General features: G+C 73.2%; 31 protein-coding genes. 9 read left to right on the top strand and 22 right to left on the bottom strand.

Features of this window, described 5'->3' with window-relative positions:
* Both ABD329_RS41080 and ABD329_RS41075 read left to right on the top strand, forming a co-directional pair.
* On the top strand, nt 1-480 hold a 480-nt coding region (locus ABD329_RS41080; protein WP_344317755.1), incomplete at its 5' end, for an acyl-CoA dehydrogenase family protein.
* 58 nt (nt 481-538) lie between these two features.
* The gene (locus tag ABD329_RS41075; protein ID WP_198278963.1) at nt 539-1,543 is read left to right on the top strand and encodes a LacI family DNA-binding transcriptional regulator; all 1,005 of its coding nucleotides are present in this window, start codon (nt 539-541) and stop codon (nt 1,541-1,543) included.
* Nucleotides 1,544-1,586: 43 nt separating this feature from the next.
* Here the strand turns inward: ABD329_RS41075 and ABD329_RS41070 are convergent, their stop codons facing one another.
* Nucleotides 1,587-2,327, bottom strand: coding sequence for a PaaX family transcriptional regulator C-terminal domain-containing protein (locus tag ABD329_RS41070; protein WP_344317754.1), 741 nt, complete (start codon nt 2,325-2,327; stop codon nt 1,587-1,589).
* Nucleotides 2,328-2,429: 102 nt separating this feature from the next.
* Between ABD329_RS41070 and ABD329_RS41065 the strand changes: the two genes are divergently transcribed.
* The 4 genes from ABD329_RS41065 (at nt 2,430) to ABD329_RS41050 (ending at nt 6,674) form a co-directional block, all read left to right on the top strand.
* Entirely contained in the window at nt 2,430-4,076 is a 1,647-nt protein-coding gene (locus ABD329_RS41065) for an acyl-CoA dehydrogenase family protein (protein WP_198281805.1), read from the top strand.
* Nucleotides 4,073-4,915, top strand: a complete 843-nt coding sequence (locus ABD329_RS41060) for a crotonase/enoyl-CoA hydratase family protein (protein WP_198281804.1) — start codon at nt 4,073-4,075, stop codon at nt 4,913-4,915. Before ABD329_RS41065 ends, ABD329_RS41060 begins: the two co-directional genes overlap by 4 nt.
* 801 nt (nt 4,916-5,716) lie before the next feature.
* Nucleotides 5,717-5,869, top strand: a complete 153-nt coding sequence (locus tag ABD329_RS41055; RefSeq protein WP_198281190.1) for a hypothetical protein — start codon at nt 5,717-5,719, stop codon at nt 5,867-5,869.
* A 34-nt stretch (nt 5,870-5,903) separates the two neighbouring features.
* Complete coding sequence (locus tag ABD329_RS41050; RefSeq protein ID WP_198281189.1) at nt 5,904-6,674, top strand: bestrophin-like domain; 771 nt, start codon at nt 5,904-5,906, stop codon at nt 6,672-6,674.
* On the opposite strand, the gene ABD329_RS41045 is transcribed toward ABD329_RS41050, so the two are convergent.
* Together ABD329_RS41045 and ABD329_RS41040 are read right to left on the bottom strand one after the other, a co-directional pair.
* Nucleotides 6,637-7,929 (bottom strand): cytochrome P450, encoded by a 1,293-nt coding sequence (locus ABD329_RS41045; RefSeq protein ID WP_198281188.1) that lies wholly within the window; start codon nt 7,927-7,929, stop codon nt 6,637-6,639. The two genes, ABD329_RS41050 and ABD329_RS41045, sit on opposite strands and share 38 nt — an antisense overlap.
* A gap of 185 nt (nt 7,930-8,114) precedes the next feature.
* The gene (locus tag ABD329_RS41040) at nt 8,115-8,966 is read right to left on the bottom strand and encodes a metallophosphoesterase family protein (protein ID WP_198281187.1); all 852 of its coding nucleotides are present in this window, start codon (nt 8,964-8,966) and stop codon (nt 8,115-8,117) included.
* Between the two features lie 106 nt (nt 8,967-9,072).
* Here ABD329_RS41040 and ABD329_RS41035 point away from each other — a divergent pair, with 106 nt between their 5' ends.
* The gene (locus ABD329_RS41035) at nt 9,073-9,534 is read left to right on the top strand and encodes a universal stress protein (protein WP_121825759.1); all 462 of its coding nucleotides are present in this window, start codon (nt 9,073-9,075) and stop codon (nt 9,532-9,534) included.
* Nucleotides 9,535-9,621: 87 nt separating this feature from the next.
* A complete protein-coding gene (locus ABD329_RS41030; RefSeq protein WP_086886616.1) occupies nt 9,622-9,858 on the top strand; it encodes a dodecin in 237 nt (78 codons plus the stop codon).
* A gap of 7 nt (nt 9,859-9,865) precedes the next feature.
* Here the strand turns inward: ABD329_RS41030 and ABD329_RS41025 are convergent, their stop codons facing one another.
* The 6 genes from ABD329_RS41025 to ABD329_RS41000 form a co-directional block, all read right to left on the bottom strand.
* On the bottom strand, nt 9,866-10,933 hold the full coding sequence (locus tag ABD329_RS41025) for a phosphatidylinositol-specific phospholipase C domain-containing protein (protein ID WP_344317753.1): 1,068 nt from the start codon (nt 10,931-10,933) through the stop codon (nt 9,866-9,868).
* A gap of 167 nt (nt 10,934-11,100) precedes the next feature.
* A complete protein-coding gene (locus ABD329_RS41020; protein ID WP_198278779.1) occupies nt 11,101-12,189 on the bottom strand; it encodes an NAD-dependent epimerase/dehydratase family protein in 1,089 nt (362 codons plus the stop codon).
* A gap of 98 nt (nt 12,190-12,287) precedes the next feature.
* A complete protein-coding gene (locus ABD329_RS41015; RefSeq protein WP_198278778.1) occupies nt 12,288-14,123 on the bottom strand; it encodes a transketolase in 1,836 nt (611 codons plus the stop codon).
* Between the two features lie 17 nt (nt 14,124-14,140).
* Nucleotides 14,141-15,466: an NAD(P)/FAD-dependent oxidoreductase gene (locus ABD329_RS41010; RefSeq protein WP_198278777.1), complete on the bottom strand. Its 1,326-nt coding sequence runs from the start codon at nt 15,464-15,466 to the stop codon at nt 14,141-14,143.
* 186 nt (nt 15,467-15,652) lie between these two features.
* Nucleotides 15,653-16,864 carry an FAD-dependent monooxygenase gene (locus ABD329_RS41005; RefSeq protein WP_198278776.1) on the bottom strand — a complete coding sequence of 404 codons (1,212 nt, stop codon included), beginning with the start codon at nt 16,862-16,864 and terminating at the stop codon, nt 15,653-15,655.
* 157 nt (nt 16,865-17,021) lie between these two features.
* Entirely contained in the window at nt 17,022-17,888 is an 867-nt protein-coding gene (locus tag ABD329_RS41000) for an Fpg/Nei family DNA glycosylase (protein ID WP_198278775.1), read from the bottom strand.
* A 157-nt stretch (nt 17,889-18,045) separates the two neighbouring features.
* Between ABD329_RS41000 and ABD329_RS40995 the strand changes: the two genes are divergently transcribed.
* Nucleotides 18,046-19,395: a catalase family protein gene (locus tag ABD329_RS40995; protein WP_198278774.1), complete on the top strand. Its 1,350-nt coding sequence runs from the start codon at nt 18,046-18,048 to the stop codon at nt 19,393-19,395.
* A gap of 160 nt (nt 19,396-19,555) precedes the next feature.
* On the opposite strand, the gene ccrA is transcribed toward ABD329_RS40995, so the two are convergent.
* From ccrA to ABD329_RS40930, 13 genes are all read right to left on the bottom strand, one after another.
* Complete coding sequence (ccrA, locus tag ABD329_RS40990; protein WP_198278773.1) at nt 19,556-20,896, bottom strand: crotonyl-CoA carboxylase/reductase; 1,341 nt, start codon at nt 20,894-20,896, stop codon at nt 19,556-19,558.
* Nucleotides 20,897-21,008: 112 nt separating this feature from the next.
* On the bottom strand, nt 21,009-22,418 hold the full coding sequence (locus ABD329_RS40985) for an NDP-hexose 2,3-dehydratase family protein (protein WP_198278772.1): 1,410 nt from the start codon (nt 22,416-22,418) through the stop codon (nt 21,009-21,011).
* A complete protein-coding gene (locus ABD329_RS40980) occupies nt 22,412-23,398 on the bottom strand; it encodes an aldo/keto reductase (RefSeq protein ID WP_198278771.1) in 987 nt (328 codons plus the stop codon). The genes ABD329_RS40985 and ABD329_RS40980 overlap by 7 nt, the downstream gene beginning before the upstream one ends.
* Nucleotides 23,398-24,363, bottom strand: a complete 966-nt coding sequence (locus tag ABD329_RS40975; RefSeq protein ID WP_344317752.1) for an NAD-dependent epimerase/dehydratase family protein — start codon at nt 24,361-24,363, stop codon at nt 23,398-23,400. The genes ABD329_RS40980 and ABD329_RS40975 overlap by 1 nt, the downstream gene beginning before the upstream one ends.
* 92 nt (nt 24,364-24,455) lie before the next feature.
* Nucleotides 24,456-25,124: a response regulator gene (locus tag ABD329_RS40970; RefSeq protein ID WP_344317751.1), complete on the bottom strand. Its 669-nt coding sequence runs from the start codon at nt 25,122-25,124 to the stop codon at nt 24,456-24,458.
* The gene (locus ABD329_RS40965) at nt 25,121-26,383 is read right to left on the bottom strand and encodes a sensor histidine kinase (RefSeq protein WP_198277225.1); all 1,263 of its coding nucleotides are present in this window, start codon (nt 26,381-26,383) and stop codon (nt 25,121-25,123) included. Before ABD329_RS40965 ends, ABD329_RS40970 begins: the two co-directional genes overlap by 4 nt.
* Before the next feature lies 1 nt (nt 26,384).
* On the bottom strand, nt 26,385-27,122 hold the full coding sequence (locus ABD329_RS40960) for an ABC transporter permease (RefSeq protein WP_037962594.1): 738 nt from the start codon (nt 27,120-27,122) through the stop codon (nt 26,385-26,387).
* Between the two features lie 22 nt (nt 27,123-27,144).
* Nucleotides 27,145-28,059, bottom strand: coding sequence for an ABC transporter ATP-binding protein (locus tag ABD329_RS40955; protein WP_020866317.1), 915 nt, complete (start codon nt 28,057-28,059; stop codon nt 27,145-27,147).
* A 191-nt stretch (nt 28,060-28,250) separates the two neighbouring features.
* Entirely contained in the window at nt 28,251-28,847 is a 597-nt protein-coding gene (locus tag ABD329_RS40950; RefSeq protein ID WP_198277224.1) for a dTDP-4-dehydrorhamnose 3,5-epimerase family protein, read from the bottom strand.
* The gene (locus ABD329_RS40945; RefSeq protein WP_344317748.1) at nt 28,844-30,097 is read right to left on the bottom strand and encodes an activator-dependent family glycosyltransferase; all 1,254 of its coding nucleotides are present in this window, start codon (nt 30,095-30,097) and stop codon (nt 28,844-28,846) included. The genes ABD329_RS40950 and ABD329_RS40945 overlap by 4 nt, the downstream gene beginning before the upstream one ends.
* 14 nt (nt 30,098-30,111) lie before the next feature.
* Complete coding sequence (locus ABD329_RS40940; RefSeq protein WP_198277222.1) at nt 30,112-30,897, bottom strand: thioesterase II family protein; 786 nt, start codon at nt 30,895-30,897, stop codon at nt 30,112-30,114.
* A gap of 57 nt (nt 30,898-30,954) precedes the next feature.
* Complete coding sequence (locus ABD329_RS40935; protein WP_198277221.1) at nt 30,955-37,305, bottom strand: type I polyketide synthase; 6,351 nt, start codon at nt 37,303-37,305, stop codon at nt 30,955-30,957.
* Between the two features lie 38 nt (nt 37,306-37,343).
* Nucleotides 37,344-45,385 (bottom strand): SDR family NAD(P)-dependent oxidoreductase (locus ABD329_RS40930; RefSeq protein WP_344317747.1); only part of this gene is annotated, 8,042 nt, incomplete at its 5' end.

Below are 45,385 nucleotides of genomic sequence, written 5' to 3'. Positions count from 1 at the left end.
GTCGCCGGGGCCGCGGCCGCCGCGCGCGCCGCGGACTGGGCCGCCTTCGCCACGGCCGCGCTGTCGCTCGGCACCGGGCTCGCGCTGGTGGAGCGCACCGCGGCGTACGTCGGACAGCGCACCCAGTTCGGCCGCCCGATCGGCTCGTTCCAGGCGGTGAAGCACCGGCTGGCGGACGCGCTCATCGGCCTGGAGTTCACCCGGCCGCTGCTGTACGGGGCCGCGGTGGCGCTCGCCTCCGGGCCCGCGGGCGGCGCGCTCGCGTCGGGGCCCACGGGTGACGCCCGCGCGGAGGTCGCGGCGGCGAAGGTGGCCACCGGCGAGGCCGCGTACACGGCGGCGCGCACCGCCCTCCAACTCCACGGCGCGCTCGGCTACACCGACGAGTACGACCTCTCGCTGTGGATCCGCAAGGCCCGGGCCCTGCGCTCCGCCTGGGGCTCCCCGTCGGTTTGCCGCGCCCGCGTCCTCGCGCCCTGACCGGTCTTGATCCATGCTGTATCGACCCGTCAGTGAGCGAACAGCGAGGTATGCGCGGATGCACCGGCCCCGGCCCACCCTGGAGAGCGTGGCACGGCGCGCGGGTGTCTCGCGCGCCACCGTCTCCCGTGTCGTCAACGGCTCGACCAAGGTCGGTGAGGACAGCCGTGAGGCGGTCCTGAGTGCCATCCAGGAGCTGGGCTACATCCCCAACCAGGCGGCCCGCAGCCTGGTCACCCAGCGCACCGACTCCTTCGCGCTGGTGCTCCCCGAGGAGCCGGGCCGGGTCTTCTCCGACGACCGGTTCTTCCCGGGCGTGGTGCGCGGGGTGAGCCAGGAGCTGGAGGCCGCGGACAAGCAGCTGGTACTGATGATGGCCCGCTCCGCCGCCAGCCGTGACCGCATCGAGCGCTTCGCGCTGGCCCGCCATGTGGACGGGGTCATGGTCGCGTCGATGCACGGCGCCGATCCGCTGCCCGCCGCGCTGGCCCGGATGGGCATCCCGGTGGTCTGCAACGAGCGGGTGCCGGGCCCGGCGTCGCCGCCGTACGTGGGGGTGGACAACGCGGCGGGCGCGGCGCTGGCCGTGGAGCACCTGATCCGCTCCGGGCGCACCCGTATCGCCACGGTCGCGGGCCCGCAGGACATGGTCGCCGGGATGGACCGGCTCTCGGGCTACCGGGCGGCGCTGGACGGGGCGCGGCTGGCGGCGCATGTCGCGGTCGGGGACTTCACCCAGGAGTCGGGGGCGGTCGCGATGCGGGAGCTGCTGGCCCGGGAGCCCCGGCTGGACGGGGTGTTCGTGGCCTCCGACCTGATGGCGATCGGGGTGCTGCGGGCGCTGCGCCGGGCCGGCCGGCGGGTGCCGGACGATGTGGCGGTGGTCGGTTTCGACGACATAGAGCCCGCGCGCTACACCGAACCGCCGCTGACCACCGTGCGCCAGCCGATAGACGGCATCGGCCGCCGCCTGGCCCGCCAGCTGCTGCGCCTGACCGCCGGAGAGAGCATCGAACCGGCGCTGGTCCTCCCGACGGAGCTGGTGGTCCGCGAATCGGCGTAGCCGGGGGCGGGGCGGCGCCTCCCACCGGGGGACGCCATCGTGTTCAGCCGCCCGCGTACCGCGGCAGCCACGCCCGGAAGTCCCGCTCGAAGGCGTCGTAGCGGCGGCGCAGCTCCGTACCCGGCCAGTCCTCCGGCAGCAGCCGGGCGGGGAGGACGGGGTCGGCGAGGAGGTGGCGGAGGGCGGCGGCCGCGACGGTGAAGCGGTCGGCCGGTTCCTCCGCGTCGTCCAGCGCCGCGCCGAGCAGCCGGGCCTGGCGGGCCCAGCCGTCCAGGTCCCACAGGCGCGCGGCGAGCTCGGCCGGATCGCCCTCCGGCGCGCCGGTGAACCAGCCGCACTGCTCGGCGGCGACGTCCGGGCGCGGGTGGACGAGGTTGGCGGGGCGCATCCAGGTGCCCTCGCGCAGCTCGGCCAGGCGCAGGGTGGCCATGGCCTGGCGGAGGGCGGCGCGCTCGGCCGCCCCGCGCCGGTCGGAGGTGACGATCGCGATCTCCCAGCCGCCGTCCCAGCGCCGGGTGCGCGGGGCGCGGCTCTCGTCCTGCCGCGCCTGGCGGGCCAGCAGCCGGTCGGTGAGCCGGTAGGTGCCATCGCTCTGCTCCAGGTCACCGGCCGCGACCATCCGGGTGAGCGCGACCCGGATGGTGCCCTCGGCGGTGCCGAAGAGCGCGCCGACGCGCACCAGGGCGCGGGCGGGCAGCTGGGGCGGGTGGAGGCCGAGCAGGGTGCTGAGCACGACCGAGCGCGCGGTCAGCGGCCGCAGGATGAGCGTTCCGGTGTCGTCCATGGTTACGCGAAACCCTATCCATTACAGTTCTTCGTCGCGCATACTGGAAGTGTAAGGCCCGGCCGGCCCCGGGAGCCCACCGCGAACGAGGAGATGTCTGCCATGAGCGCCACGCACGAGGTCCTCAACCAGGCCCCGCCGCTCATCGGCTTCAGCACCGCGGACGACCCCGCCCTGCTGGAGGCCCTGCGGCGGCACGACGGCGGCTGGGGCGAACAGGAGGTGCGAGACCTGGGCGCGCGGGCCGGTTCCGCCGAGGTGCAGGACTGGGCGCGGATGGCCGAGGAGCACCCCCCGGTGCTGCACACCCACGACCGCTACGGCCATCGGATCGACGAGGTCGAGTACCACCCCGCCTACCACCAGCTGATGGGCGTCGCCGTGGAGAGCGGCCAGCACGCGGCGGCGTGGAGCGAGACCCGCCCCGGCGCCCATCTGGTGCGCGCGGCCAAGTTCTACGCCTTCGCACAGGCCGAGCCCGGCCATGGCTGCCCGATCTCCATGACGTACGCCGCGGTCCCCGCGCTGCGCGCCGAGCCGGAGCTCGCCGCCGTGTACGAACCGCTGCTGGCCGCCCGCACCTACGACTTCGGGCTGCGCCCGCCGCTCGGCAAGCGGGGCCTGATCGCGGGCATGTCGATGACGGAGAAGCAGGGCGGCTCGGACGTCCGCGCCAACACCACCCGGGCCGTACCGGACGGCGAGGGCCGCTACGTGCTCACCGGCCACAAGTGGTTCACCTCCGCGCCGATGAGCGATGTCTTCCTGACGCTGGCCCGGACGGAGGAGGGCATCACCTGCTTCCTGGTGCCCCGGGTGCTGCCGGACGGCAGCCGCAACCCGCTGCGGCTGATGCGGCTCAAGAACAAGCTGGGCAACCGCTCCAACGCGTCGGCCGAGATCGAGTACGAGTCCGCCCTGGCCTGGCGGGTCGGCGAACCGGGCCGCGGGGTGCGGACCATCGTGGAGATGGTCAACGTCACCCGGCTGGACTGCGTCATCGGTTCGGCGGCGGGCATGCGGGCCGGGCTGCGGCAGGCGCTGCACCACGCCGAGCACCGCCGGGCGTTCGGGGCCGAGCTGGTCGACCAGCCGCTGATGCGCCATGTGCTCGCCGATCTGGCGGTCGAGTCGGAGGCGGCGACCACCCTCGCGATGCGGCTCGCGGCCGCCCTGGACCGCGCCGAGGGCGGGGACGAGGGCGAGGCGGCGCTGCGCAGGCTGGGGCTCGCGGTGAGCAAGTACTGGGTGTGCAAGCGCGGCGCCACTCACGCCGCCGAGGCCCTGGAGTGCCTGGGTGGCAACGGCTACGTGGAGGAGTCCGGGATGCCGCGCCTGTATCGCGAGGCGCCCCTGCTGTCGATCTGGGAGGGCTCGGGGAACGTCGCGGCGCTCGACGTGCTGCGCGCGCTGGGCCGGGAGAACGGCGCCCTGGAGGCGTTCCTGGCCGAGGTCGACGCCGCGGCCGGGGCGGACGCCCGGCTGGACGCCGCCGTGGACCGGCTGCGCGGGCTGCTGCCGCGGCTCACCGACCCCGAGCGGGCGCAGCTGCTGGCGCGCCGGCTGGCCGAGCAGATGACGCTGGTGCTCCAGGGCAGCCTGCTGGTGCGGTACAGCCATCCGGCGGTCGCCGACGCGTTCTGCGCCTCGCGGCTCGACGGGGACTGGGGGCACGCCTTCGGCACCCTGCCGCCCGGCACCGACACCGGCCCGATCCTGGAGCGGGCCCGCCCGAAGGACGCGCGGTGACGCCCACGGACGGCACGGACGGCACGGACGGCACGGACGGCGGGGGCCGAGCGGCAGACGCGGCCGGTGCGCGCCTTACGGTTCGCACGGAGCGGGCGGGGCCGGTCACCACGGTCGTGCTCTCCCGCCCCGAGGTGCGCAACGCCGTGGACGGCGCGACCGCCACGGCGCTGGCCGACGCCTTCCGCGCCTTCGACGCCGACCCCGAGGCGCGGATCGCGGTGCTGTGGGGCGAGGGCGGCACCTTCTGCTCCGGGGCCGATCTCAAGGCGGTCGGCACACCGCGCGGCAACCGGGTGGCCGAGGACGGCGACGGCCCGATGGGGCCCACCCGGCTGCGGCTGTCCAAGCCGGTGATCGCGGCGGTCAGCGGCCACGCGGTGGCGGGCGGGCTGGAGTTGGCGCTCTGGTGCGATCTGCGCGTCGTTGAGGAGGACGCGGTCTTCGGGGTGTTCTGCCGCCGCTGGGGCGTCCCGCTGATCGACGGTGGAACGGTAAGGCTGCCACGGCTGATCGGCGCCAGCCGGGCGATGGACCTGGTGTTGACGGGACGGCCGGTCCCGGCCGACGAGGCGTACGCCATCGGGCTCGCCAACCGCGTCGTACCGCCGGGCCGGGCGCGGGCCGAGGCGGAGCGGCTGGCGGCCGAGATCGCCCGCTTTCCGCAGGCGTGTCTGCGCTCGGACCGGGCCTCGCTGCTGGACCAGGAGGGGCTGCCGGAGGACGCGGCCATGGCGCGGGAGCTGCGCCACGGTCAGGCCGCGCTGGCCGAGGGGCTGGACGGCGCGGCGCGGTTCGCGGCGGGCGCGGGACGGCATGGGAGCTTCGGCGAGCCGTGACCGGCGCGGCCGGGGGCGGGACCGCCCCCGGCCACAGCTGGACGCGTATGAGGGCAATGTCGTCGGCTAAACCTCGATGCGCCAATGTCAGCACTACCCATTCCCCTATTCGGGGGAATTCCTGTGGTCACACGGCTGGCGGGCGCCCGTTCGGCCGAACATCTCCTCGTGAAGCGATGGCAGCGCGTATGGCGTGCGGGGGTCCTGGCCACTGCCCTTGTCCTCACCTCGGCGGGGGCGACGGCCCTGGCCGACGAGGACGGTGACGGTCCGGCGACCGCGCCCGCCTCCCCTCGGCCGACGGCCGACACCCGGTCCCGGCCCGGGGGCCCGGACGACGGACCGCTCGCCTCGGTGCGGATCCGGATCGGTCCCGGTCTGTGTGTGTGCGTCGCCGCTTCGGCGGGTCCGGTCGGCCTCGTCGTGCGGTACGGCTGGTGCCCCAAACCGCCCAGGCCACCCAAACCGCCCAAGCCGACGCCGACCCCGACGCCCACGCCGACACCTACGCCGACCCCCACACCCACCCCCACACCTACCCCCACCCCGACGCCGACGCCGACCTCGACGCCCACTCCCAGCCCGTCCGCCACACCGAGCCGTACGCCCGAGCCGACCCCCACTCCCACTCCCACCCCGACGCCGCGGGCTCCCTCCCCCACGCCCGCTCAGCGGCTCCCCACGCCGGGCCCCACCCGCGCGCCCGCCCGTCCGCTGCCGCCGCCCCAGCCCTCGCGCACCCAGCCTCCGGCATCACCCCCCGCGCCGGCTCCCGCACCGACCAGGACCCGTGCCGTCGAGATGCACGCGTACGAGAAACCCGCGCACAAGAAGCCCGACAACGGGACCTCCTTGGTCACCTTCACCCTGCTGCTCACCGCGCCCGCGGTCCTCGCGGCCGCCGCTCTCCGTCCGCGTTCGCGCTCCGGCGCGCGCGGCGGGCGGCGCGGCTGACGGCCCACCGCCGAACCGCTTGGGAGGTTCATCCATGCCCGAATGGCTGATTATGACCCTGGTGATGGCCGGGACCTGCGCGGTCGTGGTGACCGGGGCGGTCCTCAACGCCCGCAGACTCGGGGAGGAGGACAATCCGGACGAGACCCCGGATGTCCTCGACTACATGATCATGATGATCGGCGTGGTCTACGCGATCGTGCTGGGCCTGGCCATCGCCGGTGTCTGGGAGGCGCGCTCCGCCGCGCAGGACGGGGTCCGTACGGAGGCGCAGGCGCTGCACGAGGTGGCCGAGCGGGCGAGCGTCTACCCCGGTCCGGTGCGCGATCGCATTCGCGACGACGTGGACGCGTATGTGGACCATGTGGTGCACACCGAGTGGAAGGTGATGATCGAGAAGGGGGAGCTCACCGACCGCGGCACCGAGCTGCTGACCACGCTGCGCCACGATGTCACCCACGCGGCCCCGCACAGCGACCTCCAGTCGCAGGCGTATCAGCCGATGGTGGATCAGGTGGCCGCCGTGGACGACGCGCGCGGCGCCCGGCAGCAGAGCGCGGGGCCCACGATGCCCCCGCTGGTCTGGTTCGGCCTGGTGCTGGGCGCGGCGCTGGTGATCGGACTGGTCTTCACCCTGCAAATCCGCCGCTCACCCAGGGAGCTGATGCTCGCCGTGATGTTCATCGCGCTCATCGTCTTCCTGCTCTTCCTGGTGTGGGACTTCGACGAACCCTTCGGACGGTCGGTCGGCGACTCGACCACGGCCTTTACCGATCTGTTCCCCAGCGCACGGGGAGGGTCTTGAGCCCATTCTGGAAGTTGGAGGTGAGCCGCACCGGCTCGCCCGCCCGGCGCAGCCCCGGCAGCCGGTCCAGGGCGGCGCGCAGCATGGCCCGCATCTGGACCCGGGCCAGACGCGCGCCCAGGCAGACATGCGGTCCGAAGCCGAAGCTCAGATGGTCGTTGGGGGCGCGGGTGATGTCGAACCGGTCGGGGTCGGTGAAGACCGTCTCGTCGCGGTTGGCCGAGGCGTGGAAGACGACGACCTTCTCACCGCGCCGGATGAGCTGTCCGCCCAGCTCCACATCGCGGGTGGCGGTGCGCCGGAAGTCGATGACGGGCGGCCAGTAGCGCAGCATCTCCTCCACCGCGGATCCGGTCAGCTCGGGCCGGTCGAGCAGCAGCCGCAGGCTCTCGGGGTGGTCGAGCAGGGTGAGCAGCCCGCCGGGGATGCCGTTGCGCAGCGTCTCGTTGCCCGCCACCGCGAAGAGGAAGAACATGTTCTCGAACTCGTCCCGGCTCAGCCCGCCCTCCCGCATCCGAGCCATCACACTGCCCGGCCGGGGGCGCTCGGCGAGCGCGTGGGCGTAGGCGAACATATCGGCCAGGGCCTCGCGGGAGCGCGGGTTCATCGGCCGTCCGTCGGGGCGGCGCGGCGCCGAGGACGGCCGGTGGGCGAGGGCGGCACGCCCGATGGGGCTCAGCTCTTCCAGGGCCGCGGTGGACAACCCCGCGTAGTCGGCGTCCTGGTAGCCGATGACCCTGCCGGCCCAGTCGTACAGCAGCCGCCGGTCGCCCTCGGGGACGCCCATCACCTGGGCGAGGGTCCAGACCGGCAGATCGGCGGCGAGCTCCACGAAGTCGGCCTCGCCGCGCCCGGCCACGGAGTCCACGAGCGCCGCCGCGCGCTCCTCGATGACCGCCTCCAGCTCCCGCACGGCGCGCGGGGTGAAGGCCGCCGCGACGATGCGGCGGCTGCGGGAGTGGTCGGGCGGGTCCTGGTTGAGCATCATCGCCCGCACGAACTCCAGATCGGCGGGCGTGTCGGGGTCGCGGATCTGGGTGGCCCCGAGGTGGGAGGAGAAGACCTCGGGGGTGCGCAGGACGTGTTTGACGTCGGCGTGCCGGAACACCGCCCAGAAGCCGGGGCCGGCCGGCCACGCACCGACCGCGGGCTCGTCGATCCGGCAGACGGGGCGGGTGGCCCGCAATGCGCCGAACAGGGCGTACGGGACACCGGCGGTGTAGGTCTCGGGGAGGAACGCCTCGACAGGGTTCACAGCCGAGACCGTACGGCGCCGCCCTCCGGGCCCGTCAAGACACCCCGCGCGCCAGGAAGGCCCCGTGCCAGGAAGACCCCGCGCGCCAGGAAGACCCTGCGTGGGCCCTTCCCCGTCACAGGGCCGGGAGCCACCGCCGAGCATCGTCGCGGTGCCCCCCGAGCCCACCGGTCATCGCACAGCCGTTACGGCACCGGCACCGGGAGGATCCGGCGCAGCGGGTCCTCGGGCAGCCGGCCGTGGGCCTTCCACTCGCGGGGGTAGCCGACCGAGACCTCCTGGAACTTCACCCCGTCCTCCACCGTCGTCCGGGGGATGTGCAGATGGCCGTAGACGACCGTCTCGGCCCGGAACCGCACATGCCAGTCGGCGGTCAGCTCGGTGCCGCACCACAGGGCGAAGTCGGGGTAGCGCAGCACCCGGGTGGGCAGCCGGGTCATCGGCCAGTGGTTGATGAGCACGGTCCGCAGCTCCGGGTCGACGGCCGCCAGCCGCGCCTCGGTCTCGGCGACCCGGGCCCGGCACCACGCGTCGCGGGTGGGGTAGGGGTCGGGGTGCAGGAAGTGCTCGTCGGTGCAGACCACCCCCGCCTCATGGGCGTGGGCCAGCGCGGCCTCCTTGGTGGCGATGCCGTCGAGGCGGAAGGTGTAGTCGTAGAGCAGGAACAGCGGGGCGATGACCAGCGGCCCGCCGATGCCCTCCCAGAGCGGGTAGGGGTCCTCGGGCGTGACGATGCCCTTCGCCCGGCACATCTCCACCAGCGCCTCGTAGCGCGCCACCCCCCGGACTTCCAATGGGTCCTTGGGATGGGTCCACAGCTCGTGGTTCCCGGGTGACCAGATGACTTTGGCGAAGCGCTCGCTCAGCAGGCCGAGGACCTCCTCGATCTCGGAGAAGACCTCGCCGACGTCCCCCGCGACGATCAGCCAGTCGTCGTCGGAGCCGGGCCGCAGCCGCTCCACGATCGCCCGGTTCTCCGGATAGGCCACATGAAGGTCGCTGATGGCGAGGAGTTCGCCCCCGTGGGTGCCGCCCATTGTCTCTCCTGTCGTACGGTGGCGGTCATGACGCGGTCGCGGTGCGCGAGCACCGCTTGACGGGCCGGGTGATCACCGGACCGTCCCTGGCGCTAGCCTCGCAGATGTGGTGGACAAACTCCCTCCGTCTTTTGAACGGGGAACCGACGGACCGAAGGTCATCGTGGCCGGACTGGACGGTTCCGAATCCTCCTGGCGCGCCACGGCCTACGCCGCCGGGCTGGCCAGACGCCAGAAGGCGCTGCTGGTCGTGGTCTACATCCAGCCGGTGCTGGCCGCGGGGGCCGCGCTCGGCGCCTCGGTGGCCGACACCACGGGTGAGGTGGCCGAGGAGCTGATGCGGGAGATGCGGGAGGCCACCGAGCGGCTGCGCGGGGTCTTCGAGGTGCGCTGGGAGTTCCACACCTTCCGGGGCGATCCGTACAACGGACTGGCCCAGGCGGCCGATGAGCTGAAGGCCGACGCGGTGGTGGTGGGCGCGTCCGAGCAGGCCGGGCACCGCTTCGTCGGCTCGGTGGCCGTACGGCTGGTCAAGGCCGGGCGCTGGCCGGTCACCGTGGTGCCGTAGGGACCGCCCGTCCGGCTCGCGGAGCCCGGCGCGGTGAGGCACCGTGGGAGAAGCGAACGGACCACCCCACGGACCGGGGAGACTGCCATGGCCCACACCTACCGGGTGACCGAGATCGTCGGCTCGTCCGGCGAGAGCGTCGACGACGCGATCCGCTCCGCCATCGGCCGTGCTTCGAAGACGCTCCGGAATCTTGACTGGTTCGAGGTCGGCCAGGTGCGCGGGCATATCGAGAACGGCCGGATCGCGCACTACCAGGTGGGGCTGAAGGTCGGATTCCGGCTCGAGGACCCCGACGCCGGCTCCGGGGACCGGGCCGGCTGACCCCGGCTCAGCCACGGGGCACGACGGTGGACAGCACGGACGGCAGCGGATACCAGTCGGCGGTCGCGAAGCTGGCGTGCCGCCCGGCGAGTTCGGACACCCGGTCCCGCGCCTGGGTCTCGGTGGGGTTGGTGCCGTCGATCGGGGGCGCCACATTGTGCGCGTCCGTCATGATCAGCAGGTAGTGGCGGTCGTCGTACCAGGCGGTGTCGACACCACTGGTGACATATGTGGACGCGTCCCCGTCGAAGAGCACGAACCACGGCCGCAGGGCGGCGTCGGTGTAGCGGGTGCGCGGGTCGCCCGGGGCGGCGCCGTGGACGGCGGGGAAGGCGGCGGCCTGACCGATCTTCCCGGCGGCGGACAGGTCCCGCAGATGGGTGGCGTACTCGCGGTCGGTCCACAGCGTGTCGAGGGGGTTGTTCTCCTCGACCGTGCCCGGTATGAGCTCGACGACGAACTTGCCCGCGAGCGCCGAGCGGGACGGCCAGCCGCCCGCCCGAACCGCCTCGTCGAGGGTGGCATGGCCGCCCACCACATCCGCCGGGCGCAGCACCGCGTCGCCCAGGGTGGCGCCGAGGAGGGCGTCGAGGTCGGCCGGGCCGCGGCCCTTCTTGCCGTTGAAGCCGTCCTTCATCTCCACCTTGACGAGGATGGGACGGTGCCCCGGATGGGCCTGGTGCCAGGCCCGCATGTCGGCGAGGCAGCCGGCCAGGCTCTGGTCGCGGGGCTTGGTGCGCAGCTCGCCCGGGTTCGCGGCGTTCTCGCAGTTGTTGTCGTTGCCGAGCGGGTTGGAGTGCGAGACCCGCCAGCCGGCGCCGAAGGCGTTGGTCCACACATCGAGTTCCAGGAGCGAGGCCCCGGAGTCCAGCGCGTCCGCGAAGTAGGGGTACTTGGCCTTCTCGTACGCGTTGTGCACCCCCACCGAGGTGGTGGCGGAGTAGGACGGATCGTCCGCGGTGGCGGGCCGGGCCTCGGCCGGTGCCGTCAGACACAGTGCGGCGGCCGCCGCGGCGACCGCCACCGTTCCCGTGCGCCGGGCATGACCGCGCGCCGGACTCCCCACCCTGCCCATGTGTCCCCACCCTCGTCGATGTCACGACCAACTGGGCAGAAGCGTACGGGAGTCGCGTCATGGGTTACGAGCGGCCAGGGGTCACAACGGTACGGGCCCGGCGGCGTGCTGACGCTGAGCCCGTCTCATGTGCCGCGTCTCACACGGCATGGAGGTCGTTCAGCCCGTCAGGGCCGCTCCCCCACCCCGGTCGTCGCGGCCTCGCGCGCCCGTCCGCCGGGCAGCTTGGGGGCCAGCGGGGCGGTCTGGTCCATCCCCGTGCCGCGCCGCAGCCCGGTGAGGAACTCCTGGAGCGTCTCGACCGCGGTGTGCCGGGGCCGCCACCCCAGCTCCTCCTGGGCACGGGTGGTGTCCATCAGCGGGAGCCGCAGGGCGGCGTCGAACAGCTGCGGCGAGGGCGGCAGCAGATGCAGATGCCAGGCCGTGGCCATGGCCGAGCGGGCGGCGAAGCGCGGGATCCGCACCGTCCGCGCATCCAGCAGCCCGGCCAGCGTCCCGCCGTCCACCGGCGGTTCGGCCGCGAGGTTGAAGGCGCCGCGCACCTGACGGCCGAGCGCCAGCCGGTACGCCTCGGCGGCGTCGTCGGTGTGCAGGACCTGGAGCCGCAGCCCGGGCAGGTCGAAGACGGCGGGCAGGAAGGTCGAGCGGACCAGCCGCCGGGGCAGGAACGGGCCCATGAAGAGCCGGCGCTGCTCGGCCGCCGCCTCCTCCTTGAAGAGGAAGCCGGGCCGCATCCGCACCACCCGGACCTGCGGATGCTCCCGTTCAAAGGCGTCCAGCATCCGCTCCACATACGCCTTCTCACGGCAGTACGCGGCCTCCGGCCAGCCGTCGGTGGGCCAGGACTCGTCCACCCGGCGGCCGTCCTCGGGCCCGGGCGAGTAGGCGCCCACCGAGGAGGCGTACACCAGCACCGGCACCTCGGCCCGTGCCACCGCCTCGAAGACCCGCTTGCTGCCGAGGACATTGGTGTTCCAGGTGACGGCGGGCCGGTGGCTTGGCTGGATCAGCCAGGCGAGGTGGATGACCGCGTCGGCGCCCTCGAAGTGCCGTACGAGGTCGGCCTCCTCACGGGCGTCCCGCCCGATGTCCGCGCGTACCCAGGTGGTCTTCGGCGGCGACCAGCTGGGCACCCTGCGGGCGACGCCCACGATCGACTCGATGTCCGGGGCCTCGCCGAGCGTGCGGACGACGCTCGTGCCGGCGTTGCCGGTGGCCCCGACCACCACCACGCGCATTCCGTGCTTGACACCCATGTGTCCGCTCCTTCCGGCAGCGTCGTGTCGTCCTCGGCCGTCCCGGTCTCCGCCCTGGTTTCCGCCCTGCGTCCGGTCCTGGTCCCCGCCCTGGCCCCTCAGCCCTCGCCGACCAGTCGCCGCGCGGCCGTGACGATCGAGGCCGCGTCGATTCCCGCGTCGCTCAGCTGCTCGGCGGGGGTCGAGGAGGCCGGCATCATGCGCACCGCGAGCCGGATCATCCGGGGCACCGGACGGCCGTCGCCGAACGCCTCGAGCACCGCGTCGCCCAGTCCGCCCTCGGGGTGGTGGTCCTCCACGGTGACCAGCCGGCCCGTCGCCTCGGCGGCGGCGCGCAGCGTCTCGGCGTCCACCGGCTTGAGCGAGTACAGGTCGATGACGCGGGCCTGGATGCCCTCCTGGGCCAGCCGGTCGGCCGCCTCGACGGCCTCGTGCAGGGTGATCCCGGCGCCGACCAGGGTGACCCGGTCGTCGTCGCTGGAGCGCACCACCTTGGAGCCGCCGATGGGGAAGGTCTCGGTGGGCGGGTAGATGACCGGCGTCCCGCTGCGGGTGGTGCGCAGATAGCGGATGCCGGACTCCGCGGCCATGGCCGCGGTCAGCTGGGCGGTCTGGTTGGCGTCGCACGGGTAGAGCACCGTGCTGCCGTGCACCGCCCGCATGGCGGCCAGGTCCTCCAGGCCCATCTGCGAGGGGCCGTCCTCACCGATGGCCACCCCGGCGTGGGAGCCGATGAGGTTGAGGTCGGCGTCGCTGATGGACGCCATCCGGATGAAGTCGTAGGCCCGGCTGAAGAAGGCGGCGAAGGTGGAGACATACGGGTTCCAGCCACGGGTCTGCATGCCGACGGCGGCGGCCACCAGCTGCTGCTCGGCGATGAAGAACTCGAAGTACCGCTCGGGGTGCTCCTTGTGGAAGTACTCCAGCCGGGTGGAGTCGCCCACCTCGCCGTCGAGCGCCACCACATCGCCGCGGGCGGTGCCGACGGCGGCCACCGCCTCACCGAACGCGTCACGGCTGGGCACCGAGTCGCCGGGGTTGTAGCGCGGCAGGGCCAGCGGGCCCTCGGACGCGGGCCGGGTGGGGGTCACCGAGGGCGGGCCGAGCACCGGTACGGCCATGTTGCGTACGCCGCCGAGCTCGGCGATGGCCTCGTCGGCGTTCTTCAGCGGCTTGCCGTGCATCCCCTCGCGGTTCTCCACCGAGGCCACACCGCGGCCCTTCATGGTGCGGGCGATGATGGCGGTGGGACGGCCGACGGTGGACGTCGCCTCGGCGTAGGCGCGGTCGATGGCCTCGATGTCATGGCCGTCGATCTCGATGGTGTGCCAGTCGAAGGCGCGGATGCGCCGGGCGTAGGCGTCCAGGTCCCATTCGTGGCGGGTGGGCCCGCGCTGGCCGAGCCGGTTCACGTCGATGATGGCGGTGAGGTTGTCCAGCCGCTCGTACCCCGCGTGCTCGAACGCCTCCCACATCGAGCCCTCGGCCATCTCGCTGTCGCCGCAGAGCACCCAGACCCGGTAGGGCACATGGTCCAGCCGCTTGCCGCTCATCGCCATGCCCACGCCGTACGGCAGGCCCTGGCCGAGCGATCCGGTGGCCACGTCCACCCACGGCAGCCGGGGGGTGGGGTGGCCCTCCAGCCTGCTGCCGCGCTTGCGGAAGGTGATGAACTCCTCGTCGCGGAGGGCCCCGGCCGCCTTGTACACCGAGTAGAGCAGCGGGGAGGCATGGCCCTTGGAGAAGATCAGGTGGTCATTGCCCGGGTGGTCGGGCTGCTCGAAGTCATAGCGCAGATGGTTTCCCATCAGGACGGCCAACAGGTCCGCCGCCGACATCGACGACGTGGGATGGCCGGACCCGGCGGCCGCGGCGGCACGCACCGAGTCCACACGGAGCTGCTGCCCGAGCTCGCTGAGCTGTTCGTGTCGCATTGTTCTCCTTCCAGGTTTCACCGGCGGTCGGCCGCCGCCCGGGCGGTCTGCGCGACTTCGGGCGACTCGGTGTCCAGTGGCACCGCCCAGGGCGGGACCACCCCGAGCTGTACCCCCTGACGTGGCAGCACCGCGTCGAGCAGCCAGTCGGCGGCTACCCGGACCCGGTTCCCCGGCATCGCCATCAGGTGGTAGCCGCGGGTGACCGCGTTGGCGATCGGGCCGGACAACGGGATGTGCAGCGGGTCCGCGGCGGCCTGCACCCCGCCGAGGTCGACGGTGAACCCGAGGTCGTGGTGTTTGTACGGCTTGGCGGTGCCGCGCCCGAGGGAGGCCAGCACATTGTGGCCCGCGACCTTGCCCTGCCGGTGGGCGTGTTGCGCGGTCATCGGGGTGAACTGGCCGGGACGGGTCAGATCGGGCACCGCGGCGGCGTCCCCGCAGGCCACCACGTCCGGATAGCCGGGTACGGCCAGATACTGGTCGACCCTCAGCCGGCCGCGTTCGGTCGGCAGCCCGAGCTGCTCCACCAGCGGGTCGGGGCGCACCCCGACACACCAGATCAGCGACCGGGTGTCGACGAACTCGCCGTCGTCCAGCAGCACGCCCTCCGAGGTGGCCTCCTTGACCGTGGTGCCCATGCGGACCTCCACACCTCGTTTGCGCAGCACCCGGTCGGCCGTGCGGGACAGCTTCTTGTCCAGCTCGGGAAGGACCCGGGGGGCGATGTCGAGCAGTATCCAGCGGGGCCGCGGCGCGCCGCGCAGGGAGGTGTTCTTCCGCGCGAGCGAGTCGGTGAAGAGCACCCCGTGGGCGGCCACCTCGGTGCCGGTGTAACCGGCGCCGACCACCACGAAGGTGCGGCGGGCCGCCCGCTCCCGGGGGTCGGCGGCGGTGCCCGACATCTCCATCTGGCGGATGACGTGATCGCGCAGGTAGAGCGCCTCGGGCATGCCGCGGAAGCCGTGGGCGTGCTCGGCCACACCGGGGATCGGCAGCAGCTTGTTGACGCTGCCCACGGAGAGGACGAGCCGGTCGTAGTCCATCTCGCCCGACCGTCCGTCCGGGTCCCGCCAGGAGATCTTGCGGGCGTCCAGATCGACGCCGTGGACCTCGCCCAGCACCAGCCGGACATGCGGCAGGGTGCCGGTGAGGGAGACCGAGACACGCCGGGGTTCCAGGATCCCGGCCGCCACTTCGGGCAGCAGGGGCAGATACAGGAAGTAGTCGTTGGGATTGATCAGGACGATGTCCGCCGCGCCGCGCAGGGTGCGGGAGAGCGTACGGGCGGCCTGATAACCGGCGAATCCGGCACCGACGATCACTATGCGTATTGGGCTCACACGAATCTCCCGGGCATACGGGGCCAGGGAGCTCCAAGTGCCCGTGAGAGCCGGGACCAAACGTGGGGCCCGGTGGACCCCGCCCCCGGGGCCGTGTTCCGGGGGCGGTTCCCGGTCGCGGTCCCGGGGCGCCGGGAGCGCGTGGACCCCAGTGGCGCGCGTACGTCAGCGGCTGGCGCGCGTACGTCACCGGCGCCGGCGGGCCGTCTGCGCGTCGATCCGCTCGTCCCAGTCGATGCGGTAGCCGGTCAGCCAGTCCGCGGAGCCGTTGCCCGCCCGGTCCAGCTTGCGCGGCATGGTGGCGTCGCGCAGGGCGCGTGCCACGGGCCCCGGCGCCGTGCGCCGGGCCATGCCCGCGCTGGACGCGGCGACCTTCTCGACCCGCTCCCGGCGCAGCGCCTCGTACGCGGCGAAGGCCGACTGGGGCGTGCGCAGATCGCGCAGGCATTTGGCGAGCACGACGCCGTCCTCGATGGCCATCGAGGCACCCTGCGCGGCGTTGGGCGCGCAGGCGTGTGCGGCGTCGCCGACGATGACCATGGCCTCCTCGGACCAGGTGGGGGTGGAGATGATGTCGTAGGCGGCAGTGGCCACGATGGTGTCGCCGGTGGCCCGGACCAGGTCGGCCGCCGGCGTGTTGTCCTCGGCGAAGAGCGTCAGCAGCCGCTCCCGCCACTGCTCGGAGGTGACGGCGGCGAGCTCGGCCTTGGACATCTCCTCGGCCGGGGCGTTGCAGAACCACCAGACCTCGCCGTCCGGGGCGGTGGTGCAGCCGAAGAACGCCTGCTTGCCGAAGATCATCGTGTAGGCGTCGGGGTCCGGTGGCGAGTCGGCGTCGCGGGTGTAGCCGCAGACGGTGTGCTGTCCGGTGTAGCGGGGCCGGGGCGCGGCCGCGTCGATGAGCCTGCGGACGAGCGAGTGGATGCCGTCGGCGCCGATCAGCATGTCGCCCACGGCGCGGCCGCCGTCGGCGAAGGAGCCGACGATCCGGCCGTCGGGGCTGGTGTGGGCGGCGAGCAGCCGCTTGCCCTGCTCGACGCGCACTCCGCGGCGCACCGCCTCCTCGCGGAGCACCCGGGCGAGGGTGGCGCGCTTGAGCGTCACGGAGCCGAGGCCACCGTCCTGCGATCCGGACATGGGGCGGTTGCCGAGCCGCTTGCCGGTGTTGCTGATGAAGTCGACGCGGCCGGCCGGGAAGGAGTTCTTCAGCACGGGTTCATGGGCGTCGATGGTGCGCAGTGCCTCCAGGCCGTTGGCGGCGACGACGAGGAACGCACCGGCGTCGATGGCGTCCGTGGGGTACGTCTCGTAGACGACCGCGTCGATACCGGCCTTCCGCAGGGCCATCGCGGTCACCGTGCCGGCGATGCCGCCACCGATGATCAGGGCTGTGGTCATGGTGCTCCGTGACGTGGCGTGGGGTGTCGTGTCGTGGGATTGCGACAGCACCATATGGCGGCCAGGAGCTCCCCGGGTCAAGAGCGGCACTTCAACTAACGGGCGCCGGGCGGCATTTGGGGCGGAACCCGGCAGCCCGTCACCGGAGAGCGGCCCGCTACTTGAGCAGCCGGGACAGCCGCCGGTCGGCGAGCGGCTTGCCGCCGGTCTGGCAGGTGGGGCAGTACTGGAGCGAGGAGTCGCGGAAGGACACCTCGCGGACGGTGTCCCCGCACACCGGGCACGGCTGCCCGGCGCGGCCGTGCACCCGCATGCCACCGCGCTTCTCCCCCTTGAGGTCGGTGGCGGCCAGGCCGCGGGAGCGCTCCACGGCGGAGCGCAGCGTGGCGCCCATCGCCTCGTACACCCCGGCGATCTCCGCTTCGGTGAGGTCCGAGGCGAGCCGGTAGGGCGACATCCGGGCGGCGTGCAGGATCTCGTCGGAGTAGGCGTTGCCGATTCCGGCGATGACGCTCTGGTCGCGCAGCACCCCCTTGATCCGGTGGCGCACGCCGCGCAGCAGCCCGGCGAACGCCTCCAGGGTGAAGGAGTCGTCGAGGGGGTCCGGGCCCAGCCGGGCGATCCCGGGGACCTCCCGCGGGTCGTTGACCACGTACACCGCGAGCCCCTTGCGCGTACCGGCCTCGGTGAGGTCGAAGCCGGAGCGCTCAGGACCGGCCAGGAGCAGCCGCAGCGCGAGCGGGCCCTTGCCGGGCCGGGGCGGGGCCTCGGGGAGTCCGTCCCGCCAGCGCAGCCAGCCCGCCTTGGCGAGGTGGACCACCAGATGGGGGCCGTCGGTGGCCAGGTCGAGGAACTTGCCGTGGCGGGACGCCGCCGTGACGGTCCGGCCCTCGAGCGCGCTCGGCGGCGGGTCGTAGGTCTTCAGGACGCTCACCGCCACGGGGAGGACGCGGGCGATCTCCCAGCCGGCGGCGCGCTCGGCCAGGATCGCGCTGAGGGCCTCCACCTCGGGCAGCTCCGGCATGCCACCAGTGTGCCGCAGGCCGGAGCGGAACCACCCGCGGCGGCCCGGATGACCGGTTCCCTCCGGCGCACCGCTCCGGGCTGCGGCCCCGCGCACCCTCGCTTAGCGTCTCATGTGTTCCTTATCGTCCCTGCCTGCCCCGTACGGAGCGTTCCCCATGGTCAACACCGGACAGCGGTCCGTACGCGATGAGGCGGTACGGCACGAGGTGGCGTGCGGGACGGGAGGCGTGGCGTACGAGGGCTATGAGGCGTACGAGGGCGGCAGCCCCGAGGCCGAGCGGCTGCGCTTCCGGAAGCTGACGCACGAGCTGATGCGGATGCAGCGGTACTCCGACGGCACCGACGGCTCGGGCGCCCCGCGGCCGCTGCGCGCCTTCCGCGGCGAGGCGGCGCTGGGCGTGGAGAACGCCCGGCTGCGGTTCCGCGACGACCTTCCGCCGGAGCTGTGCGTGGGATACGCCCGGCCGGGCGCCGACTACCCGGCCGTGGTGCGGCTGTCCAGCGCGAGCGGCTCCGAGGGGTACGGCGCCACGCCCGATCTGCGCCGGCTGGCGGTACGGGTCCAGGCCGGTCCCGGGGAGACCCACGATCTGCTGGCCACCAGCTTCCCGGTGTCGCACGCCGCCGACGCGCATGAGTTCATCGCCTTCGCCAAGGCCACGGCGGGCGCGGGGAGCACCGTGGAGAAGGCGTTCGGGCTCTTCGTCCGGCTGCCGCTGGCGGTCGGCTGGGCCACCGCCGACCGGATGCGCCGCAATATGCGGATCGCCACCCGCCACACGGTGGGCTCGCTGGCCCGCGAGACCTTCTGGAGCCGGGGCGCGATCCTGTGGGGCCCGGCCGGTCCGGTGCGCTACCAGCTGCGTCCGGCACCCGGCGGCACCCCCGCTCCCCCGCCCGACGGCGGCGACCCGGACTACCTCCACCGTGAGCTGGCGATGCGGCTGTCCACCGGTGACATCGCCTTCGAGCTGTGTGTGCAGCGCTATCTGGACGACCGCCGCACCCCGGTCGAGGACGGTTCGGTGGAGTGGCGGGAGAGCGACGCGCCGGTGGTCCCGGTCGCGGTGCTCACCGTGCCGCGCCAGGACCTGGACGGTGCCCGGGCCCGGTCCGCGGCCCGCCGGGTCGAGCAGTTGGCGTTCAACCCCTGGCACACCACCGCTGAGTTCCGTCCGCTCGGCAACCTCAACCGGGCCCGCAAGGCCGCGTACGAGGCCGCCGCGGCGCACCGGCTCGGTCTGCGCTTCCCCGCCGCCGAGCGGCGGCCCGCCGCACCGCTGCCCGTACCGGTGCGGGCCGCCCTCGACCTGCCGGTGCGGGCGGCCCTCGGCCTGGTCGACCGCTGTGTGCCCTGGCATCGGCTGCCGGCCCCGCTGGGGCTGCTCAACCCGGCCGCGCTGGGCCGGACACTGCGCCGGCTCGGCCTCGTCGAGGGGAACGGCACACCCGAGGCGCCGCAGCGCCCCGCCACGGCCGGGGAGAGGCCCCAGGTGGCGCGCTGACCGGGCCGGTGTACCGACGCGCTGTCGTGTGGCGCTCCCCGGCCTGCCCGCCGTGGTGGCCGGGCACCCCTCGCCGGCGGACGGGGTCACCTCGGTGTGCCGAGCCACGGTGTCTTCGGCTACGGGGCGCGGACGGGGGGGCCCGCCCCGGTGAACCGGGTCAGTCCTGGCGGAAGCGGTTGATGGCCGGGAGATGGCGCTCGCGCAGCTCCGGGTCGCGTACCCCCAGCCCCTCCTCCGGGGCCAGGCACAGCACGCCGACCTTCCCGGAGTGGCGGTTGCGGTGGACGTCCTGGGTGGCCGTGCCGACCGCCTCGAGCGGATAGACCTTGGAGAGCGTGGGGTGCACCATCCCCTTCTCGATCAGCCGGTTGGCCGCCCAGGCCTCCCGGTAGTTGGCGAAGTGGGTGCCGATGACGCGCTTGAGCGCCATCCACAGATAGCGGTTGTCGTACTCGTGGCGGTAGCCGGACGTCGAGGCGCAGGTGACGATCGTTCCGCCGCGCCGCGTCACGAACACACTGGCGCCGAAGGTCTCCCGGCCGGGGTGCTCCACGACGATGTCCGGGTCGTCACCGCCGGTCAGTTCGCGGATCCGGGACCCGAAGCGCTTCCACTCCTTGGGGTCGGGCGTGGTCGCGTCCTTCCAGAAGCGATAGCCCTCCTCGGCCCGGTCGATGACCAGCTCGGCCCCCATGGAGCGGACGAGTTCGGCCTTGCGCCGCCCGGAGACCACACACACCGGGATCGCCCCGCCGTTGACGGCCAGCTGGGTCGCGTACGAGCCGAGGCCACCGGCCGCGCCCCAGATGAGGGTCACATCACCCTGCTTCATCTGGGCGCCGTTGCGGGAGACGAGCTGCCGGTACGCGGTGGAGTTGACCAGGCCGGAGGACGCGGCCTCCTCCCAGGTGAGGTGGGCGGGCATCGGCATCAGCTGGTTGGCCTTGACCAGCGAGAGCTCGGCGAGCCCGCCGTAGTTGGTCTCGAAGCCCCAGATGCGCTGCTCGGGGTCGAGCATGGAGTCGTCATGGCCGTCCGGTGAGCGCAGTTCGATGGAGAGGCAGTGGGCCACCACCCGGTCGCCCGGCTTCCAGTGGCGCACCCCCGGCCCGGTGCGCAGCACCACCCCGGCCAGGTCGGAGCCGAGCACGTGGTAGGGCCGGTCGTGGCGGGCCGCTCCGGGGTCGTCGGTGCGCGCGTAGCGCTCCAGGAAGCCGAAGGTCGGCAGCGGCTCGAAGATGGCGCTCCAGACGGTGTTGTAGTTGATCGCGCTGGCCATGACCGCGATCACCGCCTCGCCCGGCCCCGGTTCCGGGGTGGGCACCTCGCGGATGTGGAGCGACTTCTGGGGGTCCTTGTCCTTGGTGGCCATGCCCTCGAACATCTCGGACTCCTCTTTGAGGATCACCGCGCCCCGATAGGACTCGGGAAGGTCCAAGGCGGCGAAGTCCGCGGCCACCGCATCCTCTGCCAGCGCGGCGCTGATGATGTCCTGCATGACATGTCCTCCGATGTACCGCTCCGGGCACTCTGTGTCCCGGAGGCTATGGCAGCGGCCACGATCCGAATAACCCCTAGCTCCGCCTGGGTCGCGCCCCCTAGGCGCCCCCCTATACGGCCAGGGAGTGCAGACAGGCGATGAGCGTGCGGGCCTCGACGTTGACGTAATGGCTGTGGCGGATCAGGTCGAGCAGCTGACGCACCGCCATCCAGCGGTAGTACGGCGGCTCCTCGGGGACGGCGCTCAGCTCCGTCTCCACGATCAGATAGCGGTTGAAGGCGTGGAAGAAGCGGCCGCCCTCCTCGGAGAGCACGGTGTCGAACCGCACCCGGTCGGCCGGTGCCTCCACCACCTCCTTGAGGAACGGCGGCGTGGCCCCCTCGGGCAGATGGGTGTAGTTGCGCGGGGTGCACTGCACGGTGGGGGCCAGCTCCACCACGTCCGTGTAGCCGGGTTCGGCGCGGGCCTGCACCAGCACATGCGGCACCTTGTCGGCGTAGGCCAGCAGAAAGGCCGCCACACCCGGTCCATGGGGCTCGATCATGGGCTGGGTCCAGCCGCCCACCTCGCGGCCGCCCGCCGTCACGTCCACGGCCATCACGCTGAAGAAGCGCCCGCTCTCATGGGAGATGCGGTGGGCGTTGCGGTGCCAGCCGGTGGTCTCCCGCAGCGGTATCCGCTCGGTGAACACCTCGCGCTCGGTGCGCAGTCCGGTGATCCAGCTGAGGATGTCGGCGTCGCGGTGGAGGACGTGCCGCCCCGGCCGTTCCGGCTCCACGGCCCCGGGCGATACGGCGGCCGGGAAGGTCTCCTCCGGGTCCAGCGGGGAGTGCGGCAGACAGGCCAGGACGCTGCGCGCGTCCATGTTCACCAGGTCCTCCACGGCCAGCAGGTGGTGCAGCTGGCCCAGCGTCAGCCAGCGGAAGCCGTCGCGCACCTCGACGTCCGTCTCGGGCCCCACCTCGACCAGCATGTTGCGGTTGCGCTTGCGGAAGAACCAGCTGCCCTGCTCCGACTGGCGGACGTCGGCGAGCACCCGGTGCCGCTCCGTCCGCTGGAAGTACTCCAGGTACGGCACCGCCCGGCCCTTGTGCACCCGGGTGTAGTTGCTGCGGGTGGCCTGGACGGTGGGCGACAGCTGGAGTCCGCCGTGGTTGCCGGGCTCCATCTTGGCCTGCATCAGGAAGTGCGGTACGCCGTCGAAGTCCTTGACCAGGATGCCCAGGATGCCGATCTCCGGCTGGTGGAGGATCGGCTGGCGCCACTCCTCCACCGGCGCCCCGGGCATCCGCACCCGGATGCCCTCGACGGTGAAGAACCGGCCGGTCTCATGGACGAGGTTGTGGGTGTCCGGCGCGAAGTCCCAGCCGCGCATCGCCTCGAACGGGATGATCTCGATCCGGGACTCGTCGGCGTCGACTCGCTCGCGGAACCAGCGCTGGAAGTCGGCGAGCAGGGTCACCGAGCTGTCGACGGTGGCGGCGGAGCGGATCAGCCGCTCCTGGAGCGTGCTCACCACGCCCACGCCTCCGGTCCGGGGCCGCCGTTGCCGATCGGCGGGAAGAGCCGGTCCAGTTCGGCCAGCACCTCGTCGGACAGCGTCAGCTCCATGGCCTTGAAGGCCCCGGTCAGCTGGTCCAGGCTGCGCGGTCCGATGACGGGCGCGGTGATGCCGGGGCGTCCCAGCACCCAGGCGAGACCCACCTCGGCCGGGTCGGCGCCGAGGCCGTCGCACAGCTTCTCGTACGCGGCGACGGCGTCCCGGTGGACCTCCAGCGCCTGGGCGGCCCGGCCCTGGGCGGTCTTCATCGCGGTGCCCTCGGCCAGCTTGCGCAGCGCCCCGCTGAGCAGCCCGCCGTGCAGCGGTGACCAGGCGAGCACCCCGACCCCGTACCGCTGGGCGGCGGGGATCAGCTCCAGTTCGACATGGCGGGTGACGAGGTTGTACACGCTCTGCTCGGAGACGATGCCGAGGAAGTGGCGGCGGGCGGCGGCCTCCTGGGCCTCGGCGATGTTCCAGCCGGCGAAGTTGGACGAGCCGACGTAGCGCACCTTGCCCTGCCGGGTCAGCGTCTCCATCGCCTGCCACACCTCGTCCCAGGGGGCGTGGCGGTCGATGTGGTGCATCTGGAACAGGTCGATCCAGTCGGTGCCCATCCGGCGCAGCGAGTCCTCGCAGGAGGCGATGATGTGCCGGGCGGACAGTCCCGAGTCATTGGGCCAGTCGGTCATCGGGTTGAAGACCTTGGTGCCCAGCACGACCTTCTCGCGCCGGCCGCCTCCTCGCGCGAACCAGCCGCCGAGGAACTCCTCGGTGTAGCCCTTGTGCTTCTGCCAGCCGTACTGGTTGGCGGTGTCGATGAAGTTGACCCCGCGGTCCAGGGCGGTGTCCAGGATCGCGTGGCTCTCCTCGTCGCTCGCCCTGACCCCGAGGTTCAGGGTGCCCAGGCACAGTCGGCTCACCTTGAGGGCGGTGCGGCCGAGATAGGTGTACTGCATCAGTGTCCTTCGGTACGGGCCGCCGCGGCAGCCGGTCGGCTGGAGGTGGCGGAGGCGGCCCACAGGTCGTGGAGGGATTCCTTGAGGGCCACCTTCGGGGACCAGCCCATGAGCCGCCGGGCGAGACGGATGTCGGCCTGGGTCCAGCTGCCGCCCTTGCTCCGCACGGCGCCGCTCTCCTCGCGCACCAGACGGTCGGGGACCTGGGAGGCTGCGATCAGCAGCCCGGCCAGTTCGCGCATGCTGAAGGCGTCGCCCTGCCCGATGTTGAGCACCCGGCCGGTCACCGGGCTGCTCGCGGCCAGCACCACGGCCTCGGCGACATCGCGGACGTCGATGAAGTCGCGCCGGTCGTCGACGAGGGTGACGGTGAGCGGAGCGTCCTCGGTGGTGTGGCGCAGCCGGTGGGCGAGCCCGCCGAGGAAGCTGCCCCGTGGGGTGCCCGGTCCGCAGACGTTGGTGACGCGCAGCACGCAGCCGTCGACGCGGCCCGCGTCCGCGGCGCCCAGCACGATCCGGCTGCCCACGAGCTTGGTGCGGGCGTAGGGGGTGCGGGGGGCGGTGGGGTGGTCCTCGGCGATGGCCGTGCCGTCGGGGACGGGGCCGTACTCGTGCACCGAGCCCAGATGGACCAGGCGCGGCCGCCTGGGGAGGGTCGCCACGGCGTCCACCAGCCGGTCCACGAGCGGGATGTGCGAGGCCGTCATGCTCGCCTCGTCGCCTTCCCAACTGTCGCCCGCGGCGTTGACGACGAGATCGGCGGACCGCGTGGCCCGGACGATGTCCTCGCTCGGCGCGGATACCGCGTCAAGTCCCAGAAAGACGACTCCGGGAATGGGTTCGGCGGGTTTTCTCGCTATTGCCAGGACTTCATATCCGCGCTTGGCGAAAGCTCTACAGATATGTCGCCCGATGAATCCGGTGCCGCCGATGACAACGGCCTGCCGATCTCGGATGTGGCCCATATCGCCACCGTATTGGCGCCGCTTCGAGCGGAACAACCCCTACCCTCGGCCACCCCTATCGGCCACCCCTATCACCGCCCCGACCTGCGATGTCATTCGAATAGATGTCGTTTATGGGCCTCGCTGACCGCTGCCGCGCGATCCTTCACCCCGAGTTTCTCGTAGACATGCAGAAGATGCGTCTTGACCGTCGCCTGACTGATGAACAATGCGGCCGCGGCCTGTCGATTCGTGGCCCCGTCCGCGATAAGCCTGAGCACTTGGAGTTCACGGTCGCTCAGCGGGCCCTGGGTGGGTTTGCGTACCTGACCGAGAACGCGTCCGGTGACCGCGGGCGAGAGGACGGACTGACCCGAGGAGGCGGACCGCACCGCGCGGGTGAGCTCCTCGCGCGGGGTGTCCTTGAGGAGATAGCCGGTCGCCCCGGCGGCCAGCGCGCCCATGACGTCGCTGTCGGTGTCATAGGTGGTCAGCACCAGGATCCGGGCCTCCGGGTCGCCGCGCAGCAGCCGTTTGATGGCCTCCACACCGCCCATCCGGGGCATGCGCAGGTCCATCAGGACCACATCGGCCGGCTGCCGCTCGTACAGTTCGACGGCCTCGGCTCCGTCACCGGCCTCGCCGGTCACCGTGAAGTCGGGGTCCCGCTCCAGCACCCCGCGCAGCCCGTCGCGGACCACCGGGTGGTCGTCGACGATCAGGATACGGATGGGGCTGGGGCTGGGGCCGGGGGTGCCGCCGCCATGGGTGTTTCCGCTCATGCACCGGCTTCCTGGGGGATCACGGGGACGGCCGCGCTGATGGCGGTGCCCTCGCCTCGGGCGCTTTCGATGTCCAACGTACCGGCCACCCGGCCCAGTCGGCGCCGCATCGCCACCAGCCCGAGGCCATGGCCGCCGGAGGTGCCGGCCCCGGCCGCCGCGGCCACGGGGTCGAATCCGACGCCGTCGTCGAGCACGTCGAGGACCACCACGTCCTCCATGTACGACAGGGTGATGCCCACCTTGGAGGCGCGGGCGTGCTTGGCGATGTTGGCGAGGGCCTCCTGCGCCACCCGGTAGAGCGTGGCCTCCAGTTCGGCGTGGAGCGGGATGGCGGTCCCGTTCGTCGCGAACGCCACCTTCGGCTCCCGCTCCTGTGACCACCCGTCGACCAGCGACTCCAGGGCGTCCGGCAGGGTCCGGGACTCCAGTCGCTCGGGGCGGAGCGCCTGGACCGAGCGGCGCGCCTCGGCGAGGCTGTCCCGGGCCAGGTCCTTGGCGGCGACGAGATGGCGGCGCCACACCTCGCGGTCGCCCTCGGCGTGTTCGGCCGCCTCCAGCTGCCGGATGATGCCGGCCAGCCCCTGGGCGAGGGTGTCGTGGATCTCCCCCGCCATCCGCTGGCGCTCGTCGAGCACTCCGGCCTCGCGCGCCTGGGTGATCAGCTGGGCGTGGAGTCCGGCGTTCTCGGTGAGCGCGGAGCGGAGTTCGGCCACGGTGCGTTTGCGCCGCTGATGCTGTTCGTTGAGTCTGCTCGACAGCAGGTTGATCCAGCCGATCACCACGGTCTGGAAGGCGATGGCCGCGAGATAGCCGACCACCGCGCCGGTCGTGGGCCGGGGGAAGCCGTCCGGCACGGTGTTGACGACGAACGAGGTGGCCGCCACGGACACCAGCGCCCAGACGGTCGGCAGCAGCACCAGCGCCTGGAGGAACCCGGTGGCGGCGAACAGCATGAACACCTGGTCCCGCGCCATCAGGACGGCGGAGAGGGCGAGCAGCCCGGCGAAGTAGACGGCCGTGCGCACCGGGCCGTACGGCTGCCTGCTGCGGCGGCCGGCGGGCAGGGTGTAGGTGGCCAGGATCCAGCCGGCGGCCACGGCCGCGAGGCCCAGCGTGGTGAGCAGCCGCCGGGCCGGTGGCGGGCCGTGGACCAGGCTCAGGGCCGTGGACAGAAACAGCAGAAGGTAGGGCAGCCCTCCGAACAGGATGTCGGAGTGCCGCTCCCACCGTCCGCCGTCATCCTTGGACGCGCTCACCTCACTCCCAGCGGAACAGCTTGGCCGCGGCCGCGGTGGCGGCCACCGCGATCACTCCGAGGACGGTCAGGTGCAGCGTCTGCGGCCACTGGTTCTCCCAGGAGTCGCGCAGCGCCTGGAGCGCGGCGCCCAGCGGGGTGTAGTCGCCGATGGTGGACACCGTCTCCGGCAGGTCCTCCTTGGGGAGGAACGCGCCGCCGAAGAAGAGGCTGGGGAAGAGCAGCGACAAACCCATCGCGGTGGCCGACTTGCTGCTCGGGGCCACCGCCGCGATCACCAGGCCGATGGAGAACAGCGCCCAGGTGCCCAGCACGAAGCTCACCAGGAAGGCCGGGACGTCGCCGGGCAGTTTGGTGTCGAAGGCGGTCTTGCCGACGATGAGCACCAGCACCGCGGAGACCGCCGCGGTGACCAGGTTGATGAAGAGCTGGGCGAGCAGCAGGTTCCCGGGGTGGATGGGGCTGGCGGCCATGCGCCGCAGGATGCCCTTCTCCCGGTAGGTCGCGAGGGTCGTGGGCAGCAGGTTGAGGGCCAGCATCGTCAGACACAGCGACATGGCCATCGCGGGGACGAACGCGGCCATCGACGCCTTGGTGGCGGCGTCGTCGTCGGACTTGGTGGTGACGAAGTGGAAGATGGCCAGCAGCATGATCGGCAGCGCGATGACGAAGAACACCGCGGTGGGATCGCGCAGGAACAGCTTGCTCTCGACGTAGGTGAGCTTGGTGCGCCCGGACATGGCAGAAGTCTCCTCGGCGGCTTTAGTTGGCGGGCTTGGAGCCGGTCAGGGCGACGAAGGCGTCATCGAGACTCGCCTGCTCCAGGCGGAGTTCGTTCGCCACGATCTGATTGCGGGCCAGGACGGAGATCACGGCGTAGACGACATTGCCCTTGCCGACCACCGTCACCTGGGACTTGGACCGGGTCACACTGCTCACCTCGGGCAGCGAGGTGAGCAGCTCGTCGTCCATCGGGACGGACGGCTTGAAGCGGATGATCTGCTGCTCATCGACCCGGGACACCAGTCCGGAGGGGGTGTCGAGGGCGACGACCCGGCCGGATTCGATGATGGCGATCCGGTCGCAGAGCCGCTCGGCCTCCTCCATGAAGTGGGTGACCAGCAGCACGGTCACATCCTGCTCCCGGACCTTCTCGATCAGCTTCCAGGTCTCGCGCCTGGCGTGCGGGTCGAGCGCGGTGGTCAGCTCGTCGAAGACGGCGATCCTGGGCTTGCCGACGAGGGCGAGCGCGATGGACAGCCGCTGCTGCTGGCCGCCGGACAGCGAGCCGTAGGCCGTGTCGGCCTTGCCGGACAGGCCCCAGTCCTTGATGAGCTCGCGCCAGTCGACGGGGTCGCGGTAAAAGGTGCTGTAGAGCTCGAGCGCCTCCCACACCTTCATCTTGGGGGGCAGCTCGCTCTGCTGGAGCTGGATGCCGATGGACTCGCGCAGCTCGGCGAGGTCCTTGTCCTTCAGCGGGTCGAGCCCCATCACGGAGATCTCGCCGCCGTCGCGCTTGCGCATGCCCTCGATGCACTCCACGGCGGTGGTCTTGCCCGCTCCGTTGGGGCCGAGGATGCCGAAGATCTCGCCCTCCTCCACGGAGAAGGACACGTCCTGTACCGCCACGTGATTGCGGTATTCCTTGCGCAGGTTACTGACCTCGATCAGCGGCATCGGCCCGGGTCCTCCTCGCTCGGTTCTCTCACTCTTCCACCGTAGGAAGCGGATATCCCCGGGGGATCGGCCCATCGGCTGCCCACCGGGCTGATCCTCCCTCCACCGACCGGCCGACCGGCCGCATCAACCGATCGGTGGATGGGGGTCGACCCGGCCGGGTCAGCCGTGGCCGACGCGTGCCCGCCGGGTCAGCCGCGCCGGGCGTGCAGCGCCCGGCAGACCTCGTAGGACGGCAGCAGACCGGCCCGCTCGGCCTCGGCCAGCCCGGGCGCGTTCCGGTCGCGTTCGGAGACCAGGTACTCCAGGTCATTGGGCCAGGGCAGGCCGAGCGCGGGGTCGAAGGGGTCGATCTCGTGCTCGGCGCCCGGGTTGTACTCCTCCGAGTTGAGGTAGGCCGCCACCGTATCGTCCCGGAGCGCGATGAAGGCGTGGCCGAGGCCCTCCTCCAGGTACACCGCCCGGTACGAGACGGGGTCGAGACGCACACTGTCCCAGCGGCCGAAGGTGGGCGAGCCCACCCGCAAGTCCACCACCATGTCGAGGAGTTCGCCGCTGACGCAGGTCACCATCTTGGCCTGGCCCGGGGGCACGTCCGCGTAGTGCACCCCGCGGATCGTGCCGCGCCGGGAGACGCTGTGGTGGTTCTGGCCCAGGCGCAGCGGATGGCCGACGGCCGCGGAGAAGGCCGATTCGGTGTAGTGGGCGACGAAGGCGCCGCGCTCGTCGCGGTGGACGTCCGGACTGAACTCGTAGGCGCCGGGCACCGCCAGCTCGCGCACCTTCATCGGCCGTGCTCCATGGTGAGCTTCTCCAGCACCGGCACCACATCGTGCGGGGTGGGGGTGCGCAGGTTCTCCTCGCGCAGCCGCCCGGCGGTCTCCTTGTACGACGCGTCCTTCAGCAGCCGCTCGACGCTCTCCCGCAGCACCTCGGCGGTCAACTCCGAGGCGTGGACGACGAGTCCGGCACCGGCCTCGTGCAGACTGGTCCCCTTGTTCCACCAGTCGGCGTAGCGGATGGTGGGGATGAACTGCGGTACGCCGCTCGCCAGCGCGGTGCCCCAGGAGCCGAAGCCGCCGTGGTGGATGAGGACCGAGGCCCCGGGCAGCAGGGCGTGCAGCGGAACGAAGTCGACGATACGGGTGTTGGCGGGGACCTCCGCCAGCGTCTCGACCTCCTCGGGCGGCAGCGCGGCCACCACGTCGATGTCCATGCCGCCCAGCGTGTCGATCATGTCGGCCACCGGCATGAAGGTGCCGCCCAGGGCGGCCCGCGCGGAGACCCCGGAGGTCAGCACGACCCGCGGCCGATCGGGGGTCTCGCGCAGCCAGTCCGGGATGTCGGAGGGGCCGTTGTAGGGCAGATAGCGGACCGGGACCCGCTGGACCGACAGCGGGAGCTGGAGGCTGGTGGGGATCTGGTCGATGGTCCACTGGCCGACCACGACCTCCTCGTCGAAGGTGCGGTCGTAGCGGGCGAGGATGGAGCCGAGCCAGTCGGCCATCGGGTCCTCGCGGCGCTCCTCGGGCTGTTCGGCGAGGCGGGCCAGGAACACCTCGCGCATCTTCGCGTAGATGTCGATGCACCACAGCAGCCGGGCGTGGGCGGCGCCCACCACCCGGGCGGCCACCGGGCCCGCGTAGCTGACCGGGTCCCAGATGACCAGGTCGGGCTGGAAGTGGCGGGCGTAGTCCACCAGCTCGTGCACCATGCAGTCGTTGTAGGTCTGGTACGCGAACATCACGCTGATCTTGAACTTCATCAGCACCTGTTCCCAGGAGTGCTGATCGAGCTCGGGGGTGGACCAGTCGGAGAGCGGGTTCTCCAGCGACTCGCGGTTCTGCGTCAGCATCTCGTGGAGGTTGTGGTCCTTGCCGACCGAGACGGCCGTCAGACCCGTGCTCTTGATGGACTCGGTCAGCGCGGGATTGCTGGCGACATGCACCTCGTGGCCGGCCGCGACCAGCGACCAGGCGAGCGGGACCATGGTGAACAGGTGCGATTTCTCGGACACCGTCGCGAAAAGGATGCGCATCGTGGGTTTCTCTCTCAGTCGATGGGTCGTCGGGTGCGGGCGGTGGCCGCCCGCAGGGTGTCCGTGATGACTCCGGCCACCGCCGCCTTCTGCTCACCCAGGTAGAAGTGGCCGCCGGAGAAGACCTCCAGCCGGAAGGAGCCCGAGGTGTGGTCGCGCCAGCCCGCCACTTCCGGGGCGGTGACGCGGATGTCGCTGTCACCGGTGAGCCCCACGATGTCGCAGGCCAGCCGGGCGCCGGGCCGGTATTCATAGGTCTCGGCCGCCTTGTAGTCGCTGCGGATGGCGGGCAGGGCCAGCCGCAGCAGTTCGGCGTCGCCGAGGATCCGGGAGTCGGTTCCGCTGACCAGCTGGAGTTCGGCGATGAGCCCGGCGTCGTCGCGCCGGTGGATGCCGAGGCTGCGGTGGTGTGAGGGCGCGGGCCGGCCCGAGGCGAAGAGCGCCACGGGCACGGTCCCCAGTTCCCCTTCGAGCAGTCTGGCCAGCTCGAACCCGACGCTCGCGCCCATGCTGTGGCCGAACAGCGCGATCGGCCGGTGTGCGGTGAGCGGCTTCAGCGCCTCGTAGATCTCGCGCGCCATCTCGTGGATGTCCTCGATGGGCGCGTCATGGCGGCGGTCCTGCCGCCCCGGGTACTGGACGGCCAGCGCCTCCACGGTCGGCGGCAGCAGCTCGGAGATCGGGAAGTAGAAGCTGGCGGCTCCTCCCGCGTGCGGCAGGCAGACCAGACCGACCTCGGCCTCCGGGCGCGGATGGAACCTACGGAACCACAGGCTCTCATCGGTGACGGGCAACGCCATGGTCATCGTTCCTTGTCTGATGCGGGGAGGGCGCCTGAAACGGGATGTCCGGGCGGGTCAGGCGCCGTCGCGCCCCAGGCGCTCCAGCCAGTCCTCGATGGCCTGGGCGGTGGGGAGGGAGTGGTCCTCCATCATGGTGAAGTGGTTGCCGCGCACATCGACGATGTCGTGCGGCAGCTCCCAGAAGGACCGCCAGTCGGGCAGCTCCTCCAGCTTCAACGAACCGGTGGACAGCGGCTCCAGCGCGCGCACCAGGAGGGTCGGGGTCTCGATCGGCTCGGGGTCCCAGCTGCCGAAGAGGTTGAGATACCAGCCCATGGCCGACAGCCGGGCGTCGTCCATGGTGACGAACACGCCCTCGCGCTCGGTCATCCCGTCCATGAGCGAGAGCCCGAACTGGTTGAGGATGCTGCTCTTGGGCACGTACGTGTCCACCAGGACCACCGCGGTCGGCCGGATGCCCATCCGCTCCAGATGCCCCGCCGCCGCGTGGGCGAACCAGCCGCCCGCCGAGGAGCCCAGGAGCACGATGGGCTGCCCGTCGGCGGCCTTCGCCACCGCCTCGGCCTGGGCGGCCACCACCGCGTCCGCCGTCTCCGGCAGGGGCTCACCGCGGCCGAAGCCCGGCAGCGCGAGCGCCGACACATCGCGCCGGCCCCGCAGCGAGGCCGCGAACCGCGCGTACTGGTGGATGCCCGCGACCGCCAGGCACGAGGAGAAGCAGAACAGATGCTGCTCGGCCGGGCCCTTGCTGAGCCGGACCGGCATCGGCAGCTTCGCCAGCTCGGAGGGGCCGCTGAACCGGGGCCGCAGCGCCGCGGTGGCGTGCAGCAGGTCGAAGATTTCCTTCCACTTCCCGGTCTCGAACGCCTCGGTGTACAGCGTGCTCAGCGTGGTGGACTCCCCCGCCGCCGCGGCGGGCGCCGCGCCGGTGGGTGTCTGCTCGGCCGGGCCCGACTGCCGGGCCGCGGCCAGTTCGGAGCGGAGCCGGGCGGCCAGATCGGTGGGCGTCTCGTGGTCGAAGACGAGCGTGGCGGGCAGCCTCAGCCCGGTGGCCGCGTTCAGCCGGTTGCGCAGCTCGACCGCGGTGAGCGAGTCGAAGCCGGAGTCCACGAACTCATGGGCCGGGCCGATGGCGGACGGGTCCGGATGGCCGAGCACGGTGGCCACCTGCGTGCACACCAACTCCACCAGCACGGCGTCCTGTTCGTCCCCGGGCAGCGCGGCGAGCCGTTCCCGCAGCGCGGAGCCGCCGCCCGGCGAGCCACCGCGGGTGGTCGCGCCCGCCCGGCGCGCCGGTGTCCGCACCAGTCCGCGCAGCAGCAGCGGCACCGAACCGGAACCGGCGCCCGTGCGCAGCGCCGCGAGGTCGACCCGCATCGGGATCAGCAGCGGGGTGTCCAGGGCGAGGGCGGTGTCGAGCAGTTCCATGCCCTGCTCGGAGGAGAGCGCGGCCACGCCCGAGCGGGCGGCCCCGGCCGTGTCCGCCGTGCCGGTCATCGCGCTGGTCCGCGCCCACAGCCCCCAGGCGAGGGAGTGGGCGGGCAGCCCCTGGGCCCGGCGGGCCTGGGCGAAGGCGTCGAGGAAGCCGTTGGCGGCCGCGTAGTTGCCCTGGCCCGCGCCGCCGAGCACACCGGCGGCCGAGGAGAAGAGCACGAACGCGGCCAGGTCCAGCTCCCGGGTGGCCTCATGGAGGTGGAGTGCGGCGTCGACCTTGGGCCGCAGCACGGTGTCCAGCCGCTCGGGGGTGAGCGAGGAGATCACCCCGTCGTCCAGCACCCCGGCGGTGTGGAACACCCCGGTGAGCGGACGGTCCGCGGGCACCTGGGCCACCAGGGCGGCCACGGCGTCCCGGTCGGCGGTGTCGCACGCCGTCACGGTCACGGTCGCGCCGAGCCCGGTCAGCTCCTCGCGCAGTCGCCCCGCTCCCTCGGCGGCCGGTCCCCGGCGGCTGGTCAGCAGCAGATGGCGGACGCCGTGATGGGTCACCAGGTGGCGGGCGAGCAGCCCGCCGAGCGTCCCGGTGGCGCCGGTGATCAGCACGGTGCCCTCGGGGTCCAGCGGACGGGTGGCGCCGGTGGCGCCCTGGGCGCGGGCGAGCCGCGGGGTGTGCGGCTGTCCGGCGCGCAGCGCTAGCTGCGGCTCCCCGGAGGGGAGGACCGCCGGGAGGGCCCGTAGGGACTCCTCGTGCTCGTCGAGGTCGACGAGGGTGAACCGGTCGGGGTTCTCCGACTGCGCCGAGCGCACCAGCCCCCAGACGGCGGCGCCCGGCAGGTCGGTGACCTCCGCGCCGGGCGCGGTGGCCACCGCGCCGCGGGTGACGAACACCAGCCGGGAGTCGGCGAACCGCTCATCGGCCGACCAGTTCCGGGCCAGCTCAAGGGCGGTGCGCAGGGAGTCCCGCACCGCGTCGGCCGGTGCGCCGGGTCCGGCGGCGCAGGACACCAGGACCGCCGCGGGGGCGGCCGTACCGGCGTCGACGGCCGCGCCCAGCGACTCCAGGTCCACATACGACTCCAGGTGGACCCCGGCGGCGAAGAGGCTCTCCGTCATCCCCAGCCCGTCGTCGCCGACCAGCGCGGCCCGGGTCAGCGGGGTGGGCTGGTCGGAACCCGCGAGCGCGGGCCAGTCGAGCTGGAACAGCGACTCGCTGCTCGCGGCGCGGGCACCGCTGAGCTGATCGCCGGTCATCTTCCGCAGCAGCAGGCCCTCGACCGTGGCCACCGGGCGGCCGGTGGGGTCGGCCACCGCGAGCGCCACGGTGTCCTCCCCGGCCGGGGAGATCCGCACCCGCACCTCGTCGGCCCCGGCGGCGTGCAGCGACACCCCGGTCCAGGAGAACGGCAACCGCCCCTGCGCCGTCTCGGGGTCCTCCCCGGCGAAGAGGGTGCCGAGCGCGATGCCGTGCAGGGAGGCGTCGAGCAGGGCCGGGTGGATTCCGTACCCGGCGGCGGCCGGCCGCTGCTCCTGGGCCAGCCGCACCTCGGCGAACACCTCGTCGCCGCGCAGCCAGGCGGCGCGCAGGCCCCGGAAGGCCGGGCCGTAGCCGAAGCCACCCGCCGCGTACCGCTCGTACATGTCGCTGACGTCGAGTTCGGTGGCGTCCGGCGGGGGCCACGCCGTGAGCTCGGCGGGGGCATCCGGGGTGGCGGTGGTGAGCGTGCCGGTGGCGTGCGGGGTCCACGGCTCGCCGAACCCGGCTCCCTCGGGGCGGGTGTGGACGTTCAGCGGGCGCCGTCCACCCTCGTCGGGTTCGCCGACGGTCACCCGGAGGGTGAGCGCGCCACGCGCGGGGAGGATCAGCGGCGCCTGGAGGGTCAGCTCCTCGACCTGGTCGCAGCCGACCTGGTCACCGGCCTGGATCGCGAGCTCGAGGAACGCGGTGCCGGGGAAGAGGACCGTGCCGGAAACGGCGTGGTCGGCCAGCCAGGGCTGGGCGGCCAGGGACAGCCGTCCGGTGAGCACCAGGCCGTCGCTGTCGGCGAGTTCGACGGCCGCGCCCAGCAGCGGATGCCCGGCCGAGCCAAGACCCGCCGAGGTCACATCGCCCGCCCGGTCCGAGCCGTCGAGCCAGTAGCGCTGCCGCTGGAAGGCGTACGTGGGCAGTTCCACCCGCTGGGCGCCGCGGCCCGCGAACACCTTCTCCCAGTCCACCGCGCCGCCGTGGGCGTGTACCCGGCCCACCCCGGCCAGCAGCGACTCGGCCTCGCCGCGGTCCTTGCGCAGCAGCGGGACGAACGCGGCGGCGTCGGGGTCGGCGACGCACTCCTGCCCCATCACGGACAGCACACCGGACGGGCCCACCTCCACATAGCGGGTCACGCCCTGGTCCTCGAGGAACCGCATCCCGTCCTGGAACCGCACCGGCTGCCGCACATGGCGCACCCAGTACTCGGGCGAGCACAGCTCCTCGGCGACCGCGTCGCCGGTCACATTGGACACCACCGCGATCCGGGGAGCGGCGTAGCTCAGCTCACCGGCGATCTTGGCGAACTCCTCCAGCATGGGGTCCACCAGCGGCGAGTGGGCCGCGAGACCGATCCGCAGCCGCTTGTTCTTGACGCCGACCGCGTCCGCGATCCGCAGGACGGCCTTCTCCTCGCCGGAGATCACGGTGGCGGCCGGGCCGTTGACCGCGCCCAGGGACACCTGGCCCTCCTCGCCCGCCAGATGGGGCAGCACCTCGGCCTCGCCGGTCTGGAGCGACACCATCGCGCCTCCGGCGGGCAGCGCGTCCATCAGCCGGCCCCGGGCCGCCACCAGCGCACACGCGTCCTCCAGCGGGAACACGCCCGCCACATGGGCCGCCGCCAGCTCACCCACCGAGTGGCCGACCAGGAAGTCCGCGGTCACGCCCCAGGACTCCAGCAGCCGGTACAGCGCCACCTCGACGGCGAAGAGACCGGTCTGGGTGTAGAGGGTCCGGTCGAGCAGTTCGGCGTCCGCGCCGAAGACCACGTCCCGCACCGCGTGCCCGGCATGGCCGTCCAGGTGACGATCGAGCTCGGCGCAGACGGTGTCGAACGCGGCGGCGAAGACCGGGAAGGCGGTGTGCAGGGCGCGTCCCATGCCGAGCCGCTGGGCGCCCTGCCCGGTGAACAGGAACGCCGTCTTGCCCGCACCCGCCACCGCGCCGGGAGTGGCACCGGAGGCCAACTGGTCGAGTTCGCCGAGCAGTTCGGCGTGGCTCGCTCCCACGACCACCGCACGGTGGGCGAAGGCGGAGCGGGTGAGCGCCAGCGAGTAGCCGATGTCCACGGGGGACGGCCCGGGCGCGCCCGCCAGGTAGGACCGCAGCCGCGCGGCCTGGGCCCGCAGGGCCTCCTCGGTCCGCCCCGACAGCGGCCACGGCACCAGGTCGGACACGGCGGCGGGCGCGGTGGCGGGCGTTGTGGCGGGCGCGGTGCGGGGCGTTGCGGCGGGCGCGGTGCGGGGCGTTGTGGCGGGCGATGTGTCCGCGGGCGTCCCGTCGGCGGGTGTCCCCCCGGCGGCCTCCTCCGCCTCCTCCGCGGTCTCCTCGGCGGGGGCCTGCTCCAGGATCACATGCGCGTTGGTGCCGCTGAAGCCGAAGGCGGACACGGCGGCGCGGCGCGGTCGTTCGGCCTCCGGCTCGGGCCACGGCCGGGCCTCGGCCAGCAGCCGCACCGCGCCCGACTCCCAGTCCACGTTGGGCGTGGGCTCCTCGGCGTGCAGGGTCTTGGGCAGCACGCCGTGGCGCAGCGCCAGCACCGTCTTGATGACCCCGCCGACGCCCGCGGCGGCCTGGGTGTGGCCGATGTTGGACTTCAGCGAGCCGAGCCACAGCGGCCGGTCCTCGGGGCGGTCCTGGCCGTAGGTGGCGAGCAGCGCGCCCGCCTCGATGGGGTCGCCGAGCGGGGTGCCGGTGCCGTGTGCCTCGACCGCGTCCACATCGGCCGCGGTGAGCCCGGCGTCGGCCAGCGCCTGCCGGATGACGCGCTGCTGGGACGGGCCGTTGGGGGCGGTCAGCCCGCTGCTGGCGCCGTCCTGGTTGGTGGCGGAGCCCGTGACGACCGCGAGCACCCGGTGGCCGTTGCGCCGAGCGTCCGACAGCCGCTCCACGAGCAGCATGCCCACGCCCTCGCCCCAGCCGGTGCCGTCCGCGGAGGCGCCGAACGCCTTGCAGCGGCCGTCGGAGGCGAGCCCGCGCTGACGGCTGAAGTCCACGAACGCCACCGGTGTGGACATCACCATCGACCCGCCGACCAGGGCCAGGGAGCACTCCCGCCTGCGCAGCGCCTGGGCGGCGAGGTGCAGGGCCACCAGCGAGGACGAGCAGGCGGTGTCCACGGTGACCGCGGGCCCTTCGAGACCGAAGGTGTAGGCGATACGGCCGGAGGCGATGCTGCCGGAGCCACCGCTGCCCACGTACCCCTCGACATCGTCGGGCACCTGGCGCAGCCGGGTCGCGTAGTCCTGGTACATCACGCCCGCGAAGACGCCGGTGCGGCTGCCGCGCAGCGTGGCCGGGTCGACCCCGGCCCGCTCCATGGCCTCCCACGCGGTCTCCAGCAGCAGCCGCTGCTGCGGGTCCATGGCGAGCGCCTCGCGCGGGGAGATGCCGAAGAACGCGGGGTCGAAGTGGTCGGCGTCGGTGACGAAGCCGCCTTCGCGCGCATAGCTCGTCCCCGGCTTGTCCGGGTCCGGGTCGTAGAGGGCCTCCAGGTCCCAGCCCCGGTCGGCGGGGAACTCGGTGACCGCGTCACGGCCGTTCGCCACCAGCTCCCACAGGTCCTCCGGCGAGGCCACGCCACCGGGATAGCGGCAGGCCATCCCGACGATGGCGATGGGCTCGTGGTCCTTTGCCTCGGCCTCCTGGAGGCGCTGGCGAGTGCGGTGCAGATCCGTGGTCACTCGCTTGAGGTAGTCGCGGAGCTTTGCCTCGCTCACCGTTTACCGCCCATCTCTTTGAATTCCAACTCCGTGCACTACAGGCCGAGTTCGTTCTCGATGAAGTCGAAGATCTCGTCGTCCGAGGCGGCGTCGATGCGGCCGGCGACCGCGTCCTCCGCGTCCTCCGGGCCCTGGCCGAGCCGTACCAGCAGGTCCTGGAGGCGCGAGGCGAGCGTGGTGCGCGCCTCGTCGTCGGCGGCGACCTTGGCCAGGTTGCCTTCCAGGGCGTCGAGTTCGGGGAAGGCCATCGACGCGGCGGTGAATGCCTCCGGGGCGATCTCCGCCTCCAGGTACGCGGCGATCGCGGTGGACGTGGGGTAGTCGAAGAGCAGGGTCACCGGCAGACGCCGGCCGGTGGCCTTGCCGAGTTGATTGCGGAGCTCGACGGCGGTGAGCGAGTCGAAGCCGAGGTCCAGCAGACCGCGCTCCGCCTCGACCGCCGCCACCGACTCGAAGCCCAGCACCCCGGCCACGGTCGTGCGGACCAGGTCCAGCAGGAACCGGCCGCGCTCGGCCTCCGGCAGGCTCGTCAGATGCTGCTTGAGCCCTTCGGGCCGCGCGGGCGCGGCCCCGGCTCCGGCGGCGGTCCGCCGGGCGGGCCTGCTGGCGGGCGCGGCCCTCACCAGCCCGCGCAGCAGCGCCGGTACCTCACCGGACCCGGCTCCGAGCCCCGCGGTGTCCAGCCGCATCGGCAGCACGACGGCGGCGTCCACGGCGCGTGCGGCGTCGAAGAGCCCGGCGCCGTCCGCCGAGGAGAACGGGACGATGCCACCGCGCGCCAGCCGGTTCAGATCGGCCCCCGCCAGCTTGCCGGTCATCTCGCTGCGCTGGGCCCACAGCCCCCACGCGTGTGACTGCACGGGCCGCCCCTGGGCGCGGCAGTGCTGGGCGAAGGCGTCGAGGAAGGCGTTGGCCGCCGCGTAGTTGCCCTGGCCCATCCCGCCGAAGGTGCCCGCGATGGAGGAGAAGAGGACGAGCGCGGACAGGTCCAGGTCGCGGGTCAGCTCGTGCAGGGTGAGCGCGGCGTCCACCTTGGGCCGCAGCACTGTGTCCAGCCGCTCGGGGGTGAGCGAGGAGACCACGCCGTCGTCCAGGACGCCCGCCGTGTGCACGACGGCCGTCAGCGGATGTGCGGCGGGGACGGTGGCCAGCAGCGCGGCCAGCGCGTCCCGGTCGGCCACATCGCAGGCGGCGAGGGTGACCCGGGCGCCCGACTCCGCCAGCTCCGCGTGGAGTTCGGCCGCGCCCTCGGCGTCCGGGCCACGGCGGCTCGTGAGCAGCAGATGCCGCACTCCGCCCTCGGTCACCAGATGGCGGGCGATGACCCCGCCGATGGTGCCGGTGGCCCCGGTGACCAAAACCGTGCCCTCGGGGTCCCAGGCGGGCGGGGCGGTGTCGGGAACAGGGGTGGTGGCGAGCCTGGCCACCGTGATGTCGCCCTGGCGCACGGCGAGTTGGGGCTCGTCCAGGGCGAGCGCGGTCGGCAGGGCGAGCGCCGACTCCTCCTGCTCGTCGAGGTCGACGAGCACGAACCGGCCGGGGTTCTCCGACTGCGCGGAGCGCACCAGGCCCCAGACGGCGGCGTGCGCCAGATCGGGTACGTCCGCGCCGGGCGTGGTGGCCACCGCGCCCCGGGTGATGAACACCAGGCGGGAGTCGGCGAACCGGTCCTCGGTCAGCCAGGCCCGGAGCAGCGTCAGCGCCCGGTGGGTCGCGGCCCGTACGGCGTCGGCCACGCCCTCGGGCTCCGGTGCGCAGGGCACCAGCACGGTGGCGGGCACGGCGGCCGGGTCGGCGGGCAGCGCCTCCAGGTTGGGGTATGTGCGCACATCGAGTCCGACCAGCTTGAAGTCGTCGTCGCCGAGCAGGGCCCAGTGTCCGGAGGGCTGTTCGGGCGTCGCCGCCGAGATGTCGGCGGCCACCCAGTCGAGCCGGTAGAGCGACTCGCCGCCGGTGGCGGCGTCGCCGAGCCGTTCGGGCCGCTTGCGCAGCACCAGGGATTCGACGGTGGCCACCGGCCGTCCGATGGTGTCCGCCACGGTCAGGGCCACCGTGTCGGTGCCGCTCGGCGTGAGCCGCACCCGTACCTCACCGGCCCCGGAGGCGTGCAGCGTCACCCCGGTCCAGGAGAACGGCAACCTGCCCTCGCCCGCCCGGAGCATCGGGCCGAGCGCGATGGTGTGCAGCGCGGCGTCCAGCAGGGCGGGGTGCAGTCCGTAGGCGGTGGCGGCGGACTGCTGCTCCTGCGCCAGCCGTACCTCGGCGAACACCTCGTCGCCGCGCAGCCAGGCCGCGCGCAGCCCCTGGAACGACGGGCCGTAGCCGAAGCCGCCCGCCGCGAACCGCTCGTACAGGTCCTCGACCTCGATCGGCTCGGCACCCGGCGGCGGCCACGCCCCGCCCAGGTCGTACGAGCCCTCGGCGGCACCGGCCGCCAGCACACCCGTGGCGTGCCGGGTCCACGGCAGCGCACCGGCCGCGTCCTCGGGGCGGGAGTAGACGTTCAGGGCGCGGCGGCCGTCCTCCTCGGGCGGGTCCACCACCAGCTGGAGGGTGACGGCACCGCGCTCGGGGAGGATCAGCGGCGCCTGAAGGGTCAGCTCGTCTACCCGGTCGCAGCCCACCCGGTCACCGGCCTGGACGGCGAGCTCCAGGAAGGCGGTGCCCGGGAAGAGGACCACACCGGAGACCGCGTGATCGGCCAGCCAGGGCTGGCCGCGGGTGGACAGCCGTCCGGTGAGCACCAGGCCGTCGCTGTCGGCGAGTTCGACGGCCGCGCCCAGCAGCGGATGCCCGGCGGCGCCGAGGCCGGCCGAGGCCACATCGCCCACGGTGGCGGGCGCGTCCAGCCAGTAGCGCTGCCGCTGGAAGGCGTACGTGGGCAGCTCCACCCGGCGGGCGCCACGGCCCGCGAACACCTGCTCCCAGTCCACCGCGCCGCCGTGGGCGTGCACCCGGCCCACCCCGGCCAGCAGCGACTCGGCCTCGCCGCGGTCCTTGCGCAGCAGCGGGACGAACGCGGCCTCGGTGTCAACGCCGGTCTCGGCGTCGATGTCGGCGTCGGTCTCGGCGTCGGTCTCGGCCAGGCACTCCTGGCCCATGGCGGAGAGCACACCGGCCGGGCCGATCTCCACGAAGCGGGTCACATTCCGCTCGGCGAGGAAGCGGATGCCGTCCCCGAAGCGCACCGCACGGCGGACGTGGCGCACCCAGTACTCGGGCGAGCACAGCTCCTCGCCCGCCGCCTCACCGGTGACGTTGGAGACCACCGCGATGCGCGGCGCGGAGTAGCCGATCCCGGCGGCCACCGTGCCGAACTCGGCGAGCATGGCGTCCATCAGCGGCGAGTGGAAGGCGTGGGACACCGTGAGCCGCTTGCTCTTGGCCCCGGTCGCCTCCGCGATCCGCAGGACGGTGTCCTCGTCACCGGAGATGACGGTCGCCCGCGGCCCGTTGACCGCCGCCACGCTCACCAGGTCCTCGTGGCCTTCGAGATGCGGCAGCACATCGGCCTCGGCCGCCTGGAGCGACACCATCGCACCGCCCTCCGGCAGCGCCTGCATCAGCCGGCCCCGGGCCGCCACCAGGGCACACGCGTCCTCCAGCGAGAACACCCCGGCCACATGGGCGGCCGCCAGCTCGCCCACCGAGTGGCCGACCAGGAAGTCCGGGCGCAGCCCCCAGGACTCCACCAGCCGGTACAGCGCCACTTCGAGGGCGAACAGCGCGGTCTGGGTGAACACGGTCCGGTTCAGCGGTTCCGCGTCCTCGCCGAACACCACCTCCCGCACCGAGCCGTCCAGATGGCGGTCCAGCTCGGCGCACACCGCGTCGAACGCCGCCGCGAACACCGGGAACGCGGAGTACAACTCCCGTCCCATACCGATCCGTTGGGCGCCCTGCCCGGTGAACAGGAAGGCGGTCTTCCCGGCGGTGTCCGCCACCGTCTCCCGCGCCGTCCCCGAGGCCAGTTCCGCGAGGCCCCGCAGCAGTTCCTCCCGCTCGGCGCCGACGACCACGGCGCGGTGGCCGAAGGCCGAGCGGCCCGTCGCCAGCGCGTAGCCGACGTCCACCGGGCGCAGCTCGGGCCGCTCCTCCAGATGGGCGCGCAGCCGTCCGGCCTGCGCCCGCAGCGCCGCCTCGCCGCGCGCGGAGAGCACCCACGGCACCACGTCCGAGTCGACCGTCCACTCGGCCACCGGCGCCGTGTCCTCGGGGCCCTGCTCCAGCACCACATGGACGTTCGTGCCGCTGACGCCGAAGGCGGACACGCCCGCACGCCGCGGCCGTCCCGTCTCGGGCCACTCCCGGGCCTCGGTCAGCAGCTCCACCGCACCGGCCGACCAGTCCACGTCGGGCGAGCGCTCATCGGCGTGGAGGGTCTTCGGCAGCACTCCGTGGCGCAGCGCCAGCACCATCTTGATGACACCCGCGACGCCCGAAGCGGCCTGGGTGTGGCCGATGTTGGACTTCAGCGCGCCCAGCCACAGCGGCCGGTCGGCGTCCCGCCCCTGGCCGTAGGTGGCCATCAGGGCCTGCGCCTCGATGGGGTCGCCGAGCCGGGTGCCGGTGCCATGGGTCTCGACCGCGTCCACATCGGCGGCGGACAGGCCCGCACCGGCCAGCGCCTGGCGGATCACCCGCTGCTGGGAGGGGCCGTTGGGGGCGGTGAGTCCGTTGGAGGCGCCGTCCTGGTTGACGGCCGAGCCACGCACCAGCGCCAGCACCTCATGGCCGTTCCGCCGCGCGTCGGAGAGCCGCTCCAGCAGCAGCATGCCGACGCCCTCGGCCCATCCGGCGCCGTCGGCGGCCGCCGAGAACGCCTTGCAGCGGCCGTCGGGGGCCATGGCCCGCTGCCTGCTGAACTCGATGAAGGTGTCCAGCGTGGACATCACCACGACACCGCCCGCGAGCGCCAGCGAGCACTCCCCCTGGCGCAGCGCCTGGGCGGCCTGGTGGAGGGCGACCAGCGAGGACGAGCAGGCGGTGTCCACGGTGACCGCGGGCCCTTCGAGACCGAAGGTGTACGAGATGCGCCCGGACGCCACGCTGCTTGCGCTGCCGGTGGCCAGATAGCCCTCGAACTCCTCGGGAGCGCGGGTGAAGCGCGAGCCGTAGTCGTTGTAGCTGGCGCCGATGAAGACCCCGGCCTGGGTGCCCTTCACCGAGGCCGGGTCGATCCCGGCCCGCTCGAACGTCTCCCAGCTGGTCTCCAGCAGCAGCCGCTGCTGGGGGTCGATGGCGAGCGCCTCGCGCGGTGAGATCCCGAAGAACTCGGGGTCGAAGTGGTCGGCCTGGTGGAGGAAGCCACCGCCGGTGGCGTAGAACGTGCCCGGCTTGTCGGGGTCGGGGTCGTAGTGGCCCTCGATGTCCCAGCCCCGGTCGGCGGGGAAGTCCGAGATGGCGTCCCGGCCGTCCATCAGCAGCCGCCACAGCTCCTCGGGGGTGGTCACCCCGCCGGGGAGGCGGCAGCTCATGGCCACGATGGCGATCGGGTCGTCGTCCACCGCGGCGGTGGCGGCCACCGGCCCCGCCGGGGCGGTGGCCGCGGTGTCGCCGGCGCCGCTCTCGGCCAGCAGGAAGCGGGCCAGCGCGGTGACGGTCGGGTAGTCGAAGACGAGGGTGACCGGCAGCCGCAGCCCGGTGGCCGCGTTCAGCCGGTTGCGCAGGTCGACGGCGGTCAGCGAGTCGAAGCCCAGCTCGCGGAAGGCGCGCCCGGCCTCGACCGCCGCGGTGTCCGCGTAGCCGAGCGCGGCGGCCACTTCGGTGCTGACGAGGTCGGCCAGCGCCTCCTCGGCCTCCTGCGGCGACAGCCCGGCCAGCCGCTGGGCCAGCGGGGTGTCCTCCTCGCCCGTGGTGGCGGCCGCCGCCTCCGCCCGCCGGGCGTCGGGGAGCTCGCCGAGCACGGCGGCCCCGTCCAGGGAGGGGGTGGCGGCGATGAGCCGGTCCCACTCGACATCGGCCACGGCCACATGGGTGTCGGCCACGTCCAGTGCGCGCTGGAGGGCGGCGATCGCCAGGTCGGGCGCCATCGCGGGCATACCGGTGGCGCGCAGCCGCGCCTGGACGGCCTCGTCCACCAGCCCGCCGCCGGACCACGCGCCCCAGGCCACGGAGGTGGCGGGGAGGCCCTGGGCGCGGCGGGCGTGTGCGAGCGCGTCGAGGAAGGCGTTGGCGGCCGCGTAGCTGCCCTGGCCGGGGCCGCCGAGCGTGCCCGCGAAGGAGGAGAAGAGCACGAAGGCGGACAGCTCGCGGTCGCGGGTGAGCTCGTGCAGATGCAGCGCCGCGTCCACCTTCGGGCGCAGCACCCCGTCGGCGCGTTCGGGGGTGAGGGTGTCGAGCACCCCGTCGTCCAGGACGCCCGCGGTGTGGACGACCGCGTCGAGCGGTGCCTCGTCCGCGTCCAGCGTGGCGAGGAGTCCGGCGAGCGCGTCGCGGTCGGCGGCGTCGCACGCGGCCACGGTCACCCGGGCCCCCGACCCCCTTATCTCGTCGGCGAGTTCGGCCGCTCCGGGGGCGTCGGGGCCCCGGCGGCTGGTGAGCACCAGGTGTTCGGCGCCGCCCCGGGCCAGCCAGCGCGCCACATGGGCGCCCAGGGCGCCGGTGCCGCCGGTGACCAGCACGGTGCCGCGCGGCCGCCACGGCGCGGTGGCGTCGGCCGGTGCCGCCGAGGCCCTGACCAGCCTGCGCCCATGGACCCCCGAGGCGCGCACCGCGACCTGGTCCTCGTCGGGCAGCCGGCCCGCGAGCACACCGCACAGCCGTGCCACGGCGCGGTCGTCGAGGGTGCCGGGCAGATCCACCAGACCGCCCCGGCGCCGCGGGTACTCCACGGCCGCGATCCGGCCCAGACCCCAGCTGAGCGCCTGCAACGGATGGTCGAGCGCGTCCGCGCGGCCCACGGAGACCGCCCCGCGCGTTGCATACCACACCGGGACGTCGGCCCCGGTGTCGCCGAGCGCCTGGAGCAGGGCGAGGTTGAGGGCCAGGCCGAGCGGTTGCGCGGCGCCCGCGCGGTACGGGTCCTCGACGAGCGCGAGGAGCGAGAGCACCGCCGTCGGTTGCGTGTCCGCCGTGGCCTCGCCGAGCCCGCGGGCGAGCGCCTCGCGTACGGCATCCGCCTCGGTCAGCTCCACCAGCCGCACCTGGGCACCGCGTTCCCGCAGCGCCTCCGCGACCTGCGGGCCCTCCGGCGCTCCGGCGGGCGCGGCGATCAGCCACGTGGCACCGGCCGACGACCGGTCGTGGGCTGAGGTGAGGGCGTCGCCCAGAGGCTTCCAGGTGACGTGGTAGCGCCAGGAGTCGAGCACGGACCGCTCACGGCGCGCCCGGCGCCATGCGGCCAGCGCCGGAACCACCATGGCCAGGGACGACTCCTCGGCGTCCACCTCCAGCGCGGCGGTCAGCGCGGCCAGGTCCTCGCGCTCCACGGCGTCCCAGAAGTCCGCGTCCACCGCCGTGCCCTCGGCGGGTGCGGAGGAGCCTTCGAGCCAGTAGCGCTGCCGCTGGAAGGCGTACGTGGGCAGCTCCACCACGGACGCGCCCAGCCCGGCGAACACCGCGGCCCAGTCGACGGCGACACCACGGACGAACGCCTCGCCCAGCGAGGCCAGGAACCGCTCCGGACCACCCTCATCACGCCGCAGCGACCCCACGACCACGGCGTCCTCGGCGGTCGCCTGGAGCGGCATCGTCAGCACCGGATGCGGCGACATCTCCAGGAACGTGCCGAACCCAGCGGCCGACAGGGCCCGCACCGCCGACTCCAGCTCAACCGTCTCCCGCAGATTGGTGTACCAGTACCCGGCATCGAGCCCGGTGGTGTCGACGGTGTCGCCGGTGACGGTCGAGCAGAACGGCACCTCGGCGCGGCGCGGGCGGATCGGGGCCAGGACGTCGAGGAGTTCATCGCGCAACTCCTCGACATGGGCCGAGTGGGAGGCGTAGTCCACCGGGATCAGCTTCGCCCGTACCTCCTCCGCCTCGCACTCCGCCTGGAGCTCACGCAGCGCCTCCGGGTCACCGGACACCACGATCGAGCCCGGACCGTTGACCGCCGCCACCGAGATACGACCGT

This window comes from Streptomyces javensis, from assembly GCF_039525925.1.
Lineage (GTDB): Bacteria > Actinomycetota > Actinomycetes > Streptomycetales > Streptomycetaceae > Streptomyces > Streptomyces asiaticus.
This window is presented reverse-complemented; position numbering and strand designations above follow the sequence as displayed.

Coding starts and splice junctions, on each gene's coding strand:
- ABD329_RS40970 (WP_344317751.1), bottom strand. CDS start 25,124: ATGAGCGGAAACACCCATGGCGGCGGCACCCCCGGCCCCAGCCCCAGC.
- ccrA (WP_198278773.1), bottom strand. CDS start 20,896: ATGCAGGACATCATCAGCGCCGCGCTGGCAGAGGATGCGGTGGCCGCG.
- ABD329_RS40960 (WP_037962594.1), bottom strand. CDS start 27,122: ATGTCCGGGCGCACCAAGCTCACCTACGTCGAGAGCAAGCTGTTCCTG.
- ABD329_RS41000 (WP_198278775.1), bottom strand. CDS start 17,888: ATGCCGGAGCTGCCCGAGGTGGAGGCCCTCAGCGCGATCCTGGCCGAG.
- ABD329_RS40945 (WP_344317748.1), bottom strand. CDS start 30,097: ATGCGCATCCTTTTCGCGACGGTGTCCGAGAAATCGCACCTGTTCACC.
- ABD329_RS40995 (WP_198278774.1), top strand. CDS start 18,046: ATGGTCAACACCGGACAGCGGTCCGTACGCGATGAGGCGGTACGGCAC.
- ABD329_RS41055 (WP_198281190.1), top strand. CDS start 5,717: ATGCACGCGTACGAGAAACCCGCGCACAAGAAGCCCGACAACGGGACC.
- ABD329_RS41025 (WP_344317753.1), bottom strand. CDS start 10,933: ATGGGCAGGGTGGGGAGTCCGGCGCGCGGTCATGCCCGGCGCACGGGA.
- ABD329_RS41070 (WP_344317754.1), bottom strand. CDS start 2,327: ATGGACGACACCGGAACGCTCATCCTGCGGCCGCTGACCGCGCGCTCG.
- ABD329_RS41020 (WP_198278779.1), bottom strand. CDS start 12,189: ATGGGTGTCAAGCACGGAATGCGCGTGGTGGTGGTCGGGGCCACCGGC.
- ABD329_RS40955 (WP_020866317.1), bottom strand. CDS start 28,059: ATGCCGCTGATCGAGGTCAGTAACCTGCGCAAGGAATACCGCAATCAC.
- ABD329_RS40940 (WP_198277222.1), bottom strand. CDS start 30,897: ATGGCGTTGCCCGTCACCGATGAGAGCCTGTGGTTCCGTAGGTTCCAT.
- ABD329_RS41050 (WP_198281189.1), top strand. CDS start 5,904: ATGCCCGAATGGCTGATTATGACCCTGGTGATGGCCGGGACCTGCGCG.
- ABD329_RS41030 (WP_086886616.1), top strand. CDS start 9,622: ATGGCCCACACCTACCGGGTGACCGAGATCGTCGGCTCGTCCGGCGAG.
- ABD329_RS41075 (WP_198278963.1), top strand. CDS start 539: ATGCACCGGCCCCGGCCCACCCTGGAGAGCGTGGCACGGCGCGCGGGT.
- ABD329_RS41065 (WP_198281805.1), top strand. CDS start 2,430: ATGAGCGCCACGCACGAGGTCCTCAACCAGGCCCCGCCGCTCATCGGC.
- ABD329_RS41040 (WP_198281187.1), bottom strand. CDS start 8,966: ATGGGCGGCACCCACGGGGGCGAACTCCTCGCCATCAGCGACCTTCAT.
- ABD329_RS40950 (WP_198277224.1), bottom strand. CDS start 28,847: ATGAAGGTGCGCGAGCTGGCGGTGCCCGGCGCCTACGAGTTCAGTCCG.
- ABD329_RS40980 (WP_198278771.1), bottom strand. CDS start 23,398: ATGCAGTACACCTATCTCGGCCGCACCGCCCTCAAGGTGAGCCGACTG.
- ABD329_RS40975 (WP_344317752.1), bottom strand. CDS start 24,363: ATGGGCCACATCCGAGATCGGCAGGCCGTTGTCATCGGCGGCACCGGA.
- ABD329_RS41015 (WP_198278778.1), bottom strand. CDS start 14,123: ATGCGACACGAACAGCTCAGCGAGCTCGGGCAGCAGCTCCGTGTGGAC.
- ABD329_RS41005 (WP_198278776.1), bottom strand. CDS start 16,864: ATGACCACAGCCCTGATCATCGGTGGCGGCATCGCCGGCACGGTGACC.